Raw genomic sequence first — 56,490 nt, 5'->3', positions numbered from 1 at the left:
ATCACCTCGCCGGACGCGCTGCGGGCGGAACTCGGGCGGGTCCGGCGGCAGGGATACGCCGTCGTCGACCAGGAGTTGGAGGAAGGGCTCCGGTCGGTGGCCGCCCCGGTGCGGGAACCGGACGGCGAGGTGGTGGCCGGCGTGAACATCGCGGTGCACGCCGGCCGTACCTCGGTGGACTCGATCCGTGCCGACCTGCTGCCGCATCTGCTCGCGGCGGTGGCCCGGATCGAGGCCGACCTCAGGATCACAGGTCCAGCACGAGCCGCTTCCCACGGCAGCGGGACACGCAGATCATCATCGTCTCGCCGCTCTCCTGCTCCTCGGCCGTGAGCACGGAGTCCCGATGGTCCGGGGTGCCGTCGAGGACGTCGGTCTCGCAGGTCCCGCAGGTGCCCTCGGTGCAGGAGAAGAGCACCTCGACGCCCGCGGCGCGCACGGCGTCGAGCACGGACACGTCCGCGGGCACGCTCACCGTCCGGCCGCTCTGCGCGAGCTCGACCTCGAACTCCGTGTTCTCGCCGCCCTCCCGCTCCTTCGGCGCGAACCGCTCCACCTGCAGCAGCCCGGCCGGGCAGCGCGCCTCCACCGCGTCGAGCAGCGGCCCGGGTCCGCAGCAGTAGACGAGGGTGCCCTCGGGGACGTCGTCGAGCGCCGAGGCGAGGTCGAGCAGGCCGGTCTCGTCCTGCGGCGCGACGGTGACGCGCTCGCCGCCGTAGCGGCTCAACTCCTCGGTGAACGCCATGGAGTTGCGGGACCGCCCGCCGTACAGCAGGCTCCACTCCGCGCCCGCCGCCTCCGCCGCCGCCAGCATCGGCAGGATCGGCGTGATGCCGATGCCACCCGCGATGAAGCGGTAGCGGGGCGCCGGCCGCAGGGCGAAGTGGTTGCGCGGCCCGCGGACCCGCACCTTGTCGCCCTGCCCCAACTGCTCGTGCACATGGGCGGATCCGCCCCGCCCGTCCGGCTCCCGCAGCACGGCGATCCGCCACGCCGAGCGGTCCGCCGGATCGCCGCACAGCGAGTACTGCCGCTCCAGCTCCGGACCGAGAACGACGTCGATGTGCGCGCCCGGCTCCCACGCCGGGAGCTCCTCGCCCAGGGGATGGCGCAGGGTGAGGGCGAGCACGCCGTCGGCCGCCAACTTCCTGGTCGCCACGACGAGTTCGGTCTCGTACACGGTCATGAGCTGTGTCCTTGCGGTTCGTATCCCTGCGGCTGGTGTCCCTGCGGCTGGTGTCCCTGCAGCTGGTGTCCCTGCGGCTGGTGTCCCTGGGGGTGGGCCAGCATCCACTCCCACATCTCGATCGGGTCCTGGGAGGTGTGCTCGCGTCCGCAGTGACAGGTGCCGTGCAGGATGTCGGTGCCCGGCAGCCAGTCGATGCGGTAGATCTCTCCGGTGGGGCTGCCGCTCACAGGACCTTCTCCACGGGCTTGTCGCCCTCCTCGACCAGCCGGGCGAGGATACGGCGGGCGGCCAGGCCACCGGTGTCGATGTTGATGCTCAGCTCCTGGTAACCGGTGCGCTCGCTGCCGAGGGTCTGCTGCAGCAGGTTGAGGGCGGTGACGTCCTGCATGACGACGGTGTGGTTGTTGCCGCGCAGGAACTCGGTGACCTCGGCGTCGTCGGTCGCCCAGTCCCGGGAGACCGCCCAGAAGTCGTACACCTTGCCGTCGCCGGACGGGGTGATGGCGTACGTGATCTCCGTGTGGAAGCCGTTCGGGTCACTGCCGTCCGCCTCGGGCAGTACACCGACCGGGGCGATCCGGCTGTGCAGCAGGTAGAGGCAGGGCGCGTGGTACTCGATGTCCTGCCAGCGCGTGATCCGGCCCTCGATGCCGGTCGACTTGGCGTAGAACGGCGGGCACTCGGCGTCGTCCATGTGCCGGCTCACCCGGACGATGCCGGCGCCCTCGTCGACCTCGGTGGTGATCGGAGTCTCGGCGACCTCGGGAGTGCCGATGTAGCCGCCGTGGAGGTAGGTCTCGTGGGAGAGGTCGAGGAGGTTGTCGACCAGGAGACCGTAGTCGCAGTCGATGGGCTCCATGCCGCGCACGGTGACCCAGCCGGGGGAGTCGAGGTGCCTGGCCCGCGGGATGCCCTGCGGGTCGGCGAGGGCCGGGTCGCCGATCCACACCCAGATCAGGGAGTCCTGCTCGACGACCGGGTAGGAGGCGACACGGGCCGTGCGCGGCACACGCTTCTGGCCCGGCACGTACACACACGTACCGGTCGTGTCGTACGTGAACCCGTGGTACCCGCACACGATCCGGTCACCGTCGAGCCGCGTCGGCGCCTCGGACAGCGGGTACCGGCGGTGCACACAGCGGTCGTGCAGGACGACCGGCGTCCCCTCCTCCGTGCGGTACAGCACGAGGGTCTCACCGAGGATCGTCCTGCCGAGCAGTTCCCGTCCCACCTCGTGGCTGTAGGCGGCGACGTACCACTGGTTCCGGGCGAAGGCGGTCGTGTGGGGCATTGCAGAGGTTCCCGTCTCTGAGAGCGGGGCGCACTCGCCCCGCGTGCCGTGGTGGAACTCAGGTTCCTGACGGCCGCGGCCGCCGCGCAAGGCGGCTTCTGCCAGGCGGAAGGGATTCCGGGAAAGGGCAGGTCAGAGGGCGGCCGCCGCCCCGCTGTGCAGGTTCTTCGCGGCCAGCGCCAGGCCCTCCGTCTGGGAGTAGGCCGCGTCCTCGTGCTCGATGTTCACGGCCATGTCCGGGTCGACGTCGGCGAGGGCGCGCAGGAACTCCGTCCAGAACGGGACGTCGTTGCCGAGGCCGACGGCGACGAACTTCCACGCCGGGTTCTCGGGCCAGGCGTTGCACCAGAATCGGCGACCTCCCCACCGCTGTCGTCGCCTACAACGACCAGTGCGCCATCGGTGTCCTCACCGCCCTCCAGCGCGCCGGAGTGGCCGTCCCGGGCCAGGTGTCCGTGGCCGGCTACGACGACGACCGGCTGTCCCGTCTGAGCTGCTTCAACCTGACCACGGTCAGCCAGGAGGCGCGGGAACAGGCCCGGTCCGCGGTCGCCGCAGCGGTGGAGCGACTGGACCAGGACCGCACCCTGGCCCGCGAGGTGGTTCTCACCCCGCGGCTCGTCGTGCGCGGCACCATCGCCGAGCCGCGCGAGGGCTGACCCGGGACCCGGCTCAGCCCAGAGGCGGGTCGAACGTGATGCCCAGGAGCCGCTGGAGACCTTCACGCTGCTCGGCCGTGGCCAGGACCATGTAGTCGTCGTCATAGCGTGGGGCCTCCTGCTCGACGCAGCGGAAGTCCCTCGGGTCGTCGTCGGGGCTGAGCGCTTCGATGGCCTGCTGTGCCGCTCCCATGTCGAGGTAGTCGTTCGACTCCTGCTCGACGTCGAAGGAGAGCGGCTTGCCGTTGCAGGTGAAGTGCATCGTGCCCAGGCCGCAGTCCTCTTCCTCGGGACTGCTCTTCTCGAAGCGGTAGTCGGAGATGGTGACCTTGCCGCCGGTGAGGGCCGCGGCCTCGTTCAGGAGCCACTCGTAGTGCTCGTCGGCGAAGTCGACGTCCTCTGAGTGGATCGACACGGCCACGCCGAACGACTCTAGGGCGTCGGCGATTTCACGAGGTCCCCGGACCGGCTCGCTCGCGTAGGAGGCAGCCTTGTCCAGCACCTTGCGGGCCTCGTCCCGAGTGATCAGCCCGAGCTCGGTGAGGACTTCGGCAATCCGCGCATACGTTGTCACCTGAGTTGTCGTCACACCGGCATCCTGCCAGGTCATCGTTCCAGCGGTTTGTGCGCGGTCTCCGGAAGGCGCAGGTACACCAGCGAAGAGCCGAGGCACAGGACGGCGACGTACCAGGGGAAGAGGTCCGCGTGACCCAACTCCTTGAACAGCGTGCCCACGTACGGCGCCGTACCGCCGAACATCGCCACCGTCAGCGAGTACGGGAAGCCGATGCCCGCCGCCCGCACCCGGGGTGGGAACACCTCGGCGTTCACGGCCGCGCTGATCGAGGTGAACCCGGTCAGCAGCACCATGCCCGCGCACTGCACGAGCAGGAGCGTCGCGAACGAGTCGTGCAGGGCGTGCAGCAGGGGGACGGTGAGGAGGGTGAAGCCCAGGCCGAAGAAGAGGAGGAGCGGGCGGCGGCCGAAGCGGTCCGAGAGGAGGCCGCCGATCGGCTGGAGCAGGCCGAAGAAGGCCAGCGAGATCGTGCCCGTGAGCAGCGCGTCCGACTTCTCGATGCCCGCGTTGAGTTCGGCGTACGTCGGCAGGTACGAGGTCCAGGTGTAGTAGGCGATCGTGCCGCCCGCGGTGATGCCGCAGATCAGCAGGGACTGGCGGGGGTGGCGGCGCAGTGCCTCCAACAGGCCGGGACGCGGCGCCTGTCGCTGCTCGGCGCTCCTCGTCTCCTGCGCGCCCTGCCGGATCCAGAAGCCGACCAGGCTGAGCACGGCACCGAGGACGAAGGGCACCCGCCAGCCCCAGCCGTTCATCTGCCCGTCGCTCAACGTGTCCACCAGCAGCGTCGCGATACCGGAGGCGACCAGCTGTCCGGCGGTCGTCGACACGTACTGGAAGCTGGAGAACAGCCCGCGCCGGCCCGGCCCGGCCGACTCGACCAGGAACGTCGTCGACGCCGCGAACTCGCCGCCCACCGACAGGCCTTGGAGGAGACGGGCCAGCACGAGGATCACCGGGGCGAGGACGCCCGCCGTCTCGTACGTCGGGGTCAGGCCGACCAGCAGGCTGCTGCCGCCCATCAGCAGGATGGTGACCGTCAGGGCGGAGCGCCGGCCGCGGCGGTCCGCGATGGCGCCCATCAGCAGCCCGCCCACCGGCCGCATGAAGAAGCCCACCGCGAAGACCGCGAACGTCGAGAGCAGCGGCACCAGGGAGTTGTCCGCGCTCTTCGGGAAGACCTCGGCCGCGATATAGGTGGCGAGGAAGGTGTAGGCGTACCAGTCGTACCACTCCACGGCATTGCCGACGGAGGCGGCGAGGAGCTGGCGTACGGGCCGTGAGGTCGGCGGGGAATCCGTGCGCGTCGTCTCTGTCATGATCGCGACCATCCCCGCGCGCGGCTCCCGGCACACCTCCCGTACCGCCGACTTTCACACGAGCGCCACCGGACCCTTCCCTGACGTTTGGTGCTCCTGGAACACTCCTTCCGCGCGGCTTCCGTCACCAGCCGGCTGGTCAAACCACCCTAGATGGGAAGAGGTCCCCCACTCATGCCCGAAGTCAATCGCCGCAGATTCCTTCAACTCGCGGGCACGACCACGGCGTTCACGGCTCTGTCGAGCAGCATCCAGCGGGCCGCCGCGATCCCGGCGAACCATCGCACCGGGTCGATCGAGGATGTCGAGCACATCGTCGTCCTGATGCAGGAGAACCGTTCCTTCGACCACTACTTCGGCAAGCTGCGCGGCGTCCGTGGCTTCGGCGACCCGCGCCCGGTGAAGCGCGACGACGGCAAGTCGATCTGGCACCAGTCGAACGGCGGCAAGGACATCCTGCCGTTCCACCCGGACGCCGGCGACCTGGGCATGCAGTTCCTGGAGGGCCTGCCGCACGGCTGGACCGACGGCCAGCAGGCCTACAACGGCGGCAAGTACGACAAGTGGGTCCCCGCCAAGGGCACCACGACCATGGCGTACCTGACCCGCGAGGACATCCCCTTCCACTACGCCCTCGCCGACGCCTTCACCGTCTGCGACGCCTACCACTGCTCCTTCATCGGCTCGACCGACCCGAACCGCTACTACATGTGGACGGGCTGCACGGGCAACGACGGCACCGGCGGCGGTCCGGTCCTCGGCAACGACGAGCTCGGCTACGGCTGGACGACCTACCCCGAGCGCCTGGAGCAGGCGGGCGTCTCCTGGAAGATCTACCAGGACATCGGCGACGGCCTCGACGCCAAGGGCTCCTGGGGCTGGATCCAGGACGCCTACCGCGGCAACTACGGCGACAACTCGCTGCTGTACTTCAACAAGTACCGCGACGCCAAGCCGGGCGACCCCTGGTACGACAAGGCCCGCACCGGCACCGACGCCAAGAGCGGCGAAGGCTACTTCGACCGCCTCAAGGCCGACGTCAAGGCCGGCAAGCTGCCCCAGATCTCCTGGATCGCCGCCCCCGAGGCCTTCTCCGAGCACTCCAACTGGCCCTCGAACTACGGCGCCTGGTACATCGCCCAGGTCCTGGACGCCCTCACCTCCAACCCGGAGGTCTGGTCGAAGACGGCCCTGTTCATCACCTATGACGAGAACGACGGCTTCTTCGACCACGTCGTGCCGCCGCTGCCGCCGAAGGACGCCTCTCGCGGCAAGTCCACCGTCGACGTCTCGCTCGACCTCTACAAGGGCGACAGCAACCGCCCGGCCGGCCCCTACGGCCTCGGCCCGCGCGTGCCGATGCTGGTCGTCTCGCCGTGGAGCAAGGGCGGTTACGTCTGCTCCGAGACGCTGGACCACACCTCGATCCTGCGCTTCATGGAGCGCCGCTTCGGTGTGCGGGAGACGAACATCTCCCCCTGGCGCCGGGCCGTCTGCGGCGACCTGACCTCGGCCTTCGACTTCTCCCGCAAGGACAGCCGCCCGGCCGCGCTGCCGGGGACGGACGAGTACGAGCCACAGGACCGCGAGCGGCACCCCGACTACAAGCCGACCCCGCCGGCCGACCCGGACATGCCCCGCCAGGAGCGCGGCCTGCGCCCGACCCGGCCGCTCAGGTACGCCCCGCACGTGGACGGTTCCGTCGACGCCGCGGCCGGCAAGTTCACGCTGGCCTTCGCCTCCGGCGCCAAGGCCGGTGCCGCCTTCCACGTCACGTCCGGCAATCGCACCGACGGCCCCTGGACGTACACCACCGAGGCCGGCAAGAGCATCGCGGACACCTGGAACTCGGCGTACTCGAACGGCTCGTACGACCTCACCGTGCATGGCCCCGGCGGCTTCGTGCGCTGGTTCAAGGGCTCGAACAAGACGGCCGGCCCCGAGGTGACCGCCCGGCACACCGGGGATGACGTGGAGCTGACCCTCACCAACAGGGGAACGGCGAGCGTCCGCCTGAAGATCGCCAACGGGTACGGCGGCCGTGCCACGACGGTGACCGTGCGACCCGGGGCCACGGTGTGCCGCACGGTCGACCTCGCGGGGAGCCGGCGCTGGTACGACCTGACGGTCGCCGCCGACGCCGACCCGGCGTTCCTGCGACGGTTCGCCGGGCACGTCGAGAACGGGCGGCCCGGTGTGAGCGACCCGGCGATCATCACCGAGTAATACGGACTGGGGAGTTGCTCAGAGCGGTGTGAGGTGCCTCGGCTCCGGTTGCCGGGGCACCAACGCCGGTTCTTGTGCGGCGGCGACCACGGGGGTGCCGCGTCGGATGGTTCGTCGGGTGCGGCTGTACCGTGGTTGATCGCGCAGTTCCCCGCGCCCCTTTCGCGGCGCTGCCGTGCGGGCAGCAGGAGTCGCCCGGCTGAGCAGCACCACGCCCCACGACGCCAGGCCCGCCCCGGCCAGCGCGAGGAGCACCCCCTGCGCGCCGCCCTGCAGCCGCTCGCCCAGCAGCACCAGCCCGATCACCCCGGCCGCCATGGGGTTGGCCAGGGTCACCATCGCCAGCGGAGCGCCGAGGCCACCCTGGTAGGCGGTCTGCGACAGCAGCAGCCCGCTCGCCGCGAGGGCCGCGACCAGTAGCGCCACGCCGATCACCTGCGGGCTGAGCAGCGGGGCGGAGTGGTCCGTCATGGCCACGGTCACGGTCTGCGTGAGCGCCGAGCCCACCCCGGAGGCGAACCCGGACGCCGTCGCGTGCCGCAGCCCCGGCCGGGCGCCCGGCCGCGACAGCATGCCGATCAGCGCCACCGACACGGCCGCGACCGCCACCGCCTCGGACGTGCTCAGCACCTCCTCGGGCGCGGGTCCGGACGCCGTCACGAGGATCGCCGCCAGGCCGGTGAGCGTCAGCGCCGTGCCGCGCCACTCGACCGCGCTGACCCGCCGACCGGCGATCCGCGCGCCCAGCGGCACCGCGGCCACCAGGGTGAGCGCGCCGAGCGGCTGCACCACGGTCAACGGACCGTACTTCAGGGCCACGACGTGCAGCAGCGCGCCGGAGCCGTTGAGGAGGACGGCGCCCCACCAGGCGCCGGAGCCCAGCAGCCGGATCAGGCCCGATCCCGGGGCACGGGAGGCCAGCCGTTCCTGGGCCACGGCCGCGGCGGCGTAGGCGACCGCGGAGAACAGGGACAGGGCGACGGCGATCAGGGTGGCGTTCATCGGCCCGCTCCCACGAGTCCGGGTTCCTCGTCCCGGGCCGCGGGCACGAGCTTGTCGGCACGGCGTCCGGGCGTGGTCGCCGTGGTCGCCGTGCGCCGCGGCGGGTGCAGCACCGCGAGCGCGATGCCGAGCATGGCCGTCGCCACGATCGCGTCGAGCCAGTAGTGGTTGGCCGTGCCGACGATGACCAGCAGCGTGACCAGCGGGTGGAGCAGCCACAGCCAGCGGTATCGCGAGCGGGTCGCCACGATCAGGCCGATCGCCACCATCAGGGCCCAGCCGAAGTGCAGGGACGGCATCGCCGCGAACTGGTTGGAGAGGTGGTCGGTCCCGGGTGGGCCGTACACGGAGGGGCCGTAGACCCGGCCGGTGTCGATCAGGCCGGTCGCGGCGAGCATGCGCGGCGGGGCCAGCGGGAACGTCAGATGGACCACCAGGGCGGCGGCGGTGACGGCGGCGAGGACGCGGCGGGCCCAGACGTAGTGGGCGGGGCGGCGCAGGTACGTCCAGACCAGGAAGGCCGCCGTGGCCGGGAAGTGCACGGTCGCGTAGTAGGTGTTCGCGAGGTGTATGAGCGTGTCGCCGTGCAGCAGCAGGTGCTGCACCGAGCCCTCGCCGGGCAGATGGACGGCTCGTTCCAGGTCCCACACGCGGTCCGCGTTGCGGAACGCCTCGCCGGTGTGGCCCGTGGCCAGCTGCCGGCCGAACTTGTAGACGAGGAAGAGCCCTGCGACGAGCAGGAGCTCCCGGACGAGCGGAGGCCGCGCTATCGCGTCGGTCTCCGGCCGGTCAGCCTCGGTGCGGCCATTCATTGCCCCCGGCCCTTTCGCCGAACGGTGGGTGGTGCTGGGTGGTACCCGTCGAACTCATCGGTACGGCGGCGTACCGAAACGCCGATGTACCGAAACGGTACTGTACCGATACGCCACTGTACCGATACGGCAGCGTTCCGGTACAGTGGCGTATCGATAGACGTACGACACACACGGGAAGTGAGGAGAAGAGCCGATGACGTCGCAGGCCGCGGAGGGACCGGAGACGGTCGTCGCCTCGCGCCGCTCCAAGATCACGCCCGAGCGTGAGCAGGAGTTCTTCGACGCCGTGCTCGAACAGATCCGCGCGTGCGGTTACGACGCCGTCACCATGGAGGGCGTCGCCAGCAGCACCCGGTGCAGCAAGTCCACGCTGTACCGGCAGTGGAAGACCAAGCCCCAGTTCGTGGCGGCGGCCCTGCGCGCCAGCCGGCTCACGCGCTTCGAGGGCATCGACACCGGCACGCTCGCCGGTGACCTGCGCGAGGCGGCACGGGCCGCGGGCGCGTGGTCCGGCAAGGACACCCGGCTGTTCCAGGCGCTGGGACACGCCGTGATGGAGGACCCGGAGCTCAAGTGCGCGCTGCGCGAGGCGCTCATCGACCCCGAGATCGACGCACTGCGGCAGATCTTGCTGCGGGGGGTCGAGCGCGGGGAGGTCGCCGCCGGCCATCCCGCCCTGGAGTACGTCCCCGCCCAGATCTTCGGCGTGCTGCGGGCCCGGCCCGTGCTGGAGGGCGAGGACGCCGACCCCGACTATCTCGTCCGGTTCGTGGAGGCCGCCGTGCTGCCCGCACTGGGCCTCACCTGAGGCTCAGGACGCCGTCCACGGGATGACTGGACGGTGACCTGATCCGCGCCGCACCGTGGGGACGGGGGCGGCGCGCACCCCCCGGCCGGGTGGGGTTCCCCTTGAGCGGAGGGGCGCCCCACCCGGCCGCATCATGTCCCGGATGGTTCCGGTCGGGGGTGCGTCAGACGTCCTGGCCGTTGCCGCCGCCGGTCGACACCTTGATGCCCTTGGCGATCTCGTCCAGCACCGCCTGGCCCTGGTCGACGTCGACGCCGAAGCGGACCACGACGATCTGCCGCTCGCTGACGGGCGAGGGGAAGGCCAGCGACTCGACGTAGCCGTCGGCGCCCTTGCTCGTGACCGCCTTCCAGCGGACCAGATAGCCCTTCTGCCCGGCCACCGTCACCGCCTTGGAGGCCAGCACCTCGTGCGAGGTGATCTCCCCGTAGCCCTTGCCGTAGGACTCCTCGGCGTTCGCCGCGATGTCCGCCTTCGCGACCTCCTCGGCCGTGTCGCCCTTGGTGCCGAGCGCGAGCGCGGGCGCCGAGTACGCGCCGCCCTTCATGCAGGTCTGCGAGGTGTCGGAGGGGCACTTGTACGTCTTGTCCGACCCGAGGTGGGCACCCCAGTTGATCTCCTGGCCGTACCAGCCGTCCGGGATGGTCAGACTGATCCCGCTCACGGCGTCGGTCACCGACCCGCTGTCCACCTTCGGCGCCTCGGACTGGTCGGGCGAGGGCGACGCCCCGCCGGAACCGCCGTCCCCGCCGCCGTTGCCGCCGCCCCCGGACCCGCCGTCACCGCCCCCGGATCCGCCGAAGGGCCCGCCCTGACCGCCTCCGGGGCCGCCCTGCCCGCCCGGGCCTCCCTGCTGGGAGTCGGCGCCGCCGCCCGAGCCGTCGTCGGCGGTCAGCGCGTACACGCCGACGCCGATGCTCGCGAGGACGACCGCGGCGACTCCCACGGCTATGCCCGTGCGCAGCCCGCGCCGACCGCCCGACGGCAACTGGCCGGGATACCCCGGATGCACCGGATACGCCCCGCCGGCCGCCAACTGCTCCGGAGGGCCCCATACGTCCGCCGACCCCACGGGCCGGACCTGATCCGTCCATGCCTTGCCGTCCCACCAGCGCTCGGTGGGCGGACCGTCACTCTTCTGCCCCGGGTCGGGGTACCAGCCGGGAGGAGTCACCTGCGTCATGCGCCCACCGTATGAGGTGTCGGTGAAAGTCGGATGAGAGGATCCGGCCCCGGAACCACCGGATCCGGCCCCGGAACCACCGGATCCGGCCCCGGAACCACCGGATCCGGCCCCGGAACCACCGGATCCGGCCCCGGAGGGCCCGCCGCGTCACTCCAGGACGAGCCGTACCGGTCGGTTCTCCGCGGGTGGGGGAAGCCGCAGCCCGTTCCGGCCGGGCGTGATCGAGCCGAGTACGCGTGCCTGCCGGGCGCCCGTGGCCGAGGGCACGCTGCCGGGCAGGGCGTGGACGGTCAGGAAGCCCAGTACGGCGAAGGCGTACGCCTCCTTCGCGGCCGCGGGCAGCCCCAGCTCGTCGGAGGTGCGAAGGGACACCCCGGGGAGGCACTGCCCGAGCATCGTCATCAGGACCGGGTTGCGGGTCCCGCCGCCCGAGACGATCACCTCCGTCGCGCCCGCAGCGCGCACCGCGTCGGCGACCGTCCGCGCCGTGAGCACGGTCAGCGTGGCGACGACGTCCTCGGCGGTCAGGGTGCCGAATCCGGCCAACGCGTCCCGCAGACGGCCCAGGTGGAAGAGCTCCCTGCCGGTCGTCTTGGGTGCGGGCAGCGCGTAGTACGGCTCCTCCAGCAGCCGGCGCAGCAGCGGTTCATGGACGGTGCCGCGACCGGCCAGCGCCCCGTCCACGTCGTACGCCAGCCGTCCGCCGCTGAACCCCCGCGCCGCCGCGTCGATCAGCGCGCAGCCCGGTCCGGTGTCGAAGGCGGTGCCGTCGGGTGCGGTGAGGTTGGCGATCCCGCCGATGTTGAGGGCGACGGGCGTGCCGGGCCGGCCGCGCAGCCACAGCAGGTCGACCAGGCTGACCAGCGGGGCGCCCTGTCCGCCGGCGGCGATGTCGCGGGGCCGGAAGTCGGCGACCACGGGCAGCCCGGTCGCCTCGGCGATCCACGCGGGCTGCCCGAGCTGAAGGGTGCCGTACACCTTCCCGTCCTCGGCCCAGTGGTAGACCGTCTGCCCGTGCGAGGCCACCAACTCCGCCCGCCGCTCGCACAGTTCACGGTCCGCACGCGCGGCGGCCGCCGCGAAAACCTGCCCGATCCGCGTGTCGAGCAGGCACACCTGCGCCATCGAGGTCGTCCCCGGCGGCAGCGCCGCCCCGAGCGCCTCCCGCAGCACCTTGTCGTACGCCTCGCTCACCAGCCCCAGCGGCCTGAGTACCAGGCTGTCGCCGACGAGGCTCAGGTCGGCGGCGGCGGCGTCGATGGCGTCGCACGACGTGCCCGACATCAGGCCGATCACCCGCATGCGCTCACTCCGCCTCTCCCGACGCTTTCGTCGCCTCGTCGACCTCGCTCGTCGGCTTCCGCACCGATGTCCTGGATACCGTGGCGAGCGCCAGGACGCTCACCGCGCAGGTCGCGGCCGCATAGTAGGCGGGGATGTCCGCGTTCCCGGTCCGTTCGACCGTCTCCGTGATGATGAGCCCGGCACACCCCGAGAACACCGCATTGGACAGGGCGTAGGCGAGCCCCAGACCCGTGTAGCGCACGTTCGTCGGGAACAGTTCCGCGAGCATCGCCGGACCCGGCCCCGCCATCAGCCCCACCACCGCACCCGCGCCCCACACCGCCGCACCCTTCACGGTGAGGGATACGCCGGGGTCCTGGAGAAGGTCGAGCAGCGGCACCGCGAGGACCACCACCAGCGCCGCCCCCGCCAACATCACCGGCCGCCGCCCGACCCGGTCGCTGAGCCACCCCGCGGGCACGATCGTCATCGCGAAACCGAGGTTGGCCAGCACCGTGGCGATCAGCGCCTGCTGGAAGCTCGCGTCCAGCGTGGCCTGGAGATACGACGGCAGCACGACCAGGAACGTGTACCCGGCCGCCGCCCACCCCATGATCCGCCCGGCACCCAGCGCAATAGCCCCGGCGACCGCGCGCCCGGCCGGCCGCTCCGCCTCCCGCTCCTCCCGGAACGCCGGCGTCTCGTCAAGACGCAGCCGCAGCCACAGGGCACCCAGCCCCAGCGGCAACGTCAGCAGGAACGGCAACCGCCAACCCCAGTCGCCCAGTTGCCGCTCGGTCAGCACCGTCGCCAGCAGCGCCGCCGCCCCCGCACCGCCCAGCAGCCCCAGCGCCACCGTGAACGACTGCCACGACCCGTACAGCCCGCGCCGCCCGGGTGGCGCGAACTCGGTCATCACCGACACCGCGCCCCCGAACTCCCCGCCCGCCGACAGCCCCTGCAGCACCCGCAGGAACGTCAGCAGCCACGGGGCGAGCGCGCCGACCGTGTCGTACGTGGGCAGCACGCCGATGAGCGTCGTCGCCCCGGTCATCAGCGCGATCACCAGGATCAGCACCGGACGCCGGCCGATCCGGTCGCCCAGACGGCCGAACACGGCCGCGCCGACCGGCCGGAAGAAGAACGCCAGCGCGAACGACGCGTACGTCTTCACCAGGGCCTCGACCTCGCTGCCGCCCTCCGGTGTGAAGAACCGCGCCGCGATGATCGTCGCGAAGTAGCCGTAGACACCGAACTCGTACCACTCGATGAAGTTGCCCACCGATCCCGCGACCAGCGCCCTGCGGGAGCGGACCGTGCCTCGGTCGGGGAACGTCGACGTCATGCCCGTGCCTCCATCATCACGAATTCCGGTCGCCGGGACGGTTTTTGACTGTGGGTAAGTTACGGCCGTGCAGGTAGCGGGCCCCGCGCGTCGCCCTCGCGCGCCGGTTGTCACCCGTCACGGCAACAGGTGCCCGGACCCGCCTCCACTTAGGCAATCGGACGGCTACGCTCGAGGTCTGTACGTCGTTCGGGCGACTAGGGGAGGTAGCGGGATGACGAAGGTACGGCCCACACAGGCCACCTCGGCCTCCCTGGGGGAGCGCGACGAGGAAGTCGCCGCCGTCGAGCGGGCCCTCGACACCCTGTGCGCGGACAAGTCCTCGTCGGGCAGCCTTCTGGTACTGCGGGGCGAGGCGGGACTCGGCAAGACCGCGCTGCTGGCCGAAACCCGCCGTATCGCCGAGGCCCGGCACTGCACGGTGTGGTCCGCCCGGGGCAGCGAGACCCTGAGCTCCGTCCCGTTCAACGTCGTACGGCAGCTGCTCCAGCCCGCCCTGCTGTCGCTGATGCCGGAGGAGGCCCGCGAGTACCTCGGCGACTGGTACGACATCGCCGGACCCGCCCTCGGTATTACGGAACCGGGTGAACGCCAGGCCGACCCGCAGGGCGTGTGTGACGGACTGGTGGCCGCCGTACGCCGGCTGGCCCGGCGCGACTGGCCGCTGGTGCTGCTGATCGACGACGCCCACTGGGCCGACCAGGAGACCCTGCGCTGGCTCGCCGCCTTCGCCGAACGCCTCGGTGAGCAGAGCGTCCTGGTCGTCGTCGCCCGCCGCCCCGGCGAGGTCGGCGGCGACAGCGCCCGCCACCTCGACGCGGTCGCCGCCGCGGGCAGCTCCGTCGCCACCCTGAGCGCCCTCACCCCGGACGCGACCGCCGGCCTCACCCGCGCCACCCTGGGCGCGCACGCCGACGCCCCGTTCTGCCGCGAGGTCTGGGCCGTGACCGGCGGCAACCCGTACGAGACCGTCGAGCTCCTCGCCAAGGTCCAGGACAGCGAGTTCGAGCCCACCGAGTCCGCGGCGGCCGAGCTGCGCGCCCTGAACCGCTCGGCGCGCGGCGGCGGCCTGGTCGCCCGCCTGGAGACCCTCGGCATCGAGGCAACCCGGTTCGCCTGGGCGGCCGCGATCCTCGGCACCGGCATCTCCGTCGACCTGGTGGCCGAACTCGCCACCACGAGCGTGGACGACGCCGTGCGCTGCGCCGACCTGCTGCGCGCCGCCCGCATCCTCACCGAGCCCGACCCGGCGAGTGGCCAACCGGACGACGGCGACCTGGAGTTCGTCCACCCGCTGATCGCCAGCGCCGTCTACAACTCCATCCCCGACGCCCTGCGCACCGCCATGCACGGCATCGCCGCCCGCGTCGTCACCGACAACGGCCGCGGCGCCGCGGTCGCCGCCCGCCACCTCCTGGAGGTCCACCCGGACAGCGACGAGGAACTCGTCGAGCAGCTGCGCGAGGCCGCCCGCGAACACCTCGCCGTCGGTGCCCCCGACGCCGCCCGCCGCTGCCTGGAGCGCGCCCTCGTGGAACCGCCGCCGCCCGAGGCCCACGCGCGCGTGCTCCACGAACTGGGCTGCGCCACCCTTCTCACCGCACCCGCCACCACCATCGACCACCTCCAGTCCGCCCTCGCCATGCCCGGTCTCGACGGCGACGAACGCGTCGACGCCGTCTACCGCCTCTCCCAGGCCCTCCTCCACAACGACCAGCTGGAGGAGGCCGTCCGCACCGTTGAGGCGGAGGCCGCCCGGCACCAGGCCGGCCCCGCCAGGCTCCGGCTCCAGGCCGTGCAGTTCATGTGGGAGGGCCTCCACGCGGGCGAGGCCACCTCACCGGGACGCTCCACCCGCCTCGCCGAACTCGCCGCCACCTGCACCGGCCGCGACAACTCCGAGCGCGCCCTGCTCATACTGCGCGGCTTCGACGCCATGGCCCGCGGCGAGAACGCCGAGGAGGTCGTCGAACTGTGCGACCGCGCCCTCGTCAACGGCCGCCTCGCCCCCGGGCTCGGCTGGACCGACCCGGAGTGGGGCCTGGAGCTGCCGATGATGCTGGCCAGCGCCTACGCCTTCACCGACCGGCTCGACCGGGCCGAGACCCTCTACAACGAGGCGCTGCGCGCGTACGAGTCCGCCGGCTGGAGCGGCGGCCATCTCGCCCTGGCCCACGCCTACGTCGGCCTCGGCCACCGCAGGCGCGGCCGCCTCCGCGAGGCCGAGGCGTCCCTGCGCCAGTCGCTGGCGCTCGCCGAGCGCGTCGGCCGCCGACTGCCCCTGCACTGGTCCGCGACCTGCAACCTCGTGGACACGCTGCTCGCCCGCGGACACGTCGACGAGGCCTGGGAGATCGCCGAGCAGTACGGCTTCGCGCCGCCCTACCCGACCACCATCGTCCTGCCCGACCCGCGCTCGGTCCGCGGCCGCCTGCTCCTCGCCGTCGGCCGCACGAAGGACGGCATCAACGAACTGGAGGCGGCCGAGAAGGCGGCCGACGTACGCGGCCACCACAACCCCGTGGTGGTCCCCTGGGCCGTCGACCTCGCCCGCGCCCTCGCGGGCGAGGACCCGGCACGCGCCGCCCGCCTCGCCACCGACGTCCGCCGGCACGCCGAACGGCTCGGCACCGACACCGCGATCGGCGAGGCCCTGCGCTGTGCCGCCGCGCTGGAGACCGGCCAGCGCGCGGTACGACTCGCGGAACAGGCCGTCACCTATCTGGAGGCCTCGCCCTGCCAGTACGAACACGCGGCGGCCCGGGTGGAGTACGGCATCGCCGCCCGCTCGGCCGCGGAGCTCCGGCGCGGACTGACGCTGGCCCGCTCGTGCGGGGCGGACGGGCTCGTGGCGCAGGCGGAGACGGCGATGCTGTCGGGTGTGGTGTGAGGGGGGTCAGAGAGCCAGCAGCTGATCGGTGACCGCGGTCAGCCGCTTGCGTACCTCCGGGTCGTACGCCCTTTCGTGTGCCCGGGACGGGCTCGTGCCGTCGAAGTAGATGCCCGTGCCCCGGTCCTGGGTCGCCAGGGCCAGCACTCCGGCCGCCCCCTCGGCGACCGTGCTCCAGGGGGTCACCCCGCCCTCGCGCACCATCGCCGTGTCCATGAAGGTCGCCGGGTGGAGCACGTTCAGGGCGACACCGGTCCCCGCCAACTCCTCGGCGAGGGCGAAAGTATGGGCCGCCAGGGCGAACTTGGCTCGCCGGTACGCCGCGAAGCCGTCGTATCCACGTCGGAACTCGACGTCGTCGAAGTCGAGGGGTTCCTGGCCGACCGAGCCCACATTGACGATCCGGGCGGGCGTGTTGGCCCGTAGTACCGGGAGCAGGGCGCGGGTCAGTGCCACCGGGGCCAGGTAGTTCACGGCGAGCCGTAGTTCGTGTCCGTCCACGCTCAGCTCGCGTCCCGCCCCGGGCGCGCCCGCTCCCACGCCCGCGTTGTTGATCAGCACGTCCAGGTCGGGATGTGCGTCCGCGACATGAGCGCCCAACTCGCGCGCCTGCGTCAGCGAGGCCAGATCGGCGACGAAACCCTCGGCGTCACCCTCGGTACGCAGCTCCTCGACCAGTTGCTCCGTACGACCCGGGTCGCGTCCGTGCGCGAGGACGACGTGCCCCGCGCGGACCAGCTCGAAGGCCACGTACCGGCCCAGGCCGGAGGTGGCGCCGGTGAGGAGAATCGTCGACATGCCTCCACCGTAAGCACGCGGCAGGGCAGGTGCGAGGTGCTGCTGAGGCTACGACCAGCAGGGTCACCCTTCCTCTTCCGCGAGCACCCGCTGGGCGGCCGCGAACGCCGAGTTCGCCGCCGGAACCCCGCAGTACACGGCCGTCTGGAGCAGTACGGCCCCGATCTCCTCCGGGGTCAGCCCGTTGCGCCGGGCCGCCCGGACATGCATGGCCAGCTCGTCGTAGTGGCCGTGGGCGACCAGCGCCGTCAGCGTGATCATGCTGCGCTCGCGGCGGCTGAGCGTCGGGTCGGTCCAGATCTCGCCCCAGGCGTAGCGCGAGATGAAGTCCTGGAAGCGCGCGGTGAACGGCGTCTGACGGGCCTGCGCCCGGTCGACATGGGCGTCACCGAGGACCTCGCGTCGCACCTCCATGCCCAGCTCGGCGCTGCCACCGAGGTGCGCCCGCATCGCGGTCAGCACCGCCTGCGGGCACTGCGCCGGCGCCAGATGCGAGGCCCCGGGGAGCTCGACGAGCGTCGCACCGGGTACGGCGTCCGCGATCTCCCGCAGATGTGCCGGCGGTGTCGCCGGGTCCTCGCGGCCCGCGATCAGCAGGGTGGGCGAGGAGATCTCGGGCAGCCGTTCGCGCAGGTCGAAGGCGGCGAGGGCGTCACAGCAGGCGGCGTACGCATCGGGATCGGCGTCCCGGTGGTCCTGGACCAGCTCCGGCACGGTGAAGCCGGCCGTGAACCAGCGGTCGTCCGCGCTCGCGGCGAGCCTCGCCAGCCCTTGGCTCCGCACCAGCGCGGCCCGCTCCTCCCACGGCTTCGCGCCGTTGAAGTGCGCCGACGAACAGATCACCGCCAGTGAGGAGACCCGCTCGGGATGGTGCACGGCGAGATGCAGCCCGACCGCACCGCCCAGCGACACCCCCGCGTACGCGAACCGCTCGATGTCCAGCGAGTCGGCGAGCGCCAGCACCAGGTCGGCGAGGTCACCGACCGTCGCGCCCGCGCCGATGAGACCGGCCGCCGAACCCCCGTGTCCCGGCAGATCCCAGCGGACCACCCGATGGGTGATCGACAGCTCGGGCGCTACCCGGTCCCACAGGGCGTACGAGGTGCCGAGCGAAGGCCCGAGAAGCAGCGCGGGAGCTGAAGCGGGCCCCTCGGCACGGTGGTTGAGGAGTTTGTCGGTCAACGTCGCTCCAGAGCACGGTCGGTGAGGGTTCCGGCGGAGCCGGTGTAACGGGCGGGGTCGGTGAGCTCGTCGAGGTCGAGGTTCTTCAACTCGGGCTCCTCGGCGAGCAGTTCACCGAGGCTGCGTCCCTCGGCGTAGGTCCGCTCGGCGAGTTCCGTGAGCAGGGCTTTGGCGCGGGCCCGCCCCAGCACGGGGGCCAGCTCGGCGGACAGCCGCTCGGAGACGATCAGCCCGTGGGTGAGGTCGAGGTGGTCCCGCATGACGTCGGGCCTGACCCGCAGCCCCTCGGCCAGCTCCACGGCGTCCCGCGCCGCCCCGCCGACCAGCCGCAGCAGGTCCCTCAGCGGCTCCCACTCGGCGTGCCAGGCCCCGGCCGGCCGCTCGTCCTGTGCCGCCAGGGACCCGTAGAGGGTGGCCGCGAGCTGTGGCGCCCGCCGCGCGGCGGAGGCGATCAGGGTCGCCCGTACCGGATTGGCCTTGTGCGGCATGGCCGACGAACCCCCGCCGCTGCCCTCCGCGACCTCGCCGATCTCGGTGCGGGCGAGCGTCAGGACGTCGACGGCGACCTTGCCGAGCGCGCCCGCCGTGACGGCGAGGCATCCGGCGAGGTCCGCGAGCGGGGTCCGCAGCGTGTGCCAGGGCAGCTCGGGCGCCCGGAGACCGAGCTCGTCGGCGTACGCCGACGGCAGCGCGGTCGGCTCGCTCGCGCCGTACGCTCCGAAGGCCGCCAACGTCCCTGCCGCACCGCCCAGTTGGGCGGGCAGCGAGTCCCGTACGACCGTCACCCGGTCCCGCGCGTCCAGCACCAGCGACCGCCATCCGGCCGCCTTCAGCCCGAACGTCGTCGGCACGGCGTGCTGGGTGAGCGTCCGCCCCGGCATCGGGGTGTCGCGGTGGTCGGCGGCGAGGCGGGCCAGGGCCCGCTGGGTGCGGTCGAGGTCGGCCAATACGACTTCCAGCGTGCGGCTCGCGACCAGTATCGTCGCCGTGTCCAGGATGTCCTGGCTGGTGGCGCCCCGGTGGACGTACGGACCGTACTCCGCGCCGACGGCCCGGGTCAGGTCGGCGACCAGCGGGATGACGGGGTTGCCGCCGCCACGTGCGCGTTCGGCGAGGGACCGTACGTCGAAGCGGCCGGCGTCGGCGGCCTCGGTCACCGCGGTCGCCGCCCCGGCCGGGGCCAGCCCCAGGGAGGCCTGCGCCCGGGTGAGCGCGGCCTCCGCGTCCAGCAGCGCCTGGAGATAGGCGCCGTCACCGGTCGCGGAGGCGGCGGGGGAGCCTGCCCACCCGGGGGCGAGCAGGCCGGTGTCCGGATCGGGAGAAGTCACTGGAACTCCAGGAAGACCGTCTCGCCTTCGCCCTGAAGGCGGATGTCGAAACGGTAGGTGCCGTCGCGCTGCTCCCGCGCGATCAGCGTGTCGCGCCGCTCGGCCGGCACCCGGGCGAGCAGCGGGTCCGCGGCGAGGGCAGCCTCGTCGCCCGGCAGGTAGATCCGCGTGTACAGATGCACCAGCAGGCCGCGCGCGAACACGCACACGCTGATGTACGGGGCACTCTGCCCGCGCGCGCCCGGCCGCAGCGTCCGCGCGGTCCAGTGCCCGTTGGCGTCGGTCTGGATACGGCCCCAGCCGGTGAACTCCACGCCGTTGCGGCCCAGATAGCCGCCGCTCGCCGGGTCCCGCCGGATCGAGCCGTCGACCTGCGGGACGTTGCCGTCCGGGTCCGCGCTCCACAGCTCCAGGAACGCGTCGGGCAGCGGGTTGCCGTCGCCGTCGTAGATGTAGCCCTGGAGGGCGATGCTCTCCGGGTGCCCGACGGGCGCGATGTCGCCGCCGCCGGGGAAGGGCAGGGCGTGGCCGTAGAAGGGGCCGACCGTGTGCGACGGGGTCGGGAGCACGGTCTCCGGACGGCTCGTGTCGATCTTCGTCATGGCAGGTCAGCGTCCCTCTTCGATCCAGGTGGCGTTCGGTCCGTCGAGGACGATGTCCCAGCGGTAGCCCATCGAGAACTCCGGCACCGACAGACTGTGGTCGTAGGTGGCGACCAGCCGCTGGCGCGCCGCGTCGTCCGTGACCGACTGGATGATCGGGTCGTACGGGAACAGCGGGTCGCTCGGGAAGTACATCTGCGTCACCAGCCGCTGGGTGAACGCCGTGCCGAAGAGTGAGAAGTGGATGTGGGCCGGTCGCCAGGCGTTGACGTGCTGACGCCAGGGGTAGGGGCCCGGCTGGACGGTGGTGAAGCGGTAGAAGCCGCTGTCGTCGGTCAGCGTGCGGCCTACGCCCGTGAAGTTCGGGTCCAGCGGGGCGTCGTGCTGCTCGCGCTGATGGGCGTAGCGGCCGGCCGAGTTCGCCTGCCAGACCTCGACCAGCTGGCCGCGCAGCGGACGGCCGTCGCGGTCCAGGAGCCGGCCCTCGACGGTGATGCGCTCACCGATCGGCTCGCCGTTGTGCTGCCGGGTGAGGTCGTTGTCGATCTCGGTGATGTCCCGCTCGCCGAAGGCCGGGGAGTGCAGCTCCACCAGCTCCGGGTCCTTGCTGACGTCGATCGTGATCGGCGGCTGTTTCGGGTGGCGCAGCACCGAGGAGCGGTACGGGGTGTAGTCGCGGCGCGGGTGGTGCTCGACGGGGGCGCCGTCGGCGACGCGCTTCTCGTACGCGGCGTGCTCGGCCGCGATCTCCTGGTCGATGTCGTGCTGGGTGAGAGTCATGGGGGATCCTGCGTTCCGTTAACGTTCGAGGACGAGGGCGAGGCCCTGGCCGACGCCGATGCAGAGGGTGGCGACGCCGACTCCGCCGCCGTTGCGGGCGAGTTGGTGGGCGACGGTGCCGGCGAGACGGGCGCCGGAGGCGCCGAGGGGGTGGCCGAGGGCGATGGCGCCGCCCTGCGGGTTGAGGATCGCCGGGTCGAACTCGGGCCATTCGGCGACACAGCCCAGCACCTGGGCGGCGAAGGCCTCGTTCAGTTCGAGGACCGACAGGTCGCCGAAGGTCTTGCCGGCCTTGGCGAGGGCGCGGTTCACGGCCTCGACGGGGGCGAGCCCGAAGTAGTCGGGGTCGAGGGCGTGCACGCCGGTCGCGGAGATTCGGGCGAGCGGCTCGCGGCCGGTGGCCTTCAGGCCCTCCTCGTCGACGAGGAGCAGGGCGGCGGCGCCGTCGTTGAGCGGTGAGGCGTTGCCCGCGGTGACCGTGCCGTTCTCCTTGCGGAAGGACGGCTTGAGCTTCGCCATCGCGGCGAGGGAGGCGTCGGCCCGTACGGACTCGTCGGCGGCGAAGGCCACCGGGTCGCCCTTGCGCTGCGGGACGGGGACGGGGGCGAGCTCGGCGTCGAAGAGGCCCTGCCGCTGGGCCGCGGCGGCCTTCTGGTGGGAGGCCAGCGCGAACTCGTCCTGCTGCTCCCGGCCGATCTTGTGCTTCTCGGCGATCAGTTCGGCCGACTCACCGAGGGGGATGGTCCACTGCGGCTCCATCCTCGGGTTGACCATGCGCCAGCCCAGGGTGGTGGAGTACAGCTCCGTGTGCGCGGCGGGGAAGGGCTTGTCGGACTTGGGCAGCACGTACGGGGCCCGGGTCATCGACTCCACGCCGCCGGCCACGGCGATGTGGGCGTCCCCGGCGGCGATGGCGCGGGCCGCCTGGATGACCGCCTCCAGGCCGGAGGCGCAGAGGCGGTTGACGGTGACGCCGGGCACGGAGGTGGGCAGGCCCGCGAGCAGGGCGGCCATGCGGCCGACGTTGCGGTTCTCCTCGCCGGCGCCGTTGGCGTTGCCGAAGTAGACGTCCTCGATGCGGGACGGGTCCAGGTCGGGGGTGCGGGCGAGGAGTTCACGGAGGGCGTGGGCGGCCAGGTCGTCCGGCCGGACGGAGGCGAGGGTGCCGTTGTAGCGGCCGATCGGGGTGCGGACCGCGTCGACGATGTAAACGGTGTTCACAGCAGATTCTCCGCGACGGTGAGTTTTGCGTCGGTCTTGGCGATGATCTCGTCAACGCCCACGCCGGGTGCGGTCTCGACGAGCACCAGGCCGTCGTCGGTCACGTCGATCACGCCGAGGTCGGTGATGACCCGGTTCACACACGCCTTGCCCGTGAGCGGCAGCGCGCACTCGGTGAGGATCTTCGGGCTGCCGTCCTTGGCGGTGTGCGTCATCACGACGATGACCGTACGGGCCCCGTGCACGAGGTCCATCGCGCCGCCGATCCCGGTGATCATCTTGCCGGGGATGGCCCAGTTCGCCAGGTCGCCGCCGGCGGAGACCTGCATGGCGCCCAGCACGGCGACATCGATGTGCCCGCCGCGGATCATCGAGAACGACAGCGCCGAGTCGAAGAAGGAGGCGCCCGGCAGGACCGTCACGGTCTCCTTGCCGGCGTTGATCAGATCCGGGTCGACCTGGTCCTCGGTCGGGTACGGGCCGGTGCCCAGGATGCCGTTCTCGGACTCCAGGATCACCTCCACGCCCTCGGGCAGGTAGTTCGGGATCAGCGTCGGCAGCCCGATGCCGAGATTGACGTACTGCCCGTCCTGAAGTTCGCGCGCGGCCCGCGCGGCCATCTCCTCGCGTGTCCAGGCCATCAGTTGCTCACCGTCCCTCGTGCCCCGGGCGCGGAAATCGTGCGCCGCTCGATCTGCTTGGCGGCGGCCTGCTCCGGGGTGAGCGCGACGACCCGCTGTACGAAGATCCCCGGCAGATGCACCGCGTCCGGGCCGATCTCGCCGGGCTCGACGAGTTCCTCGACCTCGGCGATCGTCACCCGTCCGGCCATCGCGGCCAGCGGGTTGAAGTTCCGGGAGGACTTGTTGAACACCAGGTTCCCGTGCCGGTCGCCCTTCGCGGCCCGGACCAGCGCGAAGTCGGTGCGGATCCCGCGCTCCAGGACGTACTCGGTGCCGTCGAACTCCCGCACCTCCTTCGGCGGCGAGGCCAGCGCGACCCCGCCGGACCCGTCGTAGCGCCACGGCAGCCCGCCGTCGGCGACCTGCGTCCCCACCCCGGCCGGGGTGTAGAACGCGGGGATTCCGGCGCCGCCGGCCCGCAGCCGCTCGGCCAGCGTGCCCTGCGGGATCATCTCCACCTCCAGTTCCCCGCCCAGGTACTGGCGGGCGAACTCCTTGTTCGCGCCGATGTACGAGCCGGTCACCCGCGCGATCCGGCCCGCTGACAGCAGCACCGCGAGACCCGACTCCATCGCCCCGCAGTTGTTCGAGACCACCGACAGCCCGTCGGTGCCCTGCTCGAACAGGGCCTGGATCAGTACGTTCGGCACACCGCTCAGCCCGAAACCACCCACCGCGAGCGACGCGCCGTCACCCACGTCGGCCACCGCCTCCGCGGCTGTGGCGACCACCTTGTCCATCCGAGAAGCCCCATCTCTTCCGAGCTCCCAGCCCCCGAATTAGTCAGGGCACTGAGTATTTCTGCGAGGTTGCTCCTCACGCTGCCACCGGAGAGGGAAACCGTCAAGGCCTCGGTAAACGCGAAATCCATGGACCCTTCGGCCCGAGGACAGTCCCGGCAAGGTCGGGTATTGTTCAGTGCACCGACGATTGTGAATAGGGGAGTGCGGATGGCCGCCGTGGATCTCACCACCCACCCCGGGCATCTGGCCCGGCGGCTCCAGCAGGCGCACTACCTGCTGTGGAACACGATGGTCTCCGAGGAGATCACCTCGCCCCAGTTCGCCGTTCTCAACGCGCTCGTCGCCGAGCCGGGCCTGGACCAGCGGACGGTGGGGGAGCGCGTCGGGCTCGACCGCTCCACGATCGCCGAGGTGATCAGCCGGCTCGGCCGCCGAGGGCTGCTCGACAAGGTCCGCGACCCCCAGGACGGCCGCCGCTTCCTGCTGCGCCTCACCGATGACGGGCTGCGCACGCACAAGAAGCTGACCGTGCGCACGGCCCGGATGAACCAGGTCTTCCTGGCCCCGCTCGCCACCGACGAGCAGGCGCTGTTCTTCGAGCTGATCCGGCGTGTCGCGGACGCGGCCGAGGGGCTCCGCAACCCATCGGAACCCCTCGTCGCCCCATCCTGAGCCCGGTCCGAACTCCCCGGATCCTCAGGACGCCTTCGCGTACACCACCCACACCGGGCCGCGCTGGAAGTTCATCCGCTTCCCGTCCTCGGTCGTGAACCTGGTGCCGCCCGTGGCCTTCGGGCGCGTCCAGTAGACGTCGTAGGCACGCCCGTCACGCAGGACCCGCGCCTTCCCGGAACCCACCGTCTCGGTGTACGGCGTGTTCTTGCCGAGGGAGTCGTGGAACGTGGACTTGCGCACCTGCACGTACTGCACGACGACCGTCCCGGCCCCGACCCGCTTGCCGTCCGTCGTCGTGGCGGCCTCGCCGTCCATGGTGACCAGCCAGCGGTCCTGGCTCCTGGAATAGGTGAACGTGTACTGGGCCAGGTCGTAGCGCACCGTCTGTGAGGTCGTGGCCTTGCCACCGGCCGGGGCGGCGCCGTAGCGGAAGCCGGTCGTCAGGGCGTCCGCGCCGGGGGCCTTGCCCATCAGCCGCTGGGGCCGCAGATAGAGGTTGTGCGGCGAGGTCCTGTGCCGGCTGCGGAAGTAGGCGTCGGCCGCCTTCTCGGGCGGCACCGCCTGCAACGGGGCCTTGTCGATCAGGGGCAGGAGCTTGCTCTGCGCTCCCGAGAAGGCGAGCGTCGGCCGGTTGAACTGGCGCAGCAGCTCCAGGTCGCTCTCGCGTGCGCTGCGCACCGGCCCGACGGCCTTCGGCAGCTTCGTCGCGTACACCGCCATCAGCCGGCTCAGTCCGCCCTCGACCTCCTCGACGTACACGACGTCCGCGGCGTTCAGACCCGTGTGGGGCCGGGCGGCGCGCGCGTTGTCGATCTTCACGGCGAGCACCGAGGCGCTGTTCGCCAGGCTCTCGTTCCCGTCGTTCTCGTGCGACGGCACCTGTGTGGTGCCGCGCCCGTCGTCGCGCTGGCCGCCGGACGTCGTACAGCCCGCCGCCAGGGAGGCCGTCAGCGCGGCCGCCAGCAGCCCCGCCATGGTCGTGGCGCGTCTCGTGCGCGCCCCTCGTTCCCTGCCCACCGTCGCCACCCGCAGCCACCCACCCAGTTCGTGTCACCAATTGTGCGCTTATCTGTTCATAGATGCCCATACCCGATCGATTGCTTCCAGCCCCGCAAATCCGCCGATCGGCCCACACCACCGTTCGCGCGGTTCGGCGGCACCGCGCAGGGGTACCCGGCGCCCACCGCATCAGCGGACGCACACGCCACGGAGGGAGCGCGGGGCGATGAGGGCAGTGACCTGGCAGGGCAAGCGCGACGTCCGCGTGGAGAACGTGCCCGATCCGACGATCCAGGAGCCGACGGACGCGGTCATCCGCATCACGTCCACCGGACTGTGCGGCTCCGACCTGCACTTGTACGAGGTGCTGACACCGTTCATGACACCGGGGGACATCCTCGGTCACGAGCCGATGGGCATCGTCGAGGAGGTCGGCGCGGGGGTGCCGGACCTCCAGGCGGGCGACCGGGTCGTGGTGCCGTTCCAGATCGCCTGCGGCGACTGCTGGATGTGCCTGACCGGGCTGCCGACCCAGTGCGAGACCACCCAGGTCACCGGCGAGGGCATGGGCGCGGCCCTGTTCGGCTACACCCGGCTGTACGGCGCGGTGCCGGGCGCCCAGGCCGAGTACCTGCGGGTCCCGCAGGCGCAGTTCGGCCCGATCAAGATCCCGGAGGGGCCGTCCGACGACCGGTTCGTCTACCTCTCCGACGTGCTGCCCACCGCGTGGCAGGCGGTCCGCTACGCCGAGGTCCCGGAAGGCGGCAGCGTCGCCGTGCTCGGCCTCGGCCCCATCGGCGACATGGCCTGCCGGGTCGCCCAGGTGCAGGGCGCCGGGCGGGTGTTCGGCGTGGACCTGGTGCCCGAGCGGCTGCGGCGGGCGCGGGGGCGGGGCGTCGAGACGTACGACCTGAGGAGCTTCGACGACGAGAAGGAACTCGTCGCCGCCATCCGCGACGTGACGGACGGCCGCGGCCCCGACGCCGTCATCGACGCCGTCGGCACCGAGGCCCACGGCAGCGCCGCCGCCAAGCTCGCCCAGTCGGCCTCGGCGATGCTGCCCCGCAAGATCAGCGGCCCGTTCGCCGAACGCTTCAGCATCGACCGGCTCGCCGCCCTGTACACCGCCATCGACCTGGTGCGGCGCGGCGGCACGATCTCCCTGTCCGGCGTGTACGGCGGCATGGCCGACCCGATCCCGCTGCTCACCCTGTTCGACAAGCAGATCCAGCTGCGGATGGGCCAGGCCAACGTACGCCGCTGGACCGACGACATCCTGCCGTTCCTGACCGACGAGGACCCCCTCGGCGTCGACGACTTCGCCACCCACCGCGTGCCGCTGAGCGACGCCCCGCACGCGTACGAGATGTTCCAGCGCAAGCAGGACGGCGCGGTCAAGGTGCTGATGAAGCCCTGACGCTCAGGCCTGCCGCGCGAAGATCTCCGCCAGGTCGTAGCGGACCGGCTCCTCCAACTGGGCGTACGTGCAGCTCTCGGGGGTCCGGTCCGGGCGCCAGCGGCGGAAGCGGGCCGTGTGCCGGAAGCGCACGCCGTTCTCCATGTGGTCGTACGCCACCTCGGCCACCCGCTCCGGTCTGAGCGGCACCCAGGACAGGTCCTTCTTGCCCGACCACCTGCTCGGCGCCCCCGGCAGCCGCGCCGACTCGTGCGCCGCCTCCTCGGCCCAGGCCGCCCACGGATGCCCCGCGACCTCCTCCATACGCAGCGGTTCCAGCTCCTCGATCAGCTCGGCCCGCCGCTTCATCGAGAACGCGGCCGACACCCCCACATGCTGGAGCGCCCCCTGGTCGTCGTGGAGACCGAGCAGCAGCGAGCCCACGATTGGGCCGCTCTTGTGGAGCCGGTACCCGGCGACGACGACGTCCGCCGTCCGCTCGTGCTTGATCTTGAACATGGCCCGGGCGTCCTGGAGGTAGCGCAGCGTGAGCGGCTTGGCGATCACACCGTCCAGGCCCGCCCCCTCGTACTGCTCGAACCACCCCTGGGCCGTGTCCACATCGGTCGTCGCCGGCGCCACATGCACCGGTGCCGTCACCCCGGACAACGCCGTCGTGAGCCGCGCCCGCCGATCCGCCAGCGGGACCTCCAGCAGCGACTCGTCCGCCAGCGCCAGCAGGTCGAAGGCCACGAACGACGCCGGGGTCCGCTCGGCCAGCATCCGCACCCGGGAGTCGGCCGGGTGGATGCGCTCGGTGAGCGCGTCGAAGTCAAGCCGCCCCTCGCGTGCGATGACGATCTCCCCGTCCAGCACGCACCGCTGTGGCAACCGCTCCTTCAATCCCGCCACCAGCTCCGGAAAATACCTGGTCAGCGGCTTGCCGGTCCGGCTGCCGAGCTCAACCTCGTCCCGGTCGCGGAACACGATCGCCCGGAACCCGTCCCACTTCGCCTCGTACTGCATGCCCGGCGGGATCTTCGCCACCGACTTGGCGAGCATCGGCTTCACGGGCGGCATCACCGGCAGGTCCATGGTCCGATTCTGCGCGCATCCGGTCGCTGACGCCCGGTGTGCGAGGTGTGCGGCGTACGCCTACCGTGGCTCGCATGGGCGAAGCGGTGGAACTCCAGGCGGGCGGCCGGACCGTGCGCCTGTCCAACCCGGGCAAGGTCTTCTTCCCCGAGCCCGGATACACCAAGCTGGACCTCGCCCGCTACTACATCGCCGTCGGCCCCGGCATCCTGCGCGCCCTGCGCGACCGACCCACCACCCTGGAGCGCTACCCGGACGGCGTGACCGGCGAGTGGTTCTACCAGAAGCGGGCGCCCAAGAGCATGCCCGACTGGATCCCCACCGCCCACATCACCTTCCCCAGCGGCCGCAGCGCCGACGAGATGTGCCCCACCGAGGAGGCCGCCGTCCTGTGGGCCGCCCAGTACGGCACGCTCACCTTCCACCCGTGGCCGGTGCGCCGCGACGACGTCGACCGCCCCGACGAACTCCGCATCGACCTCGACCCCCAGCCTGGCACCGACTTCGACGACGCCGTCCGCGCCGCCCATGAACTGCGCGCTGTCCTGGACGAGTTCGGCGGTCTGCGCGGCTGGCCCAAGACCTCCGGCGGGCGCGGCCTGCATGTCTTCGTGCCCATCGAGCCACGCTGGACCTTCACCCAGGTCCGCCGCGCCGCCATCGCGGTCGGCCGGGAGATGGAACGCCGGATGCCGGAACACGTGACGATCAAGTGGTGGAAGGAGGAGCGGGGCGAGCGCATCTTCATCGACTACAACCAGACGGCCCGCGACCGCACCATCGCCTCCGCCTACTCCGTACGGCCCCGCCCGCACGCCCCCGTCTCGGCGCCCCTGCGCTGGGAGGAGGTCGGGACCGCCCACCCCCAGGACTTCGACATCGCGACCATGCCCGCGCGTTTCGCCGAACTCGGCGACGTGCACGCCGACATGGACGACCACCGCTTCGCGCTGGACGCGCTGCTGGAGCTGGCCAACAAGGACGAACGCGACCACGGGCTCGGAGATCTGCCGTACCCGCCGGAGTATCCGAAGATGCCGGGGGAACCCAAGCGGGTACAGCCGAGCCGGGCGAAGAAGGAACCGGGCGGGACCGGCTAGGACGGCCCGGCGAGAGCCAGCAGCCGACGGCAGTCCCTCAGCAGCCTCTCGTCCGCGGCGACGTCATGGCGCATGCTCATGGCGGAACTGCCGTCGTCACGGCGGTCGTTGCTGTGGCGGCGCGGGCAGGCCAGCTCCGCACGTATCAGGGGGAGCGCCGGAGCGGCGGCAAGCCCCATTTCCATCAGGCAGGCGGTGACGGCCGGTCGGGTGCCCGGAAAGGCCGCCCACTTGTCGAGCAGCATCGGCAGCACCTCGTCCACGTCCCGCGCGGCCTTCCACAGCGCCACGAGCACGTCCATGTGCGTGTCGTGCGTCGCGAGCAGCCTCCGCAGCCGCGGAGCCAGCGGCGCGGCGACCGGGCCCAGCGCGGTCGCGGCCCTCAGGGCGGGCGACAGCTCCAACCACTTGTCCGACTCCAGCCCCCGCCGGACCAGGGGCAGGAGGGGTTCCCCGCCACCGTCGACCGCGGTCAGCGCGGCTGCCGCGTCCAGCCGGATCTCCAGCGGCACCGACGGTGAGTCGACCAACTCCCGCAACCGCGGGCCCGCTTCGGCGCCCGCCGACCCGTACCGGGTGAGGGCACGCGCCAGTGACCACAGGCTCATGCGTCCGATCCCGGGCTCGATCATCTCGACCAGGAGCGGCAGGGACTCGGGGCGGGTGAGCGCACCGAGCGCGTCGACCAGCCGCTCCCGTGCGGGACCGCCGTGCCCGGACGGCAGTGCCGCGAGCCGGCGGTGCAGCTCCGGCCCCAGAGCAGCCGCGCCCTCGGCCCCGATCCGCTCGACCCACGTGCCCAGACCCTCCGGGACGGTGCCCTCCCGCGCCAGCACCTCGATCAGCGCGGGCACGGCCCGCTCGTCGCCCTGAAGCGCGAGCGCCTTCAGCGCCCTGCCGAAGAGAGTCTCCTCCCAGTCAGCCGGCTCCCAGCTGTCGTCCCACTCCCGCACGCACACCGCGAGGACGTCGCCGACGACCCGCGCGATCGGGGCCACATGGCCCAGCTCGGTCAGGGCCCGCTCCGACAGCCGGGGCTCGTCCTCGACCAACTGGCGGGCGAGCAGCGCGACCGGCAGGTCGTCGGGGGCCCGCCACCCCGTCAGCAGCGTGCCCGCCATGTCGACGGCGGCCATCCGCTGGCCCCAGTCCGGGGTCTGCAACTGCCCGACGAGGAGGTCGAATCTCGGCTCCGTGTGATCGCCGAGCGCCCGGTGCAGCTCCTCCAGCAGGTCGCCGGCCCTCGACGCGTCGACGCCACGGCGCTGCGTGGCCTCCAGCTCGCGCAGGTACGACACCATCGTGTCCGTACGGGGCCGCTCCTGTTCCGCCTCGGTCTGCCCGGCCTCTTCCCGCTCAACCTCCTCCCGCTCAGCCTCCTCCTGCTCTGCCTCTTCCTGCTCTGCCTCTTCCTGCTCTGCCTCTTCCTGCTCGTGCGCGAGCCGCATGATGTCCAGGACGGTCTCCGCCAGGTCCTCGGGCAGTGCGGTGACCTCGCAGCGCGCCAGCTGGACCAGCCCTGCCAGCCGCTGCTCCGGGTGGGACGCGACGGCCACGACCTCCTGGAGCACCGCCCCCGCCTCGGCACCGAGCGCGTCCCGGTGGCCGGCGCCCACCCTGCCGATCGCGTCGACGAGCGCGCCCACGGCCTCCGGATCCCGCTCCACCGCCAACCGGTCCCGCAGCGCGCCCAGGGCACGTGCCGGATCCGGATGCACGTGGGCCAGTGCCGCCGCGGCCGCCGCACGCACCCCGGCGTCCGGGTCAGCCAGAAGCCCGAGGAAGACGTCCGCACGCCCCCGGACGGCCGCCCACGCGTCCAGGAACGGCTGGACGAACGCGGCGTCCTCCTCCTCGTCCTCGAAGAGGCCCCCGATCTCCTCCGGATCGGGTTCGCGCTCGCCCGCGATGCTGCACAGAAGATGCACGACAGCGCCCCGGTCGGCGACGCCCTCGGCGGTCACGAGCTCGAACAGGAACGGTATGCAGGCGACCGTGCTGTCGTACACATCGCCCTGATGATGCAGCGCCCCGTACATACCGTCGAGCGCGGTCTCCCGACAGTCAGGGTCGTCCGAGGCCAGGTCCCGCAGCAGGTCCGGCACATCCGTCGCCGAGTCGGTGTACGCATGCCCCATCGACGCCCAGTCGACGTCGTCGATCCCCGTGAACACGTCTTTCCTCCCGTAGCGCAGTGGCGCACGGCGGCTGCCACTGATCGACAGCATGCCGTACGCCACTGACAACGGGCCGGGCGGGAACCCCGGTCAGCTCCTTCAAAGCTTCATCAGCTCACCTTTCAGAGCTCCTTGATCCGGATGTCCCGGTACGACACCACATCCGTCGTGCCGTGCACCTGGAGTCCGACGTAACCGGAGGCGAACCGCCGCCCGTCCGTGCCCGGGTCGTCCGAGCGGGGCGGGACGAACTCCTGGCCGCCGGTGTTGTCGAACTCGTTGATCAGCACGCCGTTGCGGTAGACCGAGTAGTGCTGGTCGACCACGCGGATCTCGTAGTCGTTCCACGTGCCCTTCTGGGTGACGCCGGCCCCGGCCAGCCCCACCCGGTCGAAGCCGTAGACCGACCCCGTCTTGTACATGTCGCCGTCCGGACGGTCGAGCACCTGCACCTCGTGCCCGTACTTGATGGCGACCCACTCGGGCCGCGACTCCTCGGGGTGGTCGTGGACCCACGGGAAGCGGACGAACACACCGGAGTTGGCGTTACCCGTGCCCGGGGCGTCGTCACGCCACTGGAGCTTGAGCGAGAAGTCGCCGTACTTCCGCTCGGGGAACCAGAGCATGCCGAGGCCGGCCTTCGTCGTCCCCGAGGTGATCGAGCCGTCACCGTTCGGCGTGAACGAACCACCGCCCACCTGCTGCCACTTGGCGAACGACGCCGCGCTGCCGTCGAGGATCGTGCGGTACCCCTGGGTCTGGCCGGGCGTGCCGATCCCGGACTGACGGGCGGCCTTGCGGATGGCGTCGTACTCGCGCTGGTCGACGACCCCGTCCTTCAGGAGCTGGTCCAGGACAGCCTTCACATGCTTGAGGAACAGCGCCTGGGACGTCCACTCCTTCTCGTCCTCGATCAACTCGTTGATGCGGCACCGGCTGTTGGTGAGCCGGTTCGGGACGCCCGAGTCGACCGTGCCGACGATCACCGTCAACCGCTCGTCGAACTCGGGGCAGTTGGGCGCCGGGACCTGACTGGACACGACGGTGAAGGTCACCGTGCGGGCCGCTGAGGTGTTGCCCGCCTTGTCGGTGGCCCGGTAGGCGAGCGTGTGCGTGCCGGCGCGGTCGACGACCACCGGGGTGCCGTACGCCAGATACGGACCGCCGTCGAGGGAGTACTCGATCCGGTCGACGCCCGAGCCGTGGTGCTCGTCGGTCGCCGTGACGGTCACCTTGGCGCTGCCGACGTACGCCCCGTCCGAGTTCTTCGTGCCCTCCACGCTCACGCCGGTCACCGGCGCGGTCGTGTCCGGCTGCGGCGCCGCCACGACCGTGAACCGCACGCTCATCTCGGCCGCGACGTTCCCCGCCTTGTCGGTGGCCCGGTAGCGCACCGAATGGCTGCCGACCTCGTGCACCATCACGGGCGCGGTGTACGGCTGCCAGGCGCCGGAGCCGAGCGCGTACTCGATGGTGTTCACGCCGGAACCGGTGTCCGAGGCGGTGACGGTGACCGTCGCCATGGCGACATAGGTCCCGTCGGGATTCTGCTCGCCGCTGACCGTCGCCGACGTCTCCGGCGGGGCCGTGTCGTCGGACTGCGGTGCCACGACCGTGAACTCGACGCTCTTCTCCGCCGAGACGTTCCCCGCCTTGTCGAGCGCGCGGTAACGGATCTTGTGATCGCCGACCTGGTCGACGACGACCGGGGTGGTGTACGGCGTCCAGGCGCCCCCGTCACCGACCGCGTACTCGACGCGGTCGACCCCGGATCCGCCCTCGTTGTCGGTCGCGTGGATCGCCACGCTCGCCGAACCGACGTACTGGCCCTGGGTGTTCTGCGTCCCGCTGACGTGGGCCGAGGCCTCGGGCGCCGTCGTGTCCTCGCCGCTGCCCTCGGCCACCACGAGGATGCCCTGCATCTGCCCGTGGCCGGGGATCGTGCAGTAGTAGCGGTACCGGCCCGGGGTGAGCGTGACCTCGGCGGTGTGCTTGCCGCCCTGGTCGTCGTTCGGGTTGGCGAGGATGTTCAGCTGGACGTCGTTGTTGTACTCGGGATCGGACGTGTCGAACGTCAGCGTGTGCGGCATCCCGGTGGTGTTGCCGGTCGCCGTGCTGTTCTCGAAGACGATCGTCGTCGTGCCCGCCACGGCGGTCGCCGGCGCCGAGGCGTACTTCGTGATGTCGTCACCGGCGGTCCAGGTGAGGACCTGTGCCGCGGCCACCTGCTGTGTCTGTGGCTGTCCGGTCGCGGGAAAGGCCTGCAGGCCGAGCACCACGAGCAGTGCGGCCAACAGGGCCGCCCACATTCTTCGTTGTCGCGTCACTGCGCCCCCCTGGCCAGCTGGTCGACGGCCGGAGTGGGTCCGCCGCCCGTGTAGGTCACGCTCCACAGCGCCGACTTGGCGTCCGAGGTGAAGAAGCCGCGGCCGTAGTCGAGCACGTACAGCGCCCCGTCCGGACCGAACTTCCAGTCCATGAGGTTCTTGATGCCGTCGTTGCCGACCGGCACGATCTTCTTCAGCGACTCCGAGTGCACCGGCAGACCGCCCTCCCCGTGGGTCTTCGGGTCGGTGATCACCGCGTTGCGCGGCTGGTCGGCGTCGTAGAAGTCACCGACGAACCACTTGCCGTCCCAGTACGCCGGCCACTTCGTCCCGCTGCTGCTCGCCGCGTCGTACCGGTAGACCGGCCCGTTCATCGCGGCCTGGCCGCCGCCCTTGAGCCACGGCAGCCCGTAGGTGGCCTCCTCCTGCTGGTACGACGGCACGCCGTTCGCGTCGCGCGGGAAGTCCGGGGCGCCGCCCTGGGGCGAGTACCAGATGTTGTTGCCGGTCACCGGCGGCAGGTTGACGAGGCCGTCGTTGTTCGGCGACTCGTTCTTCGGGTGGTCGCAGTCGTACCAGCCCAGCGGCTTGCTCGGATCGGGCAGATTGCGGTCCCGGTAGGGCTGCTTGTTGCCCATGCAGTACGGCCAGCCCCGGTTGCTCGCCTTGGTGATGACGGCGAACGTGTCGTACTTCGCCGGTCCCCAGGTGGTGGACGGCGCCGAGGCGTCCGGGCCGACCCAGCCCGCGTACAGGACGTCGGTCTGCTGGTCGACGGAGATGCGCGCCGGGTTCCGGACGCCCATCACATAGATCTCGCCGCGTGTCTTGCCGCCGCCCTCGTCGGTCTCCCGGCCGGTGAAGAGGTTGCCCTCCGGCAGCGTGTACGTGCCGTCCGGCTCCGGGTGGATGCGCAGGATCTTGCCGTTGAGGTTGTTGGTGTTGCCGGCGGTGCGGCGCGCGTCGGCGAAGGACACGCCCTTGTAGTTGGGCTCGGGGTTGTTGCCCGAGTAACCGCCGCTGAAGCCGCTGGAGTTGTTGTCACCGGTCGCGATGTACAGGTTGCCCTGGGAGTCCCAGGCCATCCCGCCGCCCGAGTGGCAGCAACTGTGCACCTGAACCGGCCACTTGAGCAGCACCTTCTCGCTGCTCAGGTCCAGCCTGTTCGTGGCCAGGTCGAGAGTGAAGCGGGAGACGCGCCGCTCGGCCATCCGCTTGTCGCGGTCGAGCTGCGAGTGCGGGGTGTAGTGCAGATACACCCACCCGTTCTCCTCGAAGCGCGGGTCGAGCTCGATTCCGAGGAGGCCTTCCTCGACCTTGATCAGCTCGTCGCCGCCGCCCTTGTTGCCGAAGACCGTCAACGCCCCGGCCAGGGTGACCTTCTTGGTCTTCGGGTCGTAGACATGGATCTCGCCCTGGCCCTTGCCGATGTCCGGGTTGTTCCAGTCGGTGATCACCGGCTGGGAGGAGTCGGCACCGCCCCGCCCGATGTAGAGCACCCGCCCGTCCGGGGCCGTGACCAGGCCGTGCGGTTCGCCGATCTGGTCGTTGCGGCCCGGCTGGTTGGGCTGGGTGAGGCGCTCGGCCTTGTAGTTGCCGGTGATGGTGGCCTTGCAGTCGGCCTGCGAGAGCCGGGTGGTCCACAGCAGGGCACCGCGCAGATGCGTACGGAAGTCGGTCTCGTCGTACGACGACACCGTGCCGCCCATGCCGGTGTAGAAGGAGCGGCCGCCGTCGTAGTCACGGCACCAACTCACCGGATGGTCCCAGCCGTTGGCGCCCGCACCCGGCTGGTACGTCGCCTCCCGCACCCGGGCGACGGTGTGCACCGAGCCCGACGGGTTCTTGGCCCAGTTCAGCCACTTGTCCGGCCGTTTCCACTGCACCGGCAGTTCCCTGGTGGCCGGATGCCGCCGGTCGCCGACCTCGACGACGGCCCGCTGTACGGTCGTCGGGCTCCCGGTGGCCGGGCGGGCGCCGACGAGGCCGGTGAACCAGTCCGAGTACGGCTCGGCGCGGGCCGCGTCATGGATGCCGACGAAACCGCCGCCCGCCTCCATATAGGCCTCCAGGCCCGCCTCCTGCTCGGGGTCGAGGACGTCGCCGCCACCGGTGAGGAAGACGATGGAGTTGAAGCGGCCCAGCTTGGTCCCATTGGTGAACACCGAGGCGTCGTTCGTGGCCTCGACCTTGAAACGCTGGTCGGCCGGACCCGACAGGCCGATCTTCTCGATCGCCCCGATACCGGCGTTCACCAGCGGCGACTCGTCGCCGGCGGCCGCCGACCCGTAGAAGAGGAGCACCCGTACATTCGCGCCGCCCGGTGGCGACTTCACGGACATCGTTGTCAGGGGTGGCTCCGGGGCCGGGCGTGCGTCGGCGGCCGGGGCGGACATCAGGCCGGCGGCGACGAACCCGGCGGTCACAGTGGCCACCCAGGTCTGTCTTCTTGTGCTCAACCCTCGTAAGCGCATGGGCACCTCCACGGTCACAGCAACAGCGACAAGGAAGCTAGACCCCTTTGAACGACTCGCCAATACCTATGGCCGTTCTGGGCCCAACTTTGTCCTGAGTGTGGATAAACGGGAGACCGGCCGGTACCGTCTCAGCGGTTCATCCCCGTAATTTCCGTACCGCCGCTGGGAGTTCGGCATGAACAGACGCAACGTCAACAGGCGTACCTTCAACAGGCGCATGCTGCTGGGTGGTGCGACCGTCGCGACATCGTTGTCCTTGGCGTCGGTACCCGAGGCCGTGAGCGCCGGCGCCGCGCCGCGCACCGCCCCGGCCGGCGGCGAGGTCCGGCACATCAAGCTGTACGCCGAGAAGCTGGCCGACGGGCAGATGGGCTACGGCTTCGAGAAGGGCAAGGCGACGATCCCGGGCCCGCTGATCGAGCTCAACGAGGGCGACACCGCGCACATCGAGTTCGAGAACACGATGGACGTACCGGTCAGCCTGCACGTCCACGGCCTCGACTACGAGATCACCAGCGACGGCACCAAGCTCAACAAGAGCGACGTCGAGCCCGGCGGCACCCGCACCTACACCTGGCGCACCCATGCCCCCGGACGCCGGGGGGACGGCACCTGGCGGGCGGGCAGCGCCGGTTACTGGCACTACCACGACCACGTCGTCGGTACGGAGCACGGCACGGGCGGCATCCGCAAGGGCCTCTACGGCCCGGTGATCGTCCGCCGCAAGGGCGACATCCTCCCCGACGCGACCCACACGATCGTCTTCAACGACATGCTCATCAACAACAAGCCGGCGCACTCGGGGCCCGACTTCGAGGCCACGGTGGGTGACCGGGTCGAGTTCGTGATGATCACGCACGGCGAGTACTACCACACCTTCCATATGCACGGTCATCGTTGGGCCGACAACCGCACCGGCATGCTCACCGGCCCCGACGACCCCAGCCAGGTCATCGACAACAAGATCGTGGGCCCGGCGGACTCCTTCGGCTTCCAGGTGATCGCGGGGGAGGGGGTCGGGGCGGGCGCGTGGATGTACCACTGCCATGTGCAGAGCCACTCGGACATGGGGATGGTGGGGCTGTTCCTGGTGAAGAAGACGGACGGAACGATTCCGGGGTACGAGCCGCATGAACACGGTCACGAGGCGGCGTCGGGAGCCGGGCACGAGCACTGACGGACGACGGCCGGGTGACGGTTGTTCCGAGCCGTCGGCGGGTGGCGGCGCCGGCGTGGGTTTCCGGGTGTTTCCGGTCATCCGAGAGCGCTCTCACCTCCCCTTCCCGCCACGGCTATCCTGATCGGCAGTCGCCGACGAGGAGCCGCGCCGTGACTGAAACCGCCCCGCGTCCCACCCTGGAGGCCGTGGCCGCCCGGGCCGGGGTCTCGCGGGCCACCGTGTCCCGGGTCGTCAACGGCGGTGACGGGGTGCGCGAACCCCTCGTGGAGCGGGTCCGCAAGGCGGTGGAGGAACTCGGGTACGTGCCCAACCAGGCCGCCCGCAGCCTGGTGACCCGACGGCACGACGCCATCGCCGTCGTGGTCGCCGAACCGGAGACCAGGGTCTTCGCCGACCCCTTCTTCGCCCGGCAACTGCGCGGCATCAGCAAGGAGTTGACGGCCCACGACAACCAGCTGGTGCTGCTCCTCACGGAAGGCCGCGACGACCACGCCCGGGTCGGCCGCTACCTCGCCGGCGGCCATGTCGACGGGGCGCTCGTCTTCTCCCTGCACCTCGACGACCCGCTGCCCGGACTGATCCAGCGCGCCGGCGTCCCCACCGTCTTCGGCGGACGGCCCGGCTGGTCCGGCGACCAGCGAGGCGTCGTCTACGTCGACAGCGACAACCGCGGCGGCGCCCGCGACGCCGTGCGACACCTCGCCGGTCTCGGCCGCACCCGTATCGCCCACATCACCGGCGCCCTGGACCAGACGTCGGCGGTGGACCGGCTCGACGGATACCGGGACGTCATGGTCGACGCCGATCCAGGGCTGATCGTCGAGGGCGACTTCACGCCGACCGGCGGTGAACGGGCCATGCGCGAACTTCTCGCCCGCTGCCCGGACCTGGACGCCGTCTTCGCCGCCAACGACCTCACCGCGGCCGGTGCGCTGCGGGTGCTGCGTGCGTCGGGGCGGCGGGTGCCGGACGACGTCGCGGTGGTCGGGTTCGACGACATGCTCCCCGTGGCGGAACAGACCGACCCCGCCCTCACGACGGTCCGTCAGGACATCGAGGAGATGGGCCGGTTGATGGCCCGGCTGCTGCTGCGCGGCGTCGACCGTCGTACCGGAGAGCGGGTGGGTGGGGCGCCGTCCAGTGTCGTCCTGCCGACCACGCTGGTCCGACGCGCATCGGCTTAGCCGGTGTGACGGGGCCTCGGCCGGGCGGCTCAGCTCTGCGCGGGCGCGCTCTTGATCACCGCGAAGCGGGCGCCGTACGGGTCGGTGAGCTTGGCGATACGGCCCACGTCCGGCAGATCCGTCGCAGGCATCCGGACCGTGCCGCCCAGCTCCTGCGCCTTGGCGGCCGTGGCGTCCGTGTCGGTGACCTCGAAGTACGGCAGCCAGTACGCCGGGCCCTCCGCCTCCGCCGGGTCGTCGGCCTTGTCCACCACGCCGCCGAACATGGCGTCCTCCCCGGCCGCCGCCGGGCTGAACGTCGTGTACGTGCCGCCGTAGAAGTCGAGGGCGAAGGTCTCCAGGCCGAGCGTCGCGTGGTAGAAGCCCGCCGCGGCCGGGACGTCCGTGGTGTACAGCTCCAGCCAGCACAGCGAGCCGGGGTCCTGGACGACGTCGAGGCCCTTGTTGGTGCCGGGCTGCCACAGCCCGAAGCCGACGCCCGCCTTGTCGGCCAGGATGGCCATCCGGCCCATGTCCAGCACGTCCATGGGCTGCACCAGCACCGAGCCGTGCGCCTGCTCGGCCGCCTTCGCGGTGGCGTCCGCGTCCGGCGTCTGGAAGTACACCGTCCAGGACGGCGGGCCCTGCTCCTCGGTGGTCTGCATCCCGCCGGCCACCGTCCGGCCGTCGAGCTGGAAGAGGCCGTATCCGCCGGTCTCGGGGCCGCCCGGCTGGAACCGCCAGCCGAACAGGCCGCCGTAGAAGGAGCGGGCGCCCTCGATGTCGGGTGTGCCGACATCGATCCAGTTCGGCGCGCCGGTGACATAACGAGTGGTGAGCATCATCGCCCTCCTCGGAAGGGTCCCCTTGGCAGCTCTGCCGGTCTCTGCTCTGCCGAGTCTCGCACCGCCCACTGACAATCGCTGCCGGAGTGCCGCCGTCGGCTGAAGCCGACACGGTGATCCCCGTGGGTGACCGGTGGGGATCTACTCGCTTTCAACTGTTTCCGCGCGCCGCCGTGCGCCGCACCGCGCGGAGGGAGACCATCGATGTCGGCCGGGGGCCCTGCGCTGCGGCGTTGATCCCGCGTTGATCGAACGTTTTTCGCCGACCGGCACGATCCTGCGCATGCACATCGATTCGATCACAACGATCACCTCGCCCGACGTGGACTGGCAGCAGGATGCGTTGTGCGCACAGACCGGCGCGGACTTCTTCTTTCCCGAGCCGGGCAGCTCCGTACGGGAGGCCAAGCGGATCTGCGGCATGTGCCCGATCCGCTCCGCCTGTCTGGAGTACGCCCTCGACAACGACGAACGCTTCGGCGTCTGGGGCGGCCTGTCGGAGAAGGAACGACTGGAACTCAGGCGTATGTCACGTTGAGAGCCGGGGGCGCCCCTGCCGCCCCCGGACGGGCCGAGGCGTCAGCCGGCGGCCCGGGCCGCCATGCGGGCCTTCCGGGCCGCGAGCTTCTCGTCGAACTTCAGGGCTTCCGCGTCGAGGCCGCCCATGAACAGGCCCAGTTCCTCCTGGGCCTTCTGGCCCTCGGGGCCGAGGCCGTCGATCTCCAGGACCCTCAGGTGGCGCAGGACGGGCTGGAGGACGTCGTCGTGGTGGATGCGGAGGTTGTAGACCTCGCCGATGGCCATCTGGGCGGCGGCGCGCTCGAAGCCGGGGATGCCGTGTCCGGGCATGCGGAAGTCGACGACCACGTCGCGCACGGCCTGCATCGTGAGGTCCGGCGCGAGCTCGAAGGCGGCCTTCAGCAGGTTGCGGTAGAAGACCATGTGGAGGTTCTCGTCGGTCGCGATGCGCGCCAGCATGCGGTCGCAGACCGGGTCACCGGACTGGTGGCCGGTGTTGCGGTGCGAGATACGGGTCGCGAGCTCCTGGAAGGCGACGTAGGCGACGGAGTGCAGCATCGAGTGCCGGTTGTCCGACTCGAAGCCCTCGCTCATGTGGGACATGCGGAACTGCTCCAGCTTGTCCGGGTCGACCGCGCGCGAGGTGAGCAGGTAGTCGCGCATCACGATGCCGTGCCGGCCCTCCTCGGCCGTCCAGCGGTGCACCCACGTGCCCCAGGCGCCGTCACGCCCGAAGAGCGAGGCGATCTCGTGGTGGTAGCTGGGCAGGTTGTCCTCGGTCAGGAGGTTCACCACCAGGGCGATCCGGCCGATCTCGGTGACCTTGGACTGCTCCTTGTCCCAGGCCTCGCCGTCCTCGAAGAGGCCGGGGAAGTTACGGCCGTCCGTCCACGGCACGTACTCGTGCGGCATCCAGTCCTTGGCGACCTTCAGATGCCGGTTGAGCTCCTGCTCGACCACTTCCTCCAGGGCGTACAACAGCCGGGCGTCGGTCCAGACGGCAGGGCTGCCGAGGTGAGGGGAAGTGATCGTCACGGGAACTCCAGGGGGACGCACAACACGGGGCAGGTGACCGGCGAGCGGTTGCCGACAACCTACGGGATCGTAGGCTACGAACCCGTAGGTTACGAAGCCGTAGGTTAAGAGCGATGTAAAGACCCCTGATCAGCGGCCGTTCTGCCCGACTTCACGGGTATGCGAAAAGCCCCCGGACCCCCAGGTCCCGGGGCTGGAAGAGTGTTCCGCTCAGTCGGTCAGGCGTACAGATCACGCATCCGGACCGAGAGACATGTCACACACCCTTCGAGCTTCTCGAACTCGCTGATGTCGACCGGCACCGGCTCGTGGCCCAGGTCGGCGAGCAGTTCCGCCGTCTTCGGCGCGCTCGCGGCCATGAGCAGCTTGCCGCCGCCGAGCAGCACCACATGCGCCCCGGACTCCTCCGGCACCGGCAGGAAGCGCGGGAACAGCGACGGGGCGTCCAGCTGCGGGATACGGCCGAGAATCGTTCCGTCGGGCAACGCCGTGATCGCCGACTTCAGATGCAGCACCTTGCTCACGGGGACGGCGACGACCCGCGCCCCCAGCGGTTCGAAAGCGGCCCGCAGCTGCTGGACGCCGACCGCGTTGGTACGGCCGCCCCGGCCGACGTAGATCGTGTCGCCGACCTTCAGCACGTCGCCGCCGTCCAGCGTGCCCGGCTCCCAGATCCAGTTCACGGAGCAGCCGAGCGAGGCGACGGCCTCCTCGACGCCGAGGGTCTCGTCGCGCCGGGACTCGGCGCCGGGCCGGGTGATCAGCGCGACGTTCTTGTACATGACGACCGTGTCCTCGACGAACACCGAGTCCGGGCAGTCGTCGGCCGGGTCCACCTCGATCGTCTCCCAGCCGTGCCCCCGCAGCGCCTCCACGTACCCCTCCCACTGCTCGACCGCCAGGTCGACGTCGACCTTCTCCCGGTCGATGTGCGTCACCAGCCCTTCGGCGAGGCGCGGGCTGGGGTGGCGGACGAGGGCCTTCTTGCTGGGCACGAGGGATCTCCGGATCAGTGGCAGGTGTCGGCGCCATGATGCATGGGGCACCGACCCGCCATCATGCAGGGGTTACCCGCCCGTACAAAACCCCCGGAGTCAGGCTGTGGCCCTCCTGAGATGCTCGGCGGTGAAGGAACCGGGGGCGTCGAGGAGCTGTCGCGGGGTCCCCTCGAAGATCACCTGACCCCCGTCCCGCCCTCCGTCGGCCCCAGGTCGATGATCCAGTCGGCGTGCGCCACCACCTCCAGGTTGTGCTCGACCACCACGACCGTGTTGCCCCCGTCGACCAGCCGGTCCAGCAAGCCGAGCAGCCCGTCGACGTCCGACATGTGCAGTCCGGTCGTCGGTTCGTCGAGGACGTACACCGCTCCCGTGCGGTGCAGCCGCGTCGCCAGCTTGATCCGCTGCCGTTCACCGCCGGAGAGCGTGGAGAGCGGCTGGCCGAGCGTGAGATACGTCAGCCCCACGTCCCGCAGGGCGCGCAGCCGTCGGCGTACGCCCGCGTCCTGGAAGAACCCCAGCGCCTGCTCGGCCGTCATCTCCAGGACGTCCGCGACGGAGCTGCCGTCGACGGTCAGCCGCAGCACCTCGTCCCTGAAGCGCCGCCCCTCGCAGTCGTGGCACGTCGTCGTCACCGGATCCATGAAGGCCAGGTCGGTGTGGATGATCCCGCGGCCCTCGCAGGTGCCGCACGCGCCGGAGGAGTTGAAGCTGAAGAACCCCGGCTCGGCGCCCGTCCCACGCGCGAAGATCTTTCGCACCACGACGGGCTTGTCCGGGTCGAGTTCGGCGCTGTTCGTGTACGCCTGCCCTGCCGGGTCCCCGCGGCGAACGGCGGGAACTGGACCGCACCGTCCGGTGCGGGGACCCGGCAGGGCCCTACCGCGTATTCGTTGCACGCGGATCACCGATCTGGAGTTCTCTCCCGTCTGGGACGAGAGACTCTGCCCCTGGATCGCTCCGGGGAGTTTGACGGGGCTTGCCCGTCCCGCGACGACCCTCCCGGCCGCCGGGACGGTTGCGGGAGCCGCCCGGACAGCAACGTAACAGGACCGCAGGCCAATCGGCGGGTGATCGAAAGCGGCTGACTCTGTTCTGCGTGTGCCCGGTTCATGGTCAGGCGCTGGTGCGACTCGACCGCGATCGTGTCGAAGACGACCGACGACTTCCCCGAGCCCGAAAGGCCGGTGAACACGGTCAGCCGGCCTTTCGGGATACGGAGCGAGACGTCCTTGAGGTTGTTCTCCCGTCCTCCACCGATGGTGAGGAACCCGGGCGCGAACCCGGGTGTGAATTCGGGTGTGAATTCGGGCGCGAACCCGGGTGTGAATTGGGGTGCGGATCCGGACGTGAATTCAGGCATGAAGCCGAAGCTAGGCGGGATACCCGACAGCTTCTGGCGTGATTTCCCTCAGTTCTCCCTCCTCCATCATCAGCCAGCGAGTGATGCCGATCGACTCCAGGAACGGCAGGTCGTGACTGGCCACGATCAGCGCCCCCTCGTACGACTCCAGGGCCGTGGTGAGCTGCCGTACGCTCGCCATGTCCAGGTTGTTCGTCGGCTCGTCCAGCATCAGCAGCTGCGGTGCGGGCTCGGCCAGCATCAGCGCGGCCAGAGTCGCTCGGAAGCGCTCACCGCCGGACAGCGTCGCCGCCTTCTGGTCGGCGCGGGCGCCCCGGAACAGGAAGCGGGCAAGGCGTGCCCGGACCCGGTTGTTGGTGGCGCCAGGCGCGAACCGTGCCACGTTCTCGGCGACGCTCAGCTCACCGTCCAGTACATCGAGCCGCTGCGGCAGGAACCGGTGCGGGACATGTGCCGTCGCCTCACCCGACACCGGCGGCAGCTCCCCGGCGATCGTCCGCAGCAGCGTCGTCTTGCCCGCGCCGTTGCGTCCGATCAACGCGACCCGCTCGGGGCCACGCAGATCGAAGCCGCCGGACACGCGCGCGCCGTACGCCAGCTCCAGGTCCATGAGCGTGAGGACGTTGCGCCCCGGCGGTACGGCCGTGTACGGCAGGTCGACGCGGATCTCGTCGTCGTCCCGTACGGCCTCCACCGCCTCGTCGAGCCGCTCCTTGGCCTCGGCGAGCTTCTCCTCGTGCATGATCCGGTGCTTGCCCGCGGACTCCTGTGCCGCCCGCTTGCGCGCCCCCATGACGATCTTCGGCTCGCGCTTCTGCTCCCACATCTTCTGCCCGTACCGCTTCCGTCGGGCCAACTTGACCTGGGCGTCGACCAGTTCGCGCTTCTGCTTCTTCAGATCGGCCTCGGCGACCCGCACCATCCGCTCGGCCGCGTCCTGCTCGGTGGCGAGCGCCTCCTCGTACGCGGAGAAGTTGCCGCCGTACCAGGTGACCTCCCCGGCCCGCAGATCGGCGATCTGGTCGACGAGCTCCAGGAGTTCACGGTCGTGGCTGACCACCACCATCACCCCCGGCCACGACGCCACGGCCGCGTAAAGCCGCCGACGCGCGTACAGGTCAAGGTTGTTGGTGGGTTCGTCGAGGAGCAGCACGTCCGGACGGCGCAGCATCAGCGCCGCCAGCCGCAACAGCACCGACTCGCCGCCCGACACCTCACCGATGGTCCTGTCCAACTCGACGTGCTCGAGCCCGAGTTCGCCGAGAGTGGCCACGGCCCGCTCCTCCACGTCCCAGTTGTCGCCGACGGTCTCGAAGTGCTCCTCGGCCACGTCGCCCGCCTCGATGGCGTGCAGCGCGGCTCGCTGAGCGGCGATACCGAGGGCCTCGTCGACCTTCAGGCCGGTGTCGAGCGTGACGTTCTGCGGCAGATACCCCACCTCGCCCGCGACACGCACAGCACCGTCGGCCGGGGCGAGCTCACCGGCGACAAGCTTCAACAGGGTTGATTTCCCCGATCCGTTGACGCCCACCAGCCCCGTCCGGCCGGGGCCGAACGAGACGTCGAGGCCCTCGAAGACGGGAGTGCCGTCCGGCCAGGTGAAGAAGAGGGAAGTACAGGTGATGGAAGTAGACATACGGGCCTCCGCGGATGCTCGAAGCGATCAAGGGCAAACGCGTATCGAGACACCGGCGACCAACGGGGGAGGCCTCTGGGAACCCAGGGGACGAAAAAAAGCCCTGCTCCGGAGGACGGCTCGAACGCCGAGGTCGCACGCAGCGCAAACACACCTCAGGTGTGGCGCGGTGTCTCAGGACCTCAGACGAGCAACGTCCTTCTCCAATCGGCGGCAACAGAACCGAGATACACGGTATGGAGACGAGGAGAGGGTGTCAACGGAATTAAATCGAGCCGGCCCATGGCGCGACTTCCGAGGGCGGGAGGCAGCCGCACTTCGACGCCGGCCCAGGCACCTCCAGCCCGTCCGGCGTTTGCATTTTCAGCCCGTCCGGCGTTTGAGGACGAGGCCCGCAGGGCCGACAGCGGGGTCTGGGGGCGCAGCCCCCAGCGGGGTCGAAGGGGCGGAGCCCCTTCAAGGGATGGGACGGGTAGGGGCGGCGGGGGCGAGAAACCGCCCGCGTCAGCAGGCGTCCCGCATCAGCTCCGCCAGATCCCGATCCAGATCCAACTGAAGATGCTCCAGCCCCATCGGCACCAACTCACTCGTCGACTCCAGGAACCGCCGCACCTCCCCCGACCGGATATGCACGACAGCCGTACCCTCGGGCGCGTGAAACTCCAGCACCGTACGGTCGAACCCGTACGGCCGCACCCGCACGTCCCCGTGCCCCTCGGGCCCCTCAAGACCGCCCACCAGCAGCTCCCGGCTGAAGGTCCAGCACACCTCGACCCCCTCCAGCGTCGCCGGGGCCGGAAAGGTCATGCGGACGGCGAACGGATCGCGCCGGTCGTAGTGCAGGGTCGCCGGAATGCTCGGCATCCGCGGCGCGGCGGCGACGAGACGGGCCTCAACGGGCTGCTCGATGACGGTGGACAACGCCTTGCTCCCTTGTGACGGCTGGACGAACATCCGGGCGGACGAGACCGGGCACTGGTAGAGACGATGGAATCAGCCAATCCGTGCACACGAAGAGCGAGTGACCTCGGTCACCGCCTTCATGCACAGGGGTGACGCGTTCGTCCTCGTGTGCCGGGAAAGTCACGTGTGACGGGGGCGGTCTGGACGCCGCCGGAGCGGTCGGCTAGCTTCGCCCGCCATGAGGCGTTCGGGGAGCACGCGACGGTCGGGGCGTACGTTTCGGACAGTGGCCGCAGGGGTGGCGTGCGGGGCGGCGCTGGCCGCGCTGACCGCCGTACCCGCGCAGGCGCACGAACCGGAGCGCCGGACACCGCACTGGGAACTCAAGGACAGCGGCACACCCGAGGTCCGCTTCCGGGGGCTCTCCGCGGTCAGCCGGAACACCGCGTGGCTGGCTGGAACGGCGGGTACGGTCCTGCGTACGACCGACGGCGGCGCGACCTGGCGGAACGTCTCGCCGCCCGGCGCCGGCGAGCTGCAGTTCCGGGACGTCGAGGCGTTCGACGCGCACCGCGCGGTGGTGTTGGCCATCGGGGAGGGCGAGGCGTCCCGCGTGTACCGCACGGACGACGGCGGCGCGACCTGGACGGAGTCCTTCCGCAACACCGACGCGCGGGCCTTCTACGACTGCATGACCTTCTTCGACCGCCGCCACGGACTGGCGATGAGCGACCCCGTCGACGGCAGGTTCCGCATCCTGTCGACCAGCGACGGCGGCCGCTCCTGGAAGGTGCTGCCCAGCGAGGGGATGCCCGCCGCGCTGGAGGGCGAGGCCGGTTTCGCGGCGAGCGGGCAGTGCCTGGTCGGCTCCGGGCCGAAGGACGTCTGGCTGGCCACCGGCGGCGCCGCACGCGCGCGTGTACTGCACTCCCGCGACCGGGGACTGACCTGGACGGCCGCCGACACCCCGATCCCCGCCGGCGACCCCGCCCGCGGCGTCTTCGCCCTCGCCTTCCGCGACCGTACGCACGGCCTCGCGGTCGGCGGCGACTACCGCCCCGACCAGGCCTCCCCGCAGGCGGCCGCACACACCCGCGACGCCGGCCGGGGCTGGCAGCCCGCCGCCACGCCGCCGCCCGCCTACCGCTCCGGTGTCGCCTGGCTCCCGCACAGCCGCACCGCAGCCCTCGCGGTCGGCCCGACCGGCACCGACCTGACGACCGACGGCGGCCGCACCTGGCGGACCGTCGACAGCGGCTCGTACGACACCGTGGACTGCACGCCCGGCCTGGGTTGCTGGGCCGCGGGGGAGAAGGGCCGGGTCGCACGGCTGGAGAGCTGACGCCGAAAGTGGGTACTCGGGCGCCGACTGCGAGAGGAGTGACCCGACATGCCACGCGGTTCGAGCCCCAAGCGGGAACGCCAGTACGAGCACATCAAGGAGAGCGCCGAGGACCGGGGCGAGAGCACAGGCCGCGCCAAGGAGATCGCGGCGCGGACGGTGAACAAGGAGCGAGCCCGGTCGGGCGAGTCGAAGTCCGCCAGCCGTACGTCCACCCAGGACATGTCCTCCGGCAAGCGGGGCGGCCAGCGGTCCGGCAAGGGTTCCCAGGGACCCACCTACGACCAGCTCTACGAGGAGGCCAAGCGCCGCAACATCCACGGGCGTTCGGACATGAACAAGAGCCAGCTCAAGCAGGCGCTGGGCGGGAAGTGACCGACCGCCCAGACCCGGCCCGTCCGAGCGCCCCGGCCGACCGTCTCAGCCGGACGTCTCGCGGTAGCGCTCCAGCCCCGGCGCCGTCTTCGTGGCGACGAACTCGGTGACGCGGTACGCGCACACCCCGGCCGTGACGAACGGATCCCCCGCGGCGATCTCCTCGACGCGCCCGCGGTCCTCCGCGACGGCGAGGATCACTCCGCCGTCGCGGGGGTTCTTGCGTCCGGACGCGAGGAACACCCCTCGCTCGTACTGCTCGTCGAGCCACGCCACATGGGCCTCCAGCACGGCGTCGACGTCCTCGAGCGGGGCGGTGTAGGTCAGCTCCAGCACGAACATGATCGCGAGCCTACCCCCGGACCCGTACGCTCGTGCCCACCATGACGACCGTAAGCATTCCCGCGGGCTGGCCCGCGACCGAGGAAGCGGCCCGCGCCGTCCAGGACGAACTCCGGGAGCGGGTGGTGCTCGACGAGCCGGGCCCGCCGGCCGGATCCGGTCATGTGACCGGCGTCGACGTGGCCTACGACGACGAACGGGACGTGGTCGCGGCCGCCGCGGTCGTGCTGGACGCCGCGACCCTGGAGGTGGTCGCCGAGGCCACGGCCGCCGGCCGGATCTCCTTCCCCTACGTCCCCGGCCTGCTCGCCTTCCGCGAGATCCCCACGGTCCTGGCCGCCCTCGACGCCCTGCCCTGTCCACCCGGCCTGGTCGTCTGCGACGGCTACGGCCTCGCCCACCCCCGCCGCTTCGGCCTCGCCAGCCACCTCGGCGTCCTCACCGGGCTGCCGACGATCGGCGTCGCCAAGAACCCGTTCACCTTCACCTACGACGCCCCCGCCGCCGCACGCGGATCGTCCGCACCGCTCACGGCGGGCGCCGAGGAGGTCGGCCGCGCCCTGCGCACCCGCGACACCGTCAAGCCGGTCTTCGTCTCGGTCGGCCACCGGGTGAGCCTCGACAACGCCTGCGCCCACACCCTCGCGCTCACCCCCGAGTACCGCCTTCCGGAGACGACCCGCCGCGCGGACTCCTTGTGCCGGCAGGCACTGAAGGACGCGACCGACCGATGAGGCCCCCTTGCGGTCCGCCTGAGTACGTCGGTTGAGTACGTCGGCTGAGTACGTCGTCTGAGTACCTGTACGGATGTCGCCGCCCGCCGTGATCGGCAGGCTCTGGGGTATGACGACGCACCGTGCACCGAAGCCCCTCGCCGACCCCGACCGTCCCGTCGAGCGTGCCGTGACGGCCGCGCTGGTCCTCGCCGTGGTGGCGGGGCTGGCCTGGATCGGCGGGATGATCTTCACGGTGGCGGGGTGGACCCTGTAGGGCCGGTTTCAGCGAGTAGTGCGGGCGCGGTTCAGCGGGTCGCGGCCACCCGGAAGGTGATGCCCGCCTTCCGCAGCCGCTCGATCAGCGCGTCCCCCATCGCGACCGCCGTCGTGACCTGACCGGCCGTGGGCGGCAGGTCGTCGAAGGCGAGGGACAGGGCCGACTCGGCGAACATCTTCGCCGTCTCCCCGTAGCCGGGGTCACCGCCCGCGACCTCCGTGAAGACGCGCCGGCCGCCGCCCTCGCCGACGAAACGGACCGAGAACCAGCTCTTCGCGCGCCGCTCCGGGCTCGGCCCCTCGCCGGGCTTGAGCCGGTCGGACAACCAGCGCCGGGCGGGCGGCAGTTGGGCGGCGGTGGCGAGCGCGCCGACCGCCGCGACTCCGCCGAGCGCGACCGGCAGATGCTGTACGGCGGCGTAGTGGCGGTAGCGGAAGTCGGGGCCGTACCGGTCGAGGGCCCGCGCGGAGCGCCGGACGATCTGCGGGTCGATCGTCGGCAGCGGCACCGCCCAGGCGCCGACCTCCTTGGCGAACCGCGGCGCACCCGTCGGCGCCTGCGCCCGGCGTCCCATCAGACGCGGCTCGTGGCGGGCCCGGTCGCGTGCGGCGGACAGCATCTGGCGCCCGCGCGAGAACTGGTTGAGCGCCGACGCGAACGTGCCGCCGGAGAACATGGCGTCGGCGGTCACGAACCCGTCCACGGTCAGCGGCACGCCCTGAGGCAGCTGCTGGACGGTGAAGTACGCGCCCAGGTCGTGCGGGACCGAGTCGAAGCCACAGGCGTGCACCAGCCGAGCGCCCGTCTCACGCGCGCGTGCGTCGTGCCGGACGTACGTCAGGTCCACGAACTCCGGCTCACCGGACAGGTCGAGATAGTCGGCGCCGGTGTCCGCGCAGGCGGCGACGAGATCCTCGCCGTAGTTCACGTACGGACCCACCGTCGTGGCCACCACGCGCGCGTGCTCCGCGAGCCGTCGCATCGAGGCCGGGTCCGAGACGTCCGCCTCCAGCACCCCGATCTCCGCGCCGCCCGGCAGCCCGTCGCGCAGCCGCTCCAGCTTCTCCCTGCTGCGCCCGGCGACGGCCCAGCGCAGCCCTTCGGGCGCCCGCGCGGCGAGGTACTCCGCGGTGAGGATCCCGACGAAACCCGTCGCTCCGAAGAGCACCACGTCGTACGGGCGATCCGTCCTGTTCAGCCTGGTCATGACACCCCTCGGTCTCGCAGCACGCGCCGTTGTCGGTGGCCGAGGCTAGCGTGAGCTGTGCGGAGCCCGACGACGAGCCCGGAGGTAAGCGGTGGCCGTGCCCAGGTCTGCCCTGAAGAAGTGGGAAAAAGTGCGCGAGTTCGCGCTCGGGATGCCGGGCGCGGTCGAGGAGTTCCCGTGGGGCGAGACGGTCGCCAAGGCCAACAAGAAGGTCTTCGTCTTCCTCGGTGTCTCCGACGGCGGCTATCCGATGGGCGTCACGGTGAAGCTCAAGGACGAGGCTGCCCACGCCCACGCCCTGACCTGCCCGGGCGCCGAACCCGCCGGATACGGCCTGGGCAAGGCGGGCTGGGTGAGTATCCCGCTGGAGCAGAAGGGTGCCCCGACGGCCGAGCTGCTGTGCGACTGGGTGGAGGAGAGTTACCGCACCATCGCACCGAAACGGCTGATAGCGGAGCTGGACACGCGCTGACCCGCACCGCACCGGTTCGCGGACCGGCTTCCGGCGGGTAACTTCCTAAGCGCTTGCTCTTGTGTCCGTCGGCGCATGTTCTTAGCATCACTGGTGTTACAGCAGTTGTGTCATACCCCTGGGGGCAGGATGGCGACGACGCCAGAACAGGGCCCGCTCACCGGCGTGCGCGTGGTCGAGCTGGCCGGAATCGGGCCCGGCCCGTTCGCCGCCATGCTCCTCGCCGACCTCGGCGCCGACGTCGTCCGCGTGGACCGGCCCGGCGGCACGGGACTCGCCATCGACACCGCGTACGACATCACCAACCGCAACAAGCGCTCGGTGATCGTCGACCTGAAGTCCCCCGACGGCCCCGCGCGCGTCCTCGACCTCGCCGCCCGCGCCGACATCCTCATCGAGGGCTACCGCCCCGGCGTCGCCGAGCGCCTCGGCGTCGGCCCCGAGGCCTGCCACGCCCGCAACCCGGCGCTGGTCTACGGCCGGATGACCGGCTGGGGCCAGGACGGGCCGCTCGCCCAGCGCGCCGGCCACGACATCGCCTACATCGCGCTCACCGGCACCCTCGGCATGATCGGCAGCCCCGACGAACCACCCGCCGTCCCCGCCAACCTGGTCGGCGACTACGCGGGCGGCTCCCTCTACCTCGTCATCGGCGTCCTCGCCGCCCTCCACCACGCGCGCGCGACCGGCACCGGCCAGGTCGTCGACGCCGCCATCGTCGACGGCACCTCCCACCTCTCCGCGATGATCCACGGCATGCTCGCCGCGGGTGGCTGGCAGGACCGGCGCGGCGCCAACCTCCTCGACGGCGGCTGCCCGTACTACGGCACCTACGAGACCGCCGACGGGAAGTACATGGCGGTCGGCGCCCTGGAACCGCAGTTCTACGCCGAGTTCCTGCGGCTTCTCGGCATCGAGGAGCACGCGGCCGCCCGCAAGGACTGGTCCCGCTGGGGCGAGCTGCGCGAGGCGGTCGCCGCCCGCTTCAAGTCCCGTACCAGGGACGAGTGGACGGCCCTCTTCGAGGGCTCCGACGCCTGCGTGGCCCCCGTCCTGTCCCTGCGCGAGGCCCCGCACCACCCGCACCTCGCCGCCCGGGGCACCTTCACCGACCACGGCGGCATCACCCAGCCCGCCCCCGCGCCCCGCTTCTCCGCGACCCCGACGGCCGTCCGCACCGGCCCGGCCCAGCCCGGCGCGGACACCGCCGGCGTGGCGCGCGACTGGGACGTCCCCGACCTTCTGAAGCACCAGGAACCCACGAAGGGCCCCGAATGAAGCGGCAGATCTTCGCCCCCGAGCACGACGCGTTCCGCGCGACCGTGCGCAGCTTCCTGGCCAAGGAGGTCCTGCCGTACTACGAGCAGTGGGAGAAGGACGGCATCGTCTCCCGCGACGCCTGGCGGGCGGCCGGCAAGCAGGGCCTGCTCGGCTTCGCCGTCCCCGAGGAGTACGGGGGCGGCGGCACGCCCGACTTCCGGTACAGCGCCGTCCTCGCCGAGGAGTTCACCCGCGCGGGCACCCCGGGACTCGCGCTCGGCCTGCACAACGACATCATCGGCCCGTACCTCACCTCGCTCGCCACCGAAGAGCAGAAGCGCCGCTGGCTGCCCGGCTTCTGCGACGGCTCGCTGATCACGGCCATCGCCATGACCGAGCCCGGCGCCGGCTCCGACCTCCAGGGCATCCGCACCCACGCCGAGGACCACGGCGACCACTGGGTGCTCAACGGCTCCAAGACCTTCATCTCCAACGGGATCCTCGCCGACCTGGTGATCGTCGTCGCGAAGACGACCCCCGAGGGCGGCGCGCGGGCTGTCGCTGCTCGTCGTCGAGCGCGGCACGGACGGCTTCGAGCGCGGCCGCAACCTCGACAAGATCGGCCAGAAGGCGCAGGACACCGCCGAGCTGTTCTTCCGCGACGTCCGCGTGCCCAAGGAGAACCTCCTCGGCGACCTCGACGGCGCCTTCGTCCATCTGATGACGAACCTCGCGCAGGAGCGGCTGAGCATCGCGGTCTCCGCCATCGCCGCCGCCGAGCACCTGCTGGAGATCACCACGCAGTACGTCAAGGAACGCGAGGCGTTCGGCCGGCCGCTGGCCACCAAGCAGCACATCCGGTTCGAGATCGCCGAGATGGCCACCGAGTGCGCCGTCACCCGCACCTTCCTCGACCGCTGCATAGCCGACCACGACAACGGCGAGCTCGACGCCGTGCACGCCTCCATGGCCAAGTGGTGGGCGACCGAGCTCCAAAAGCGGGTCGCGGACCGCTGCCTCCAACTGCACGGCGGCTACGGCTATATGAGCGAATTCCCGGTCGCCCGGGCCTTCACCGACGGCCGTATCCAGACCATCTACGGCGGAACGACCGAGATCATGAAGGAGATCATCGGACGTTCCCTGCTCGGCTAGGGCTCCCCCGCTCAGCTCCCTTGCTCGGCTGACCCTCACCCTCGAAAGGCTTCCCTGTGAGCACCGAAGCGTATGTGTACGACGCGATCCGCACCCCGCGCGGCCGCGGCAAGGCCAACGGCGCCCTGCACGGCACCAAGCCGATCGACCTGGTCGTCGGCCTCATCCACGAGATCCGCGACCGCTTCCCCGGCCTCGACCCGGCGGCCGTCGACGACATCGTGCTCGGCGTCGTCGGCCCGGTCGGCGACCAGGGCTCCGACATCGCCCGCATCGCCGCCATCGCGGCGGGCCTCCCGGACACGGTGGCCGGCGTACAGGAGAACCGCTTCTGCGCCTCGGGCCTCGAAGCTGTCAACCTGGCCGCCGCCAAGGTGCGCTCCGGCTGGGAGGACCTCGTCCTCGCGGGCGGCGTCGAGTCCATGTCCCGGGTGCCGATGGCCTCGGACGGCGGCGCCTGGTTCAACGACCCGATGACCAACCTCGCCGTCAACTTCGTGCCGCAGGGCATCGGCGCCGACCTGATCGCCACCATCGAGGGCTTCTCGCGCCGCGACGTCGACGAGTACGCCGCCCTCTCCCAGGAGCGCGCGGCCACGGCCTGGAAGGAGGGCCGCTTCGACCGCTCCGTCGTACCCGTGAAGGACCGCAGCGGCCTGACGGTCCTCGACCACGACGAGCACCCGCGCCCCGGCACCACCGCCGACTCCCTCGCCAAGCTGAAGCCGTCCTTCGCGGACATCGGCGACCTGGGCGGCTTCGACGCCGTGGCCCTGCAGAAGTACCACTGGGTCGAGAAGATCGACCACGTCCACCACGCGGGCAACTCCTCCGGCATCGTCGACGGCGCCTCCCTGGTCGCCATCGGTTCGAAGGAGGTCGGTGAGCGCTACGGGTTGCGGCCGCGCGCGCGGATCGTCTCCGCCGCCGTCTCCGGCTCCGAGCCCACCATCATGCTCACCGGCCCCGCGCCCGCCACCCGCAAGGCGCTCGCCAAGGCCGGCCTGACCATCGACGACATCGACCTCGTCGAGATCAACGAGGCCTTCGCGGCCGTCGTCCTGCGCTTCGTCAAGGACATGGGCCTGTCCCTGGACAAGGTCAACGTCAACGGCGGCGCCATCGCCCTCGGCCACCCGCTCGGCGCGACCGGCGCGATGATCCTGGGCAGCCTGATCGACGAACTGGAGCGCCAGGACAAGCGGTACGGCCTCGCGACCCTCTGCGTCGGCGGCGGCATGGGCATCGCCACGATCGTCGAGCGCATCTGAACACCCGGCGGAACCAAGAGACTTCAGAGACTTCAACGGAGACCCCGTCATGACGCAGAGCACCACCATCCGCTGGGAACAGGACCGCACCGGCGTCGTCACCCTCGTCCTCGACGACCCCGACCAGTCCGCGAACACCATGAACCAGGCGTTCCGCGACTCCCTCGCCGTGATCACCGACCGGCTGGAGGCCGAGAAGGACACCATCCGCGGTGTCATCATCACCTCCGCCAAGAAGACGTTCTTCGCCGGCGGCGACCTGCGCGACCTGATCCGCGTCACCCCCGAGACGGCCCAGGACCTGTTCGACGGCGGCCTGGCCATCAAGCGCGACCTGCGCCGCATCGAGACCCTGGGCAAGCCGGTCGTCGCCGCGATGAACGGCGCGGCCCTCGGCGGCGGCTACGAGATCGCGCTCGCCTGCCACCACCGCATCGCCCTCGACGCGCCCGGCTCCAAGATCGGCTGCCCCGAGGTCACCCTCGGCCTGCTGCCGGGCGGAGGCGGCGTCGTCCGCACCGTCCGCCTCCTCGGCATCGCCGACGCGCTGCTGAAGGTCCTCCTCCAGGGCACCCAGTACAACCCGCAGCGCGCCCTGCAGAACGGCCTGATCGACGACGTGGCCGCCACCCAGGAGGAACTGCTCACCAAGGCCCGCGCCTTCATCGAGGCCCACCCCGAGTCGCAGCAGCCCTGGGACAAGCCGGGCTACAGGATCCCCGGCGGCACGCCCGCCAACCCCAAGTTCGCGGCGAACCTCCCCGCCTTCCCGGCCAGCCTGCGCAAGCAGACCAACGGCGCTCCCTACCCGGCGCCGCGCAACATCCTCGCCGCCGCTGTCGAAGGCGCCCAGGTCGACTTCGAGACCGCGCAGGTCATCGAGGCCCGCTACTTCGTGGAGCTGGCGGCGGGCCAGACCTCCAAGAACATGATCCAGGCGTTCTTCTTCGACCTCCAGGCCGTCAACTCCGGCGCCAACCGCCCCAAGGGCGTCGAGCCGCGGCAGGTCCGCAAGGTCGCCGTCCTCGGCGCCGGGATGATGGGCGCGGGCATCGCCTACTCGTGCGCCCGCGCGGGGATCGACGTCGTCCTGAAGGACGTGGCGCTCGAAGCCGCCGTCAAGGGCAAGGGCTACTCCGAGAAGCTGTGCGCGAAGGCGGTCTCCAGGGGCCGTACGACCCAGGAGAAGGCCGACGCGCTGCTCGCCCGCATCACACCCACGGCCGACCCTCAGGACGTGGCCGGCTGCGACGCGGTCATCGAGGCCGTCTTCGAGAACCCGGAGCTGAAGCACAAGGTCTTCCAGGAGATCCAGGACATCGTCGAGCCGGACGCCCTGCTGTGCTCCAACACCTCCACGCTCCCCATCACCGCCCTCGCCGAGGGCGTCGAGCGCCAGTCCGACTTCATCGGCCTGCACTTCTTCTCACCCGTCGACAAGATGCCCCTCGTCGAGATCATCAAGGGCGAGCGGACCGGCGAGGAGGCGCTGGCCCGTGCCTTCGACCTGGTCCGGCAGATCAAGAAGACGCCGATCGTCGTCAACGACTCCCGCGGCTTCTTCACCTCCCGGGTCATCGGCCACTTCATCAACGAGGGCGTCGCGATGGTCGGGGAGGGCATCGAGCCCGCGTCGGTCGAACAGGCGGCGGCCCAGGCCGGCTACCCGGCCAAGGTCCTCTCCCTCATGGACGAGCTGACGCTCACGCTCCCGCGCAAGATCCGGGGCGAGTCCAAGCGGGCCGTGGAGGAGGCGGGCGGCACCTGGGTGTCCCACCCCGCCGAGGCCGTCATCGACCGCATGGTCGACGAGTTCGACCGTCCCGGGCGCAGTGGCGGGGCCGGTTTCTACGACTACGACGCGGACGGCAAGCGCGTCGCCCTGTGGCCGGGGCTGCGCGAGCACTTCACCCGTGAGGGTGCCGAGATCCCCTTCCGGGACATGCAGGAACGCATGCTCTTCTCCGAGGCCCTCGACACCGTCCGGCTCCTCGAGGAGGGCGTTCTCACCTCCGTCGCCGACGCGAACATCGGCTCCGTCTTCGGCATCGGATTCCCCGGCTGGACCGGGGGTGTCCTCCAGTACATCAACGGCTACGACGGCGGCGTCCCCGGCTTCACCGCCCGCGCGCGCGAGCTGGCGGAACGGTACGGGGACCGGTTCGCTCCGCCGGCGCTGCTCGTGGAGAAGGCGGAGAAGGGGGAGCGCTTCGGCGACGCCTGACGCCTGACGCCTGACGCCGGGCGCCTGACGCCGGGC

Annotated in this window: 48 protein-coding genes and 3 pseudogenes (1 of these 51 running past the window's edge); 20 read left to right on the top strand and 31 right to left on the bottom strand. The window is 71.3% G+C overall.

All coding sequences use genetic code 11. From position 1 onward, the window contains the following. Nucleotides 1–333, top strand: the end of a protein-coding gene (locus AQJ67_RS02800; protein WP_062716337.1) for an IclR family transcriptional regulator domain-containing protein. Its footprint begins 519 nt before the window's first position; the window shows 333 of its 852 coding nt (coding positions 520–852); its start codon lies beyond the left edge, outside the window; it ends in the stop codon at nucleotides 331–333. Here AQJ67_RS02800 and AQJ67_RS02795 read toward each other — a convergent pair. Genes AQJ67_RS02795 through AQJ67_RS02785 form a run of 3 tightly spaced genes read right to left on the bottom strand, consistent with a single transcriptional unit; the run spans nucleotide 248 to nucleotide 2,480 of the window. Beyond that, complete coding sequence (locus tag AQJ67_RS02795; protein ID WP_062716336.1) at nucleotides 248–1,186, bottom strand: PDR/VanB family oxidoreductase; 939 nt, start codon at nucleotides 1,184–1,186, stop codon at nucleotides 248–250. The genes AQJ67_RS02800 and AQJ67_RS02795 overlap by 86 nt on opposite strands. After that, entirely contained in the window at nucleotides 1,183–1,416 is a 234-nt protein-coding gene (locus AQJ67_RS02790; protein ID WP_062716335.1) for a hypothetical protein, read from the bottom strand. The genes AQJ67_RS02795 and AQJ67_RS02790 overlap by 4 nt, the downstream gene beginning before the upstream one ends. Beyond that, nucleotides 1,413–2,480, bottom strand: coding sequence for an aromatic ring-hydroxylating dioxygenase subunit alpha (locus AQJ67_RS02785; protein WP_062716334.1), 1,068 nt, complete (start codon nucleotides 2,478–2,480; stop codon nucleotides 1,413–1,415). The genes AQJ67_RS02790 and AQJ67_RS02785 overlap by 4 nt, the downstream gene beginning before the upstream one ends. 332 nt (nucleotides 2,481–2,812) lie before the next feature. Here AQJ67_RS02785 and AQJ67_RS50600 point away from each other — a divergent pair. Further along, nucleotides 2,813–3,139: pseudogene (locus AQJ67_RS50600) on the top strand (substrate-binding domain-containing protein); the annotation flags it as partial. Nucleotides 3,140–3,152: 13 nt separating this feature from the next. Here the strand turns inward: AQJ67_RS50600 and AQJ67_RS02775 are convergent. Further along, nucleotides 3,153–3,728, bottom strand: coding sequence for a hypothetical protein (locus AQJ67_RS02775; RefSeq protein ID WP_159058703.1), 576 nt, complete (start codon nucleotides 3,726–3,728; stop codon nucleotides 3,153–3,155). 17 nt (nucleotides 3,729–3,745) lie between these two features. Beyond that, nucleotides 3,746–5,044, bottom strand: a complete 1,299-nt coding sequence (locus tag AQJ67_RS02770) for an MFS transporter (protein ID WP_062716331.1) — start codon at nucleotides 5,042–5,044, stop codon at nucleotides 3,746–3,748. Nucleotides 5,045–5,206: 162 nt separating this feature from the next. On the opposite strand from AQJ67_RS02770, the gene AQJ67_RS02765 reads away from it, so the two are divergent. Beyond that, a complete protein-coding gene (locus AQJ67_RS02765; protein WP_062716330.1) occupies nucleotides 5,207–7,258 on the top strand; it encodes a phosphocholine-specific phospholipase C in 2,052 nt (683 codons plus the stop codon). Between the two features lie 18 nt (nucleotides 7,259–7,276). Here the strand turns inward: AQJ67_RS02765 and AQJ67_RS02760 are convergent, their stop codons facing one another. Both AQJ67_RS02760 and AQJ67_RS02755 read right to left on the bottom strand, forming a co-directional pair. Beyond that, complete coding sequence (locus AQJ67_RS02760) at nucleotides 7,277–8,260, bottom strand: DMT family protein (protein WP_062716329.1); 984 nt, start codon at nucleotides 8,258–8,260, stop codon at nucleotides 7,277–7,279. Continuing rightward, entirely contained in the window at nucleotides 8,257–9,072 is an 816-nt protein-coding gene (locus AQJ67_RS02755) for a phosphatase PAP2 family protein (RefSeq protein ID WP_062716328.1), read from the bottom strand. Before AQJ67_RS02755 ends, AQJ67_RS02760 begins: the two co-directional genes overlap by 4 nt. 196 nt (nucleotides 9,073–9,268) lie before the next feature. Between AQJ67_RS02755 and AQJ67_RS02750 the strand changes: the two genes are divergently transcribed. Then, a complete protein-coding gene (locus tag AQJ67_RS02750; protein WP_062716327.1) occupies nucleotides 9,269–9,883 on the top strand; it encodes a TetR/AcrR family transcriptional regulator in 615 nt (204 codons plus the stop codon). Nucleotides 9,884–10,046: 163 nt separating this feature from the next. On the opposite strand, the gene AQJ67_RS02745 is transcribed toward AQJ67_RS02750, so the two are convergent. The 3 genes from AQJ67_RS02745 to AQJ67_RS02735 all read right to left on the bottom strand — a co-directional run bounded on the left by AQJ67_RS02745 (nucleotide 10,047) and on the right by AQJ67_RS02735 (nucleotide 13,698). Beyond that, nucleotides 10,047–11,066 (bottom strand): DUF2510 domain-containing protein, encoded by a 1,020-nt coding sequence (locus AQJ67_RS02745; RefSeq protein ID WP_062716326.1) that lies wholly within the window; start codon nucleotides 11,064–11,066, stop codon nucleotides 10,047–10,049. A gap of 150 nt (nucleotides 11,067–11,216) precedes the next feature. After that, nucleotides 11,217–12,371: an anhydro-N-acetylmuramic acid kinase gene (locus AQJ67_RS02740; RefSeq protein ID WP_062716325.1), complete on the bottom strand. Its 1,155-nt coding sequence runs from the start codon at nucleotides 12,369–12,371 to the stop codon at nucleotides 11,217–11,219. A gap of 4 nt (nucleotides 12,372–12,375) precedes the next feature. Beyond that, complete coding sequence (locus tag AQJ67_RS02735; RefSeq protein ID WP_062716324.1) at nucleotides 12,376–13,698, bottom strand: MFS transporter; 1,323 nt, start codon at nucleotides 13,696–13,698, stop codon at nucleotides 12,376–12,378. Between the two features lie 214 nt (nucleotides 13,699–13,912). Between AQJ67_RS02735 and AQJ67_RS02730 the strand changes: the two genes are divergently transcribed. Then, nucleotides 13,913–16,588, top strand: coding sequence for an ATP-binding protein (locus AQJ67_RS02730; protein ID WP_062716323.1), 2,676 nt, complete (start codon nucleotides 13,913–13,915; stop codon nucleotides 16,586–16,588). A 6-nt stretch (nucleotides 16,589–16,594) separates the two neighbouring features. On the opposite strand, the gene AQJ67_RS02725 is transcribed toward AQJ67_RS02730, so the two are convergent. The 8 genes from AQJ67_RS02725 to AQJ67_RS02690 all read right to left on the bottom strand — a co-directional run bounded on the left by AQJ67_RS02725 (nucleotide 16,595) and on the right by AQJ67_RS02690 (nucleotide 23,922). Then, nucleotides 16,595–17,386 carry an SDR family NAD(P)-dependent oxidoreductase gene (locus AQJ67_RS02725; protein ID WP_062716322.1) on the bottom strand — a complete coding sequence of 264 codons (792 nt, stop codon included), beginning with the start codon at nucleotides 17,384–17,386 and terminating at the stop codon, nucleotides 16,595–16,597. Nucleotides 17,387–17,449: 63 nt separating this feature from the next. After that, nucleotides 17,450–18,568 (bottom strand): bifunctional 3-oxoadipate enol-lactonase/4-carboxymuconolactone decarboxylase PcaDC, encoded by a 1,119-nt coding sequence (gene pcaDC / locus AQJ67_RS02720; protein WP_062716321.1) that lies wholly within the window; start codon nucleotides 18,566–18,568, stop codon nucleotides 17,450–17,452. Next, nucleotides 18,565–19,896 (bottom strand): 3-carboxy-cis,cis-muconate cycloisomerase, encoded by a 1,332-nt coding sequence (pcaB, locus tag AQJ67_RS02715; RefSeq protein ID WP_062716320.1) that lies wholly within the window; start codon nucleotides 19,894–19,896, stop codon nucleotides 18,565–18,567. Before pcaB ends, pcaDC begins: the two co-directional genes overlap by 4 nt. Next, nucleotides 19,893–20,498 (bottom strand): protocatechuate 3,4-dioxygenase subunit alpha, encoded by a 606-nt coding sequence (gene pcaG, locus AQJ67_RS02710; protein WP_062716319.1) that lies wholly within the window; start codon nucleotides 20,496–20,498, stop codon nucleotides 19,893–19,895. Before pcaG ends, pcaB begins: the two co-directional genes overlap by 4 nt. 6 nt (nucleotides 20,499–20,504) lie before the next feature. Further along, nucleotides 20,505–21,278 carry a protocatechuate 3,4-dioxygenase subunit beta gene (gene pcaH, locus AQJ67_RS02705; RefSeq protein ID WP_062716318.1) on the bottom strand — a complete coding sequence of 258 codons (774 nt, stop codon included), beginning with the start codon at nucleotides 21,276–21,278 and terminating at the stop codon, nucleotides 20,505–20,507. 18 nt (nucleotides 21,279–21,296) lie between these two features. Next, entirely contained in the window at nucleotides 21,297–22,499 is a 1,203-nt protein-coding gene (locus AQJ67_RS02700; protein WP_062716317.1) for a thiolase family protein, read from the bottom strand. Beyond that, a complete protein-coding gene (locus AQJ67_RS02695) occupies nucleotides 22,496–23,140 on the bottom strand; it encodes a CoA transferase subunit B (protein WP_062716316.1) in 645 nt (214 codons plus the stop codon). The genes AQJ67_RS02700 and AQJ67_RS02695 overlap by 4 nt, the downstream gene beginning before the upstream one ends. Continuing rightward, nucleotides 23,140–23,922, bottom strand: a complete 783-nt coding sequence (locus tag AQJ67_RS02690; protein WP_062716315.1) for a CoA transferase subunit A — start codon at nucleotides 23,920–23,922, stop codon at nucleotides 23,140–23,142. Before AQJ67_RS02690 ends, AQJ67_RS02695 begins: the two co-directional genes overlap by 1 nt. Before the next feature lie 210 nt (nucleotides 23,923–24,132). Between AQJ67_RS02690 and AQJ67_RS02685 the strand changes: the two genes are divergently transcribed. Further along, entirely contained in the window at nucleotides 24,133–24,597 is a 465-nt protein-coding gene (locus AQJ67_RS02685; RefSeq protein ID WP_062716314.1) for a MarR family winged helix-turn-helix transcriptional regulator, read from the top strand. Nucleotides 24,598–24,621: 24 nt separating this feature from the next. Here the strand turns inward: AQJ67_RS02685 and AQJ67_RS02680 are convergent, their stop codons facing one another. Next, on the bottom strand, nucleotides 24,622–25,575 hold the full coding sequence (locus AQJ67_RS02680) for a DUF3048 domain-containing protein (RefSeq protein ID WP_062716313.1): 954 nt from the start codon (nucleotides 25,573–25,575) through the stop codon (nucleotides 24,622–24,624). Nucleotides 25,576–25,825: 250 nt separating this feature from the next. On the opposite strand from AQJ67_RS02680, the gene AQJ67_RS02675 reads away from it, so the two are divergent. Next, on the top strand, nucleotides 25,826–27,016 hold the full coding sequence (locus AQJ67_RS02675; RefSeq protein ID WP_062716312.1) for a zinc-dependent alcohol dehydrogenase: 1,191 nt from the start codon (nucleotides 25,826–25,828) through the stop codon (nucleotides 27,014–27,016). A 3-nt stretch (nucleotides 27,017–27,019) separates the two neighbouring features. On the opposite strand, the gene AQJ67_RS02670 is transcribed toward AQJ67_RS02675, so the two are convergent. Then, nucleotides 27,020–28,090 carry an ATP-dependent DNA ligase gene (locus tag AQJ67_RS02670; protein ID WP_062716311.1) on the bottom strand — a complete coding sequence of 357 codons (1,071 nt, stop codon included), beginning with the start codon at nucleotides 28,088–28,090 and terminating at the stop codon, nucleotides 27,020–27,022. A gap of 74 nt (nucleotides 28,091–28,164) precedes the next feature. Between AQJ67_RS02670 and ligD the strand changes: the two genes are divergently transcribed. Further along, nucleotides 28,165–29,190, top strand: a complete 1,026-nt coding sequence (gene ligD / locus AQJ67_RS02665; protein WP_062716310.1) for a non-homologous end-joining DNA ligase — start codon at nucleotides 28,165–28,167, stop codon at nucleotides 29,188–29,190. Here the strand turns inward: ligD and AQJ67_RS02660 are convergent. The 3 genes from AQJ67_RS02660 to AQJ67_RS02650 form a co-directional block, all read right to left on the bottom strand. Further along, nucleotides 29,187–31,418: a HEAT repeat domain-containing protein gene (locus AQJ67_RS02660; RefSeq protein WP_244190344.1), complete on the bottom strand. Its 2,232-nt coding sequence runs from the start codon at nucleotides 31,416–31,418 to the stop codon at nucleotides 29,187–29,189. The genes ligD and AQJ67_RS02660 overlap by 4 nt on opposite strands. 71 nt (nucleotides 31,419–31,489) lie before the next feature. Beyond that, entirely contained in the window at nucleotides 31,490–33,676 is a 2,187-nt protein-coding gene (locus AQJ67_RS02655) for an OmpL47-type beta-barrel domain-containing protein (protein WP_062716308.1), read from the bottom strand. Nucleotides 33,677–33,690: 14 nt separating this feature from the next. Continuing rightward, nucleotides 33,691–36,168: a ThuA domain-containing protein gene (locus AQJ67_RS02650; RefSeq protein ID WP_208614890.1), complete on the bottom strand. Its 2,478-nt coding sequence runs from the start codon at nucleotides 36,166–36,168 to the stop codon at nucleotides 33,691–33,693. 178 nt (nucleotides 36,169–36,346) lie between these two features. Between AQJ67_RS02650 and AQJ67_RS02645 the strand changes: the two genes are divergently transcribed. After that, nucleotides 36,347–37,348 (top strand): multicopper oxidase domain-containing protein, encoded by a 1,002-nt coding sequence (locus tag AQJ67_RS02645; protein ID WP_062716306.1) that lies wholly within the window; start codon nucleotides 36,347–36,349, stop codon nucleotides 37,346–37,348. Between the two features lie 152 nt (nucleotides 37,349–37,500). Continuing rightward, nucleotides 37,501–38,535 (top strand): LacI family DNA-binding transcriptional regulator, encoded by a 1,035-nt coding sequence (locus AQJ67_RS02640; RefSeq protein WP_062716305.1) that lies wholly within the window; start codon nucleotides 37,501–37,503, stop codon nucleotides 38,533–38,535. 29 nt (nucleotides 38,536–38,564) lie between these two features. On the opposite strand, the gene AQJ67_RS02635 is transcribed toward AQJ67_RS02640, so the two are convergent. Beyond that, nucleotides 38,565–39,356: a VOC family protein gene (locus AQJ67_RS02635; protein ID WP_062716771.1), complete on the bottom strand. Its 792-nt coding sequence runs from the start codon at nucleotides 39,354–39,356 to the stop codon at nucleotides 38,565–38,567. Nucleotides 39,357–39,603: 247 nt separating this feature from the next. On the opposite strand from AQJ67_RS02635, the gene AQJ67_RS02630 reads away from it, so the two are divergent. Next, on the top strand, nucleotides 39,604–39,897 hold the full coding sequence (locus AQJ67_RS02630) for a WhiB family transcriptional regulator (protein WP_062716304.1): 294 nt from the start codon (nucleotides 39,604–39,606) through the stop codon (nucleotides 39,895–39,897). Between the two features lie 41 nt (nucleotides 39,898–39,938). Here AQJ67_RS02630 and AQJ67_RS02625 read toward each other — a convergent pair whose 3' ends face one another. The 5 genes and pseudogenes from AQJ67_RS02625 to ssgD form a co-directional block, all read right to left on the bottom strand. Next, the gene (locus AQJ67_RS02625) at nucleotides 39,939–40,913 is read right to left on the bottom strand and encodes an acyl-ACP desaturase (RefSeq protein WP_062716303.1); all 975 of its coding nucleotides are present in this window, start codon (nucleotides 40,911–40,913) and stop codon (nucleotides 39,939–39,941) included. Between the two features lie 218 nt (nucleotides 40,914–41,131). Next, nucleotides 41,132–41,908 carry a dimethylargininase gene (gene ddaH / locus AQJ67_RS02620; protein WP_062716302.1) on the bottom strand — a complete coding sequence of 259 codons (777 nt, stop codon included), beginning with the start codon at nucleotides 41,906–41,908 and terminating at the stop codon, nucleotides 41,132–41,134. 99 nt (nucleotides 41,909–42,007) lie between these two features. Then, a pseudogene (locus AQJ67_RS50595) lies at nucleotides 42,008–42,672 on the bottom strand (ATP-binding cassette domain-containing protein); the annotation flags it as partial. Nucleotides 42,673–43,284: 612 nt separating this feature from the next. Next, the gene (locus tag AQJ67_RS02610; RefSeq protein ID WP_062716300.1) at nucleotides 43,285–44,910 is read right to left on the bottom strand and encodes an ABC-F family ATP-binding cassette domain-containing protein; all 1,626 of its coding nucleotides are present in this window, start codon (nucleotides 44,908–44,910) and stop codon (nucleotides 43,285–43,287) included. Between the two features lie 504 nt (nucleotides 44,911–45,414). Beyond that, nucleotides 45,415–45,831 (bottom strand): spore wall synthesis regulator SsgD, encoded by a 417-nt coding sequence (gene ssgD, locus AQJ67_RS02605; protein ID WP_062716770.1) that lies wholly within the window; start codon nucleotides 45,829–45,831, stop codon nucleotides 45,415–45,417. Between the two features lie 220 nt (nucleotides 45,832–46,051). On the opposite strand from ssgD, the gene AQJ67_RS02600 reads away from it, so the two are divergent. Both AQJ67_RS02600 and AQJ67_RS02595 read left to right on the top strand, forming a co-directional pair. Continuing rightward, nucleotides 46,052–47,155, top strand: a complete 1,104-nt coding sequence (locus AQJ67_RS02600; RefSeq protein WP_062716299.1) for a WD40/YVTN/BNR-like repeat-containing protein — start codon at nucleotides 46,052–46,054, stop codon at nucleotides 47,153–47,155. 48 nt (nucleotides 47,156–47,203) lie between these two features. Beyond that, complete coding sequence (locus tag AQJ67_RS02595) at nucleotides 47,204–47,530, top strand: hypothetical protein (protein WP_062716298.1); 327 nt, start codon at nucleotides 47,204–47,206, stop codon at nucleotides 47,528–47,530. 45 nt (nucleotides 47,531–47,575) lie between these two features. Here AQJ67_RS02595 and AQJ67_RS02590 read toward each other — a convergent pair whose 3' ends face one another. Further along, nucleotides 47,576–47,872 carry a YciI family protein gene (locus AQJ67_RS02590; RefSeq protein ID WP_062716297.1) on the bottom strand — a complete coding sequence of 99 codons (297 nt, stop codon included), beginning with the start codon at nucleotides 47,870–47,872 and terminating at the stop codon, nucleotides 47,576–47,578. A gap of 41 nt (nucleotides 47,873–47,913) precedes the next feature. Here AQJ67_RS02590 and AQJ67_RS02585 point away from each other — a divergent pair, with 41 nt between their 5' ends. Both AQJ67_RS02585 and mmpA read left to right on the top strand, forming a co-directional pair. After that, a complete protein-coding gene (locus AQJ67_RS02585) occupies nucleotides 47,914–48,606 on the top strand; it encodes an endonuclease V (RefSeq protein ID WP_062716296.1) in 693 nt (230 codons plus the stop codon). 109 nt (nucleotides 48,607–48,715) lie between these two features. Then, nucleotides 48,716–48,862: a morphogenic membrane protein MmpA gene (gene mmpA, locus AQJ67_RS02580; RefSeq protein ID WP_167366184.1), complete on the top strand. Its 147-nt coding sequence runs from the start codon at nucleotides 48,716–48,718 to the stop codon at nucleotides 48,860–48,862. Between the two features lie 31 nt (nucleotides 48,863–48,893). Here mmpA and AQJ67_RS02575 read toward each other — a convergent pair whose 3' ends face one another. After that, nucleotides 48,894–50,072, bottom strand: a complete 1,179-nt coding sequence (locus tag AQJ67_RS02575; RefSeq protein WP_062716294.1) for a saccharopine dehydrogenase family protein — start codon at nucleotides 50,070–50,072, stop codon at nucleotides 48,894–48,896. A gap of 91 nt (nucleotides 50,073–50,163) precedes the next feature. On the opposite strand from AQJ67_RS02575, the gene AQJ67_RS02570 reads away from it, so the two are divergent. From AQJ67_RS02570 to AQJ67_RS02550, 5 genes and pseudogenes are all read left to right on the top strand, one after another. Then, complete coding sequence (locus AQJ67_RS02570) at nucleotides 50,164–50,544, top strand: MmcQ/YjbR family DNA-binding protein (protein ID WP_062716293.1); 381 nt, start codon at nucleotides 50,164–50,166, stop codon at nucleotides 50,542–50,544. A 129-nt stretch (nucleotides 50,545–50,673) separates the two neighbouring features. Further along, entirely contained in the window at nucleotides 50,674–51,822 is a 1,149-nt protein-coding gene (locus AQJ67_RS02565) for a CaiB/BaiF CoA transferase family protein (RefSeq protein ID WP_079055725.1), read from the top strand. Next, nucleotides 51,819–52,959: pseudogene (locus tag AQJ67_RS02560) on the top strand (acyl-CoA dehydrogenase family protein). The gene AQJ67_RS02565 and the pseudogene AQJ67_RS02560 overlap by 4 nt, the downstream one beginning before the upstream one ends. Nucleotides 52,960–53,015: 56 nt before the next feature. Further along, nucleotides 53,016–54,230, top strand: a complete 1,215-nt coding sequence (locus tag AQJ67_RS02555) for an acetyl-CoA C-acetyltransferase (protein ID WP_062716291.1) — start codon at nucleotides 53,016–53,018, stop codon at nucleotides 54,228–54,230. A gap of 49 nt (nucleotides 54,231–54,279) precedes the next feature. After that, nucleotides 54,280–56,454 (top strand): 3-hydroxyacyl-CoA dehydrogenase NAD-binding domain-containing protein, encoded by a 2,175-nt coding sequence (locus tag AQJ67_RS02550; RefSeq protein ID WP_062716290.1) that lies wholly within the window; start codon nucleotides 54,280–54,282, stop codon nucleotides 56,452–56,454. Nucleotides 56,455–56,490 lie beyond the last annotated feature (36 nt).

Origin of the sequence: Streptomyces caeruleatus (assembly GCF_001514235.1) — a bacterium.
GTDB classification, from domain to species: domain Bacteria; phylum Actinomycetota; class Actinomycetes; order Streptomycetales; family Streptomycetaceae; genus Streptomyces; species Streptomyces caeruleatus.
The sequence above is the reverse complement of the archived record's forward strand: the minus strand, read 5'-3'. Positions and strand labels throughout refer to the sequence as shown.

Coding starts and splice junctions, on each gene's coding strand:
- AQJ67_RS02585 (WP_062716296.1), top strand. CDS start 47,914: ATGACGACCGTAAGCATTCCCGCGGGCTGGCCCGCGACCGAGGAAGCG.
- AQJ67_RS02670 (WP_062716311.1), bottom strand. CDS start 28,090: ATGGACCTGCCGGTGATGCCGCCCGTGAAGCCGATGCTCGCCAAGTCG.
- AQJ67_RS02655 (WP_062716308.1), bottom strand. CDS start 33,676: ATGTGGGCGGCCCTGTTGGCCGCACTGCTCGTGGTGCTCGGCCTGCAG.
- AQJ67_RS02595 (WP_062716298.1), top strand. CDS start 47,204: ATGCCACGCGGTTCGAGCCCCAAGCGGGAACGCCAGTACGAGCACATC.
- AQJ67_RS02610 (WP_062716300.1), bottom strand. CDS start 44,910: ATGTCTACTTCCATCACCTGTACTTCCCTCTTCTTCACCTGGCCGGAC.
- AQJ67_RS02575 (WP_062716294.1), bottom strand. CDS start 50,072: ATGACCAGGCTGAACAGGACGGATCGCCCGTACGACGTGGTGCTCTTC.
- ligD (WP_062716310.1), top strand. CDS start 28,165: ATGGGCGAAGCGGTGGAACTCCAGGCGGGCGGCCGGACCGTGCGCCTG.
- AQJ67_RS02770 (WP_062716331.1), bottom strand. CDS start 5,044: ATGGTCGCGATCATGACAGAGACGACGCGCACGGATTCCCCGCCGACC.
- AQJ67_RS02565 (WP_079055725.1), top strand. CDS start 50,674: ATGGCGACGACGCCAGAACAGGGCCCGCTCACCGGCGTGCGCGTGGTC.
- AQJ67_RS02675 (WP_062716312.1), top strand. CDS start 25,826: ATGAGGGCAGTGACCTGGCAGGGCAAGCGCGACGTCCGCGTGGAGAAC.
- AQJ67_RS02725 (WP_062716322.1), bottom strand. CDS start 17,386: ATGTCGACGATTCTCCTCACCGGCGCCACCTCCGGCCTGGGCCGGTAC.
- pcaH (WP_062716318.1), bottom strand. CDS start 21,278: ATGACTCTCACCCAGCACGACATCGACCAGGAGATCGCGGCCGAGCAC.
- AQJ67_RS02635 (WP_062716771.1), bottom strand. CDS start 39,356: ATGCTCACCACTCGTTATGTCACCGGCGCGCCGAACTGGATCGATGTC.
- AQJ67_RS02550 (WP_062716290.1), top strand. CDS start 54,280: ATGACGCAGAGCACCACCATCCGCTGGGAACAGGACCGCACCGGCGTC.
- AQJ67_RS02795 (WP_062716336.1), bottom strand. CDS start 1,186: ATGACCGTGTACGAGACCGAACTCGTCGTGGCGACCAGGAAGTTGGCG.
- AQJ67_RS02695 (WP_062716316.1), bottom strand. CDS start 23,140: ATGGCCTGGACACGCGAGGAGATGGCCGCGCGGGCCGCGCGCGAACTT.
- AQJ67_RS02765 (WP_062716330.1), top strand. CDS start 5,207: ATGCCCGAAGTCAATCGCCGCAGATTCCTTCAACTCGCGGGCACGACC.
- AQJ67_RS02650 (WP_208614890.1), bottom strand. CDS start 36,168: ATGCGCTTACGAGGGTTGAGCACAAGAAGACAGACCTGGGTGGCCACT.
- pcaG (WP_062716319.1), bottom strand. CDS start 20,498: ATGACGAAGATCGACACGAGCCGTCCGGAGACCGTGCTCCCGACCCCG.
- AQJ67_RS02745 (WP_062716326.1), bottom strand. CDS start 11,066: ATGACGCAGGTGACTCCTCCCGGCTGGTACCCCGACCCGGGGCAGAAG.
- AQJ67_RS02740 (WP_062716325.1), bottom strand. CDS start 12,371: ATGCGGGTGATCGGCCTGATGTCGGGCACGTCGTGCGACGCCATCGAC.
- AQJ67_RS02680 (WP_062716313.1), bottom strand. CDS start 25,575: ATGGCGGGGCTGCTGGCGGCCGCGCTGACGGCCTCCCTGGCGGCGGGC.
- AQJ67_RS02590 (WP_062716297.1), bottom strand. CDS start 47,872: ATGTTCGTGCTGGAGCTGACCTACACCGCCCCGCTCGAGGACGTCGAC.
- AQJ67_RS02600 (WP_062716299.1), top strand. CDS start 46,052: ATGAGGCGTTCGGGGAGCACGCGACGGTCGGGGCGTACGTTTCGGACA.
- AQJ67_RS02690 (WP_062716315.1), bottom strand. CDS start 23,922: ATGGACAAGGTGGTCGCCACAGCCGCGGAGGCGGTGGCCGACGTGGGT.
- AQJ67_RS02735 (WP_062716324.1), bottom strand. CDS start 13,698: ATGACGTCGACGTTCCCCGACCGAGGCACGGTCCGCTCCCGCAGGGCG.
- AQJ67_RS02730 (WP_062716323.1), top strand. CDS start 13,913: ATGACGAAGGTACGGCCCACACAGGCCACCTCGGCCTCCCTGGGGGAG.
- AQJ67_RS02685 (WP_062716314.1), top strand. CDS start 24,133: ATGGCCGCCGTGGATCTCACCACCCACCCCGGGCATCTGGCCCGGCGG.
- AQJ67_RS02660 (WP_244190344.1), bottom strand. CDS start 31,418: ATGCTGTCGATCAGTGGCAGCCGCCGTGCGCCACTGCGCTACGGGAGG.
- AQJ67_RS02750 (WP_062716327.1), top strand. CDS start 9,269: ATGACGTCGCAGGCCGCGGAGGGACCGGAGACGGTCGTCGCCTCGCGC.
- mmpA (WP_167366184.1), top strand. CDS start 48,716: ATGACGACGCACCGTGCACCGAAGCCCCTCGCCGACCCCGACCGTCCC.
- AQJ67_RS02755 (WP_062716328.1), bottom strand. CDS start 9,072: ATGAATGGCCGCACCGAGGCTGACCGGCCGGAGACCGACGCGATAGCG.
- AQJ67_RS02645 (WP_062716306.1), top strand. CDS start 36,347: ATGAACAGACGCAACGTCAACAGGCGTACCTTCAACAGGCGCATGCTG.
- AQJ67_RS02760 (WP_062716329.1), bottom strand. CDS start 8,260: ATGAACGCCACCCTGATCGCCGTCGCCCTGTCCCTGTTCTCCGCGGTC.
- AQJ67_RS02785 (WP_062716334.1), bottom strand. CDS start 2,480: ATGCCCCACACGACCGCCTTCGCCCGGAACCAGTGGTACGTCGCCGCC.